Consider the following 55,840-nt stretch of genomic DNA (forward strand, 5'->3'; position numbering starts at 1 on the left):
CGCGTGAATGCGGTGGCGCCGGGTGTCACCCGTACGCCGCGGGTGGTGGCGCAACTGGAGCAGTTGGAGACGACCCAGAGGCTCACCGCCGCCCACCTCTTGGGCATGGTGGAGCCGGAGCATGTGGCGCAGGCGGCGCTGTTCCTTGCGTCCGATGCCTCGGGCCGGACCACCGGGCACGTGCTGCCCGTGGACAGCGGCCTCTCCATCTCCTGACCCCGAGCGTGGTGGCTCACTCCACGGATGAGGCGTCCTCGGGAACGGGGCTGCGGATCTTGCGCGGGCGTGCCGCCCGCTGGGCCGGCCGCACCCCGGCCTCCCCGGCGATGGCGCTGGTGATGCGGGCAGCGAGAGTCTTGATCTCGGCCACCAGTTCTTCCTTGCCCGCGCTCTGGAAGCGCGCCTCCGGCAGCGCGAACACCACGCTACCGAGGACGCGCCGCTCCGCATCGAACACCGGGGCACCGATGCCCACGAGATCGGGGATCACCTCGCCGCGCGTGATGCAGTAGCCGTCGCGGCGCAGGCGCGACATGTTGGAGCGGAACTGCTCCCAGTTCTCGCCGAGGCCCGCCTCGCGCACAAGTTCCCCGTGCCAGAGCATGATGTTGCGCAGCTGGTAGGGAGTGAGGTGGGCAAGGATGGTCTTGGCCATGGCACCGCGGAACATGGGCATGGGGCGGCCGCGCTCGTAATATTCCGGCACCGAACGCTCGGGCCACACGATGTCGGCGCACATGACCTTGTCGCCGTAATAGCTGCACAGCATCACGTTGATGCCGAGCCGCGCGCTCACGTCCCGCATCGGCCCGCCGGCGCGGGTCAGCAGCGGGTCGGCGCGGCGCACGAGGCGATCGAGCTCGATGATGCGCGGGCCGAGCACATAGCTGCCGCCCGTGGTGGGGGCGAGCAGGCCCGAATCGCACAGGGACTGGATGTAGCGATAAGCGGTGGCGCGGGAGGCGCCGGCCGCCTGCACGTCATCGAGCTGGATGCTCATGCGGTCCTCACCGAAAAGGTCCAGCACCTTCAGCATCTTGTCGAGACTGCTCATGCAGCGTCCCTTCGGCTCGCGGCGTAACGCACCCGAGGCGCACCACCTGTCGCGGCATTATAGGGCCGCCCGCTCGCGGATTGAAATTTGCGAGCAGTTTCAAATCCGCGCAGCCCACCGTCGTTTAGGCGCCACCCGCGCGAGAATGCCACCCGTCGGAGCCCTCCGGAAACCTGACCGTTGCAGGCTGGGAGCGATTGACACACATCAAGATACAGAAATAGTCTCATATTACGAGAATAATCTACAACACGGAAACGCCATGCCCCATCCAGAAAAGGCCCCCAGCCGGGCCCATGTCACGTTTGCCCATCCTCTGGAGGGCGGCCGATGACATCCCGCGCGCCTTACGATCTTTCCGGCATGCGCATCCTGCTCACGGGCGCGGCCGGCGGCATCGGGCGGGCGACGGCCCATCTGTGCGCGCGCCTCGGTGCCGAGATGGTGCTGACCGATGCGGGCGATGCGCCCGGCCTTGTGGATGAACTCGTCCGCGATCACGGCCAGACCCACGCTTACGCCGCCTGCGACGTGCGCGATCGCGCGGCGGTCGAGGCCCTGTGCCGGGAGACCGGGCCGCTGGACGCCGCCGTGCTGAATGCCGGCATCTTCCCGCAGGAGCAGTGGCTGGCCGACGACTGGGACGACCTTTTCCACGAGGTGATGGCGGTGAACGTTGCGGGGCCTGCGCACTTCGCCCGCGCCCTCGTTCCCGCCATGAAGGCGCGGGGCAACGGCCGCATCGTGCTGCTCGGTTCGGTCGCAGCCCACACCGGCGGCACCTATGCCCATTCGCCGGTGAGCTACGCCGCCTCCAAGGGCGCGATCCACACCTTCGTGCGCTGGCTCGCACGTCGCGCCGCGCCGGAAGTGCTGGTGAATGCGGTGGCGCCCGGCTCCACCCTCACGCGCATGGTGGCGACCGCCGATCCGAAGGCGCTGGAGGCGATGCCGGTCCCGCGCTTCGGCCGACCGGAAGAGATCGCCTGGCCCATCGCCTTCCTCTGCTCCCCCGGCGCCAGCTTCGTCTGCGGTGCCATCCTGGATGTGAACGGCGGCGCCTACATGGGCTAAAGGCGCGGGGCGCAGATGGTCTCGCCCCCGCCAATGTGCCCGCGCCGCAAACAGATTGACACTAGTCTCATAAAATGAGATTTTTAGTTATTCGCTCTTTAAGTAGAAAACGACCTGCAAAGGCAGGCGCATTGGGCGCCCCGGCGTCCGATCATGGGGAGGAAACACAGATGAAGCGCATGTTGACCCGCACCGCCCTTGCCCTGGCGGTGGGCGGCCTTTCCCTCGCGGCGACATCCGCCGCACGGGCCCAGTTCACCGATGGCGTCGTCCGCATCGGCGTGCTCAACGACCAGAACGGCATCTATGCCGACATGGCCGGCCCCGGCTCGGTCGCGGCCGCGAAGATCGCGGTGGAGGAGATCGGCGGCAAGATCGGCAACACGCCCATCGAGATCATCGTCGGCGACCACCAGAACAAGCCGGACATCGGCCTCAACATCGCGCGCAAGTGGCTCGACGTGGACGGCGTCGACATGATCGCCGACATCCCCAATTCCTCCATCTCGCTGGCGCTGGTCCAGCTGGTGAAGGAAAAGAACAAGGTGGCCGTCATCGCCACCTCCAACAGCAATCGCCTGACCGGCGATTCCTGCACGCCCAACCATGTCCACTGGACGCTCGACAATTACTCCCTCGCAAAGAGCACAGCGACGGAAGTGCTGAAATCCGGCGGCAACAGCTGGTACTTCGTGACGGTGGACTATGCTTTCGGCCACGACATGGAGCGCGAGGCAGGCCAGATCGTGAAGAATGCCGGCGGCACCGTGGTCGGCTCCGTCCGCCATCCGCTCGGCTCGTCGGACCTCTCCTCCTTCCTGCTGCAGGCCCAGGCCTCCGGCGCCAAGGTCATCGGCTTCGCCAATTCCGGCGCCGACTTCACCAATTCCATGAAGCAGTCGGCCGAATTCGGCATCACCCAGGGCAAGCAGAAGCTGGCGGCGCTCGCCGTGTACCTCACGGACATCAAGTCCCTCGGCCTCACCAGCGGCCAGGGTCTCTACCTCAGCGAGCCGTTCTACTGGGACCTCAATGACCAGACGCGTGCCTTCGCCAAGAAGTTCTCGGAGAAGATGAACGGCGCCATGCCCACCTCCTTCCAGGCGGGCGTCTATTCCGGCGTGCTCCACTATCTCAAGGCGGTCCAGGCCCTCAACAGCGATGCGGACGGCCGCGCCATCGTCGCCAAGATGAAGGAATTGCCCACCGATGACCTCGCCTTCGGCAAGGGCTACGTGCGGGCCGACGGCCGCAAGATCCATCCCATGTACCTGTTCAAGGTGAAGAGCCCGGCCGAGTCCAAGGGGCCGTGGGATCTCTACACCAAGATCGGCGAGACGCCTGCCGATCAGGCCTTCAAGCCGCTTGAGGCCGGCGGCTGCGCCCTCGTGAAGCAGAACTGAGCTCGCCGGGCTGTTCCCTTCAGCGAAGCCGGGAGGCTGCGGGCTCCCGGCCGAATGCTCCGCTCAACCCGAGTCCCGCATCGATTTTCAGGAGCTGAACATGGTCGCAATCACCCCCGGCCTCGCCGGCGAGGACAGGCTCGGTCCGAAGGAGTCCCGCTACGTGGACGTGGCGAGCCTGCCGTGGAAGCCCACCCCCACCAAGGGTATCGACATGAAGATCCTCCTCCTCGACGAGGAGACCGGGCTCATGACCGCCCTCTTCCGCTGGCAGCCCGGCACCGAGCTGCCCCGCCACGAGCATGTGGAGATCGAGCAGACCTACGTGCTCGAGGGCAGCATCGTGGATGCGGAAGGCGAGGCGCTCTCCGGCAATTATGTCTGGCGCCCGGCGGGCAACCAGCATGTGGCCCGCTCGCCCAACGGCGCGCTCGTCATCTCCATGTTCCTGCGCCCCAACAAGTTCCTCGACGGCGATCTCGCCGGCCACGAACTCAAGTAATCCCATTGGCACGCCGGGGCGGCCGGGCTTGTCCGGCCCCGCGGCTGTGCGAAAGGCCATCATGCGCATCGTCCGTTTCGAACATCAGGGCCGCATCCAGTTCGGCACGCGCCGGCAGGACGACGTCGTCCCCTTCGCGGGGCTGGCGGGAGGATCCTTCACCGCCCTTCTCGCCGCCCTGCAGGGCGCAGCGCCCCTGCCCGAGGCCAATGCCATTGCGCTGGCGCAGGTGAGCCTGCTGCCGCCGGTGCCGCTCACGGGCAAGATCATCTGCATCGGCCTCAATTATGCGGACCATGCGCGCGAGGGCGGACACCCCATCCCCACCTATCCGGCGGTCTTCCTGCGCACCGCCACTTCGCTGGTCGGCCACGGGCAGCCGCTGGTGCGCCCGGCCCTGTCCGAACGCTTCGACTATGAAGCCGAGCTGGCCGTGGTGATCGGGCGGACCGCGCATCATGTCCGCGCCGCCGATGCCCTTCAGCATGTGGCGGGCTATTCCTGCTTCAACGACGGCTCCATCCGCGATTTCCAGCGCAAGTCCACCCAGTGGACCATGGGCAAGAATTTCGACCGCTCCGGCTCCATCGGCCCCGAGCTGGTGACGCCGCGGGCGCTGCCCTCCGGCGTCGACAACCTGCGCATCGCCGCGCGGCTCAACGGCGAGACGCTGCAGGACGGCTCCACCCGCGAGATGATCTTCCCCGTGGCGAACCTCATCGAGACCCTCTCCGCCGTCATGACGCTGGAGCCCGGCGACGTGATCGCCACCGGCACGCCCGCAGGCGTCGGTTTCGCCCGCACGCCGCCGCGCTTCATGCAGGCCGGCGACCTCATCGAGATCGAGATCGAGGGCATCGGCATCCTCGCCAACACAATCGTCGATGAGGCGCCCGACGCCGCAGAGCAGGAAAGCCATCGCCCATGATCGTCGAAGAGCGGATGTATGTGCTCCACACCGAGGTGAACATTGCCGACTACATGGCGATCTACACCAGCGAGGGCCTGCCGCTGCAGCGGGAAATCCTCGGCGGCTTCCTCGGCTATTTCACCACCGAGATCGGCACCCAGAACCAGCTCGTCCACTTCTGGGCCTATGCGGACCTCGATGAGCGTCGGAAGCGGCGCGAGAAGCTGGCGGCGCAGCCCGGCTGGCAGGCGTGCCTCGTGAAGATACGGCCCATGATCATGACCATGGAGAACCGCATTCTCGTTCCCACCGCCTTCTCCCCCTGGCCCGGCGGCAGCCCCGCTGTGGGTTGAAAGCCGCACGGGACGCGGGTACGCGACGGGATGTCTAGATCACCGCCTCGCGCGGGAGCGCTGAACGAACCGGGCCGGGGTGGAGAGGGGCCCCGCATTCTGCTCTTGAAAGACGTGTCGGCGGCTCGGCCTAAGCGTCCCCTTCATGGCGCCCCGGCCAGGGCGAGGCCGATCAATCGTCGTCCCGGTCGGGGACCCGTTCCAAGCGCGCGGGGTCGAACTTCGCCTTCATCCGCGCCCCTTGCGGGTTGGTAGCGCGCACCTTGTAGCAGCCGTCGTCCGAGCGGATGGAGAGCACCGTCCAGCCTTCGGCCTCCAGCTTCTTCTGCAAAGCCTCACGCGGCTGCCAGTCGGCCAGAGGCACATTGCAATCGTGCTCTGCGGACGCCGGCGTGGCGGCGAGGCCGGCAACGACCAGGCCCGCCAAGATATTCCGCACTGCCAACCCCGAGCGTTTCACCGCACGAACTCCTTCCGACCAAGCCTGATGAAAAGCACGCCAAGCTGACACTCACCTGAACGCAGGGGCAGATTCTCTCGCCCGTTCCACGTCCGGCCGCGCTAGATTGCCATGCGCCCCGCCGAGGTGACAGATGCGTATCCTGCTGATCGAAGACGATCCCGTCCTGGGCATGGCCGTGCGCGACCAGATCGTCGCGGACGGGCACGGCGCCGACTGGGTGACGCGCCTTGCCGACGCCGAACACGCCGTCCATGCCGCGGCCTTCGATCTGATCCTTCTCGACCTCATGCTGCCCGACGGGCGCGGCTCCGACTTTCTGAGGAAGCTGCGCAGCACGGGCGACGCGACGCCGGTGATGGTGCTGACCGCCCGCGACCAGATCTCCGACCGCATCGCGGCCCTCGACGCCGGCGCCGACGACTATCTGGTGAAGCCGTTCGACCTATTCGAGCTGTCGGCGCGCATCCGCGCCGTGGGGCGGCGCTACGCGGGTAATCCCAACCCGCTGGTCACGCTCGGAGACATCGAGGTGGATCTTGCCGCCCGCTCGGTGCGCCGCGCCGGGCAGGCCGTGGCCCTGACAGCGCGGGAATGGGCGCTGTTCGAGGCCTTCGTGCAGCGGCCGCACCAGCTCATGTCGAAGCCGCAGCTGGAGGAACGGCTCTATTCCTTCGATGCGGAAGTGGAGAGCAACACCATCGAGGTCTATGTGGCCCGTCTGCGCAAGAAGCTCGGTGCCGACGTGATCGAGACCGTGCGCGGCATGGGCTATCGCCTCGGCACGCCGGGAGGCGGCGCATGAGCGGACGCTGGAGCCTGCGCCGGCGCCTCGGCCTGTGGCTCGCGTTGTCGGTCGCCGCGCTGTGGCTCGCCGCGGCAACGGTCGCCGGGCTGGTGCTGCGGCACGAGATCGACGAGGTCTTCGACAGCGCATTGCAGGAGGTGGCCCAGCGCGTGCTGCCCCTCGCCTATTCCGAGCTGCTCGCGCGCGAGGATGGGGCCGGCACGCACCACATGCCGCCCGTGGGTCCACACCGCGAATTCATCACCTATGTGGTGCGCGACGCCCAAGGCCGTGTGCTGCTCCAGTCCAGCGACGCGGAGCAGATGGCCATTCCCGCCGGGCTCGCCCCCGGTTTTCACACCACGCCCCGGCTGCGCACCTACACGGAAGCGGCGGTGCGTGGCACCGTCATCGTCACCACGGCGGAGGAACTGGACCATCGCGCCGCCGCGGTCGGGCGCGCGGTCATGGCGCTGATCTGGCCGCTGGTCGCCCTCGTTCCCATCGCGCTTGCCGGCGTCTGGATCACGCTTCGCCTCACCTTGAAGCCGGTGCTCGCCTTCCGCCATGCCATCGCCGCGCGGGGGCGGGGCAACCTGGCGCCGGTGCCGGAGCAGGGTTTGCCGGAGGAGATGGCACCCGTCGCGGGTGCTGTGAATGCGCTCATGGAGCGCCTGCGCGGGGCGCTGGAGGCGGAGCGGGGCTTTGCCGCCAACAGCGCCCATGAGTTGCGCACCCCCATCGCCGCCGCCCTGGCGCAGACCCAGCGGCTCGTGGCCGAGCTGCCGGAAGGACCGGCGCAGGAGCGCGCACGCGCTATCTCAGGCGCGCTGCGCCGCCTCTCGCGCCTGTCGGAGAAGCTGCTCCAGCTCGCCAAGGCGGAAGGCGCCGGCCTGCTCGCGGAGGCGCCGGCGCCGCTCGCGCCGGTGCTGCGCCATGTGATCGCCGATCTCGACCGCCGAACCGACCGCGCGGGAGACATCGACCTCAGCATCACGGCGGAGGGCGGCCCCGTCAGCGATCTCGACCCCGACGCCTTCGCGGTTCTGGCACGCAATCTCATTGAAAATGCTTTGAAACACGGCGCGCCGGACACGCCGGTCCAAGTCCGCCTCACCGCCGACCGGCTGGAAATCACCAACCGTGGCGCCGTCGTTCCGGCGGAACGGATGGCCCAGTTGCTGCGGCCGTTCGAGCGGGGACCGACGGGGGCGGAGGGCTCGGGCCTTGGCCTCGCCATTGCCGCCGCCATCTGCCGCGGGGCGGGGCTGGCGCTGGAAATCGCCTCGCCCATTCCGGGGGCGACGGAGGGCTTCAGCGCCGTCGTGCGCTTTCCCGAAGCGCGATCCTGACAGCAAGCTGAACGCGATTCAGCAGGGGGTTCAGGCGGCTGTCAGGTTGGTTCGAGAGGGTGTCAGCGTCATCAAACGCCGGAGCCCTTCCATGAAGACGCGCACCCTGATCGGGACCGCCCTCCTCCTCTCCACCGCCGGTCTCGGCGTGGCGCTGGCGGCGACCCAGATCGACCATCTCGATCTCCCCTTCCACAGCCGCGACGAAGCTGCCCGCTCCGACGCCCGCCCCCTCCGTCTCGCCGACAACGACCACCGGCGCGAGGGCAAGGAGCGCCATCACGGCCGCCATCACGACGATGATGACGACGACGACGACGATGACGGCCGCCCGGGCGCCCGGCCCGGTGCCGTTCCGCAGAACGGCCCGGCCGATCCCGCCGCGCCGGTGCCGGACAACGGCCTGTTCCAGGGCAAGGCCCGGCCCAAGGTCGAGGTGCAGTGACCCTCGGCCGACCCCGCACACCTTCAAAGGAATAATCAGATGAAATTCGTTCTTCCCGCCGTGGCGGCCACCGCCACCCTGCTGTCGCCGGTGCTGGCCGAGGCGCGGCAGGTCACGTTCGAGACCACTCTGAAGCCCTACGGCGGCAACGGCGCCTATGTGGTGCTCTACGTCACCGATGCGGCCGGCGCCTACAAGGGCACGCTCTGGATGGCCGGGGGCAAGGCGAAATACTACCGCCACCTCTCCGACTGGCAGCGCGCCTCCGGCGGGCGCCCCACCGAGATCGACGGCATCACCGGCGCCAGCATCGGCTCCGGCAAGACGCTGAAGATCACCCTCGATCTCGCCGATGCCATGATCGATGCCGGCTATCAGGTCCATGTGGACACGGCGGTGGAGGACGGGATGGACAATCCCTCCGAGGTGGTCGCCCCCCTCGCCTCGGCTGCATCGGGCAAGCCCGTCGCCGGCAAGGGCTATGTGAAGTCCTTCACCGTCACCTTCTGATCCCCCTTCGGACACCCCCCAAAATGCTTCGCCGCCTCCATGGCCTGCCCGGCATCGCGCTGGCGCTGGCCCTTGCCGTCACCGCCCTCTCCGGCACGGTCCTCTCCGTGCAACCGGCGCTGAACCACGTTGCCGCCCCGGCCATACCGGCATCCGCCAGCGTCGCGGACGTCGCGGGTGCGGTCGCCGCGCGCCATCCCGGCGTCAGCGCCATCCGGCTACGGGCGGACGGCAGCCTCACGGCGGCCTTCGACGATGATGGCACGCGTGGCGTGGAGCGCATCGATCCCGCCACCGGCGCGGGGCTTGGGCCTTACGCGGTGTCGGACACCACCCGCTTCGTCACCAACCTGCACCGCGCCTTCCTCATGGGCGATGCGGGGCGCGTGGCGGCGGCCATCGGCGCGCTGGCGATGCTGGGGCTCTCCGTCTCCGGCCTCCTGCTGCTGGCCCGCCGGCTCGGCGGCATGGGGGCGCTGCTGCGGCCCATCCGCGGCACCCCGGCGCAGCGCTGGCATGGCGAACTCGGCCGGCTCGCGGCCGTGGGCCTGATCCTGTCGTCGCTGACCGGCCTGTGGATGTCGGCGGGCACTTTCGGGCTTCTGCCGGAAACGGCGGCGACGACCCCCGCCATCGCCGCCAGCGGCGGCGCGCCGGCCCCAGTCGGGACTCTCAGCAGCCTGAACAGCGTGAAGCTCCGGGATCTGCGCGAACTCACCTTCCCTGATCCCGCCGACCCGGCAGACGTCTTCACCCTTGTCACCGCCGATGGCGAGCGGCTGGTGGATGCCGCCACCGGCGCCACCCTCGCCATGACGCCGGCGACGGCGCTGGAGCGGATGAACGACCTCGTGCGCACGCTGCACACCGGGCGCGGCGCCTGGATGCTCGGCCTGTTCCTGGGCCTCGCCTCGGCCATGGTTCCCGTGCTCGGCGGAACGGGCCTCGTCCTCTGGCTGCGGCGGCGGGCGGCGCGGCCGCGCATCGGCGCCAATGTCCCGGCGCGGGCGGCGGATACGGTGATCCTCGTGGGCAGCGAGGGCAATTCCACCTGGGGTTTCGCGGGCACCCTGCACGCGGCCCTCGCCGCCGCCGGCCACAAGGTCCACACCGCGGCCATGAATGACGTGAGCGCGGCGCATATGGCCGCCCCGCGGCTGCTGGTGCTCGCCGCCACTTATGGCGAGGGCGCGGCGCCGCAATCGGCCAGACACTTCCTGTCCCGCCTCGCAAAGCTGCCGGGTCAACCGGCTGTGGCGGTGCTGGGCTTCGGCGATCGCAGCTTCCCCCATTTCTGCCGGTTCGCGCGCGACGTCGCCGATGCGCTGGATGCGCGCGGCTGCCAGCAGCTCCTGCCCATGAAACGGGTGGATCGCCGCTCGCCTCAGGAATTCGCCCAATGGGGCCACGATCTGGGGGATGTGCTGGGGCACGATCTCGTGCTCACCCACGTGGCGGAGCCGCCGAAGACCACCCGGCTGGTGCTCGCGGGGCGCGAGCTTTACGGCGAGGCGGTGGGCGCACCCGTGGCGATCCTGCGCTTCACGGCGCCCGTTGACCCGCGCACCGGCGCGCCACGCCCCCTGCCTGCCTTCGAGGCCGGCGACCTCGTGGGCATCGTGCCCCCCGGCGATGCCATGCCGCGCTTCTATTCGCTGGCCTCCTCCACCCGCGACGGCGTGCTGGAAATCTGCGTGCGGCTGCGCGAGGGCGGCCTGTGCTCCCCCTTCCTGCACGGGCTCCGGCCCGGCGAGGGCATCGATGCCTTCATCCGGGAAAATCCGACCTTCCGTCCGGCCAAGGGACGCGGCCCGCTCATCCTCATCGGCGCGGGGGCCGGCATCGGGCCGCTGGCCGGCTTCGTGCGGGCCAATGCGGCGGGCCGCCCGGTGCATCTCTACTGGGGCGGCCGGAGCGCGGCCTCCGACTTCCTCTATGAGCATGAACTCGCCCAGCACCTAGCCGAGCGGCGGCTGACGACCCTGCGCACCGCCTTCTCGCGGGATGCGGACGGGAGCGCCTATGTGCAGGACCGCATTGCCGCCGATGCCCCGCGCCTGCGGGAACTGGTGAAGCAGGGCGCGCAAATCCTCGTTTGCGGCGGCCGGGACATGGCCGAGGCCGTGACCCGCGCGCTGGAGCCGGTGGTGCGCCCGCTGGGCCTCGACCTTCCCACCCTCAAATCGAGCGGACGCTATGTCGAAGATGTCTATTGATGCGGGTCGGGATGCGACGGCGCTCCGCCGCCGCGCCCTGAGCGGCCCGGCCATGGGCGCGCGCTGGTCCGCCACCTTCTTCGCCGCCGACGATGTGGACGAAGCGGCCCTCACCCGCCGCCTCCAGGGCGCGGTGGAGCGGGTGGAACAGCAGATGTCCACCTTCCGGGCCGATTCCGATCTGGAACGGCTGAACGCCGCGCCCATCGGGGCGTGGATGCCCATCCCCCGCGAACTGATGCACGTCCTCTCCACCGCGCTGGAGATTGGCAGGCTATCCGGCGGGGCGTTCGACATCGGGGTGGGCGATCTGGTGAGGGCATGGGGCTTCGGCGGAGCGCCGGGACCGGATGGCGGACGAATCGCGGGGCTTGCCGGCCGCCCCTCCTTCGAGCCGCCCAAGACCTTGCAGCTCGATCCGGCCGGCTGCCGCGCCCGCCGTCTGGCGCCGCTCCGGCTCGATCTGGCCGGCATCGCCAAGGGCTTCGGCGTGGATGAGCTGGCCCGCGAGATGCGCGCGTCCGGCCTCTCCTCCTGGCTGGTGGGCATCGACGGCGAGATGCGCGGCGAAGGCCTGAAGCCGGACGGCCGGCCGTGGACCGTGGCGCATGAGCGGCCCTCCGTGGGGGAGCGGGATATCCTCGGCGTGCTGGAACTCTCCGGCGCCGCCGTCGCCACCTCGGGCACTTATCGCCATCGGGTGGAGGTGGGAGGCCGCGTGCTCTCCCACACCATGGACCCGGCGCGGGGCGCGCCGCTGGAGAATGACCTCTCAGCCGTCACCGTGCTCGGCGAGACCTGCATGGCCGCGGACGCCTGGGCGACCGCTTTGCTGGTGCGCGGGGCAAGCGAGGGGCCAGCCCTCGCCCGCCACCTCGGCCTCGCGGCGCTGTTCGTCCGCGCGGACGGCACGGTGGAGGGGACGGGGCCGCTGGCTCAGCCCGCCGGAGCGTAGAGACGGCGCCGGTCCTCATGGCGCCGGGCGTCTCACTGGGCCAGGAAGCCGCCGTCCACCGCCAGCACGTGGCCTGTCACCATGGCCGCCATGGGGCTCGCGAGGAACAGGATGGCGTCCGCCACCTCCTCCGGCTCGGCGATGCGGCCGAGCGGCATCAGCTTCTCGATGGCGGCGAGCTTGTCCGGGTCGCGCATCAGCGGATCGATGAAGGGCGTGCGCACCCAGGTGGGCGCAACCGCATTGACGCGGATCTTCACCGGGGCCAGCTCGATGGCCAGCGCGCGGGTGAAATTCACCACCGCCCCCTTGCTCGCCTGATAGGCGGGGTTGGGATACGGCCCGCCGCCGCTCAGCCCCATGATGGACGAGACGTTCACGATGGCGCCGCCGCCCCGCGCCGTCATGGACGGCACCGCCGCCCGCGCGCAGAGGAAGCCGCCGGTGACGTTTACGGCGAATACCTTCTCCCAGTCGGCGAGCTGGAGTTCCGTCAGCCCCTTGCGGATGGAGAGGCCGGCATTGTTGACGAGGATGTCGAGGCCGCCATGGCCGGCCACCACCTGCCCGAACGCGGCGGAGACCGCCGCCTCGTCGGTCACGTCGAACGCGAGCGCCTCGGCGCCGGGGATGCCGGCGGCGGCGCGCCCGGCGGCCGCCCCGTCCCGGTCGGCGAGGATGACGCGGGCGCCGGCCTCTGCCACGGCGGTTGCGGCGGCAAGGCCGATGCCGCTCGCCCCGCCCGTCACCACCGCCACCCGTCCTGTCAGATCGAGCCTTCGCGCCATAGTCCGTCCCCGGTTCCGCCGTGCCGCCGTCGCGGCCGAGAGGAGAGGTGATAGAAGATCGCCCGGCCGATCTCCAGCCTTGCGCCGCCGGCCGGACCCGCATGACAAGACCTGCCGCCTTCGACTAGAACACAGCCGGACATAGCGACGATGGATCGATGGAGCAGGGACTTCCAGACAGCGCCGCACCGGATGGGTCCGTGCACCGTCCACTGAGGGCGCGCCTCGCCCGCCTCACGCACGAACCGGCGCCCCTCGCTGCGCTTGAAGCCCTGCCGTGGCATTCCTGGATCGTCGTCGGCCTCGTCTCCATCGGTGCCTTTGTCGGCCAGCTCGACGCCACCATCGTCCAGCTCGCCCTGCCCACGCTGGCGACCACGTTCGACGCCGGGCTCCATGCCGTGAGCTGGGTGTCGCTCGGCTATCTCGTCGCCTTCGCGTCCTTCCTGCCGATCTTCGGGCGGCTGTGCCAGATGTATGGCCGCAAGACGCTCTATCTCCTCGGCTATCTCGTCTTCGTCGCGGCGAGCGCATTGTGCGCGCTGGCGCCGGACCTGCCGTCGCTGGTGGCGGCGCGGGTGGTGCAGGGGATCGGCGGGGCGCTGCTCGGCGCCAACAGCATCGCCATCCTCGTCGCCGCCGTGCCGGAGGACAAGCGCGGGCGGGCGCTGGGCGTGTTCGCAGCGGCGCAGGCCATCGGCATGAGCGCGGGGCCGGCGGTGGGCGGCATCGTGCTCGGTGCGCTGGGCTGGCCGTGGATCTTCTGGCTGACCGTGCCGTTCGGCCTCCTCGCCGCCATCGCCGGCTGGATCGCCCTGCCCCGCACGCGCGGCGCGCGCCCCGAAGCGCGTTTCGACTGGCTGGGCGCCCTGCTGCTCGCGCCGGCTCTGGTCATCCTGGTCCGCGCGCTGAACCACGCCGCCGGCTGGGGGCTGACCTCCCCCGAGACGATCGGCAGCGTGGTCCTCTCCGCCGGGCTCATCTGGCTGCTGGTGCGGCAGGAGCGGCGCGCGGCGGTTCCGCTGGTGGACCTGAAGCTGTTCGCCAATCCCGGCTTCGCGCTGGGCGCGGGCGCCGTGGTGCTCGGCTATGCCATGCTCTACGCCATGTTCTTTCTCATGTCGTTCCTGCTGGAGCACGGCTACGGGGAACGCGCGTGGGAGGCCGGCCTGCGCCTTGCCATCATTCCGGTGATTCTCGGGCTGGTCGCGCCGTTCAGCGGCGGCCTCGCCGATCGCCTCGGCATCCGCGTGCTCGGCGCCAGCGGCATGGGCGTGTGCCTGCTGGGTCTGCTGGTGCTGGGCCTGGGCGTCGGCGATTCGGCCGCCAGCCCACTGGTGAGCTTCGGCGCCTTCATGCTGTTCGGCGCCGGCCTCGGCCTGTTCATCGCCCCCAACAACCACGCCACCCTCAAGGCCGCGCCCCCGGACCTCGCGACGCAGGCCGGCTCCCTGCTGAACCTCATGCGCGTGCTGGGCACCAGCCTCGGCGTCGCGGGGGCGACGTCCACCCTGTCGCTGGGCCTGAAGCAGGCCGGGGGAATGACGGACCGGATGAGGGATGTGTCGGGGCCGGCGCTGGTGAATGCCGTGGAATGGGGCATTGTCCTTGTCGCCATCATGGCGCTCGTTGCCGCACTCCTCTGCGTCCTGCGGCGCCGTACGTAACGGCATGCGGAATGTGCGGCATCCGGGCATCGGCCGGAGGAGCGATTCACGCACCGGAGTATCGACGCCGCCGGTTACCCCGTCTATGGTCCGATGGCATCCAGCAGGTTGCATGCACCCATCCGCGGCGGGATGGCGCGCAGCCCTGCCGGGATTGCCCCAGGAGCGGACGCCATGGATTTCGATCCCGTCACCCTCGCGCGCATGCAGTTTGCCTTCACGGTCTCCTTCCACATCATATTTCCCGCCTTCACCATCGGCCTGTCCGCCTTCATCGCGACGCTGGAGCTGATCTGGCTGTGGACCGGGAAGGACGTGTTCCATCGCCTCGCGCGGTTCTGGACCAAGATCTTCGCCGTCTCCTTCGCCATGGGCGTGGTGTCCGGCATCGTGCTGTCCTATCAGTTCGGCACCAACTGGAGCCGCTATGCCGAATTCGTCGGCTCGGTGGTCGCGCCGCTCATCGGCTTCGAGGTGCTCACCGCCTTCTTCCTGGAGGCGACCTTCCTCGGCATCATGCTATTCGGCTGGAACCGGGTTCCGCCGTGGCTGCACGTTCTGTCCTGCTGCGTGGTGGCGTTCGGCACCTTCATGTCGGCCTTCTGGATCCTCGCCGCCAACAGCTGGATGCAGACGCCGGCCGGCTTCGATATCCGCAGTGGCGCGGCATACCCGCTCGACTGGCTTGAGATCATCTTCAACCCGAGCTTCCATTGGCGCCTGCCGCACATGCTGCTCGCCGCCTACCTCACCACCTCGCTAGTGGTGCTCTCGGTGGGCGCGCGCTATCTGCTCGCCGGCAAGTTCAAGGAAGAATCGAAGGTGATGATGGTGATGGGCATCGGCATGCTCGCTATCGTCGGCCCCATCCAGGCCTTCGTCGGCGACAGCCACGGCCTCAATACCGCGCACTACCAGCCGGCCAAGATCGCGGCGGTGGAGGCGCACTGGGACAGCTCCAAGCCCGCGCCCCTGGTGCTGTTCGCATGGCCGGACGAGAAGGCCGAGAAGAACCTGTTCGAGATCTCGATCCCGCACGGCGCCTCGCTGATGATCACCCACAGCCTCGACGGCCTCTTCCCGGGCCTCAAGGACTTCCCGCCGCAGGATCGGCCGCCGGTGTTCGGACCTTTCTTCGGCTTCCGCGCCATGGTGGGCGTGGGCGTCGTCATGATCCTTCTGGGCTGGATCGGCGCCTGGCTGATCTTCAAGGGCCGTGAGACCACGACCCGCTGGTACCTGATCGTCACCTCCTGGGCATGGCCGCTGGGCTTCATCGCCATCCTCTCCGGCTGGATCGTCACCGAGCAGGGACGCCAGCCCTGGGTGGTGGAGGGGCTGCTGCGAACCGAGGATGCCATGTCGCCCCTCGCCGGCTGGACCGTGGGGCTGTCGCTGACGCTGTTTGTGGTCGTCTACGCCGTGATCTTCGCCACCGGCATCCACTTCTTGAACCGGCTCATCGTCCGCGGTCCCGACCAGACCCTGATCCAGCCGCCGGCTCGCGAACGCCCCACCCGCCCCATCGCCGCCGCCCATGGCGAAGGCCAGATGACCCCCGGAACCTGACCCGCCGACGCGCAGGAGGACATGACCATGGAATGGTATCTCCCCGTCATCTGGGGTCTCATCATCGGCGTCGCGGTCATCATGTATGTGGTGCTCGACGGCTTCGACCTCGGCATCGGCATCCTTTTCCCCTTCGCCAAGGAGGAGAAGGAACGCGATGTGATGATGAACACCGTCGCCCCCTTCTGGGACGGCAACGAGACCTGGCTCATCCTCGGCGGCGGTGGCCTGTGGGTGGCCTTCCCCAAGGCCTATGCCGTGGTGATGCCGGCGCTCTATCTGCCGGTCATCATCATGCTGCTGGCCCTGGTATTTCGCGGCGTCGCCTTCGAATTCCGATGGGTCGCGGCCTCCAGCCGGCGGCTGTGGAACTTCGCGTTCGCGGCCGGTTCGCTGGTGGCGGCCTTCTTCCAGGGCATCATCCTCGGCGGGCTGGTGCAGGGCATCACCGTGAAGGACGGCGCCTTCGCCGGCGGCCCGCTCGACTGGGCCACCCCCTTCGCCCTGCTGTGCGGCGTCGGCGTGGTCGTGGGCTATGCCCTGCTCGGCTCGACCTGGCTGCTGGTGAAGACCGAGGGCGCCGTCGCCGACCGGGCGCGGAGCCATGCCATCCCGCTGCTCCTCGCCGTCGTCGTGCTGATGGGGCTGGTGAGCCTGTGGACTCCGCTGGCGTTCGATCGCATCGCCACGCGCTGGTTCTCCCGGCCCAACATCTTCTTCCTGGCGCCGGTGCCCATCATCACCGCCGGGCTCACCTATCTGGTCTGGCACTGGCTGAAGACGGGACGGGAGATGCTGCCCTTCTTCGGCACCATCGGGCTGTTCGTGCTCGGCTTCCTCGGCCTCGCGATCTCGACCTTCCCCTATTTGGTCCCGCCGAGCCTCACCGTGTGGCAGACGGCGGCCGCTCCGCCGAGCCAGATCCTGATGCTGTTCGGCGTCATCTTTCTGCTGCCGGTGGTGTTGGGCTACATCGTCTTCGTCTACTGGATTTTCCGCGGGAAGGTGCGGGAAGGCGAAGGCTACCACTGAAGCCGGGGCCGCGGCCGGACGACCCCGGCCCCGGCCCCCGTCTTATGCCCTTGGCCTCGCCTCACGCGGCGAGGCTGCCCAGCTCCTTGTCGATGAAATAGGCGGTGTGGGGTCCCTCGCCGATGAGGTCGATCCGGTCGAGGATCTTCCGGCAGAGCTTTTCTTCCTCGTGCTGCTCGCGGGAGAACCACTCGAGGAAGGAATCGGTCTCGAAGCTGTTCTCGGCGCGGGCGAGGGTGATGGCCTCGACGATGTGGGCCGTCACCTTGCGCTCCTCTTCCTGAATGCGCAGGAACAGCTCGCGGACGTTGCCCGCGGAGATCACCGGCCGCTGGTGGCCATGCAGCGCGATTTGCGCGCCGAGGTCATCGAGGAACTCGAAGAACTTCAGCATGTGCCCCATCTCCTCCTTGGCATGGCCGAGAAGGAACTTGGTCACGCCCTCGAACTTGTGGGCGGACGCCCAGGCGGCGGCCTGGGTATAGACGTGATGGGCCTCCATCTCGCCGTTCAACAGCTCGTTCAGCTTCGCTTCCAGCTTTTCACTGACCATCGCCTTCTCCACCAAGAGAGACCGCCGCGCATGACGCCGGCGGAACGGGGAAGGGCGGCACCGGCACTGTCCATGGCCGGCCACGACCGCGCTTCCCGCACGGATGTGCAGGAGCCGGCGGCGGCGGATCAATCGGCACGCATCAATCTTGCGCCAGATTTGGATTAGGCCAATTCAAGCGCGCCGCTGAAACGCGTGGCGCGGTGCCGGCTTGCGCCAGCTTCTCGACCGCTTCCAATCTCTCGTTAGAGCTATTCCGCAGCGTCCGGGACCGGCCCGCCGCCGAACAGGCCAAGCTGCTGCTCGCGCACCGGCGCGAAGGAGCGGCGGTGGTGCAGGCAGGGGCCGTGGGTGACGAGCGCGGTGCTGTGCTCCGCCGTCGCGTAGCCCATGTGCCGCTCGAAGCCATAGGCGGGAAAGGCCGCGCCGAGGGAGGCCATCAGCCGGTCACGCACCACCTTGGCGACGATGGAGGCCGCGGCGATGGAGGCGATCAGCCGGTCGCCGCCGATGATCGCCTCGACCGCGCAGGGCACCTTGGGCGGGTCGTTGCCATCCACCAGCAGGAAGGCCGGGCGGCGCGGCAACCCGCGCACCGCCTGCGCCAGCGCCCAAAGGGTCGCCTGCCGGATGTTGTCGCGGTCGATGCGCTCGGGCGGCGCCATGGCCACCGCCACTTCCGCCGTGGCGCAGATCTCGAGATAGAGCGCCTCGCGCTTCGCCCGCGTCAGCCGCTTGGAATCGTCAAGGCCCTGCGGCACCCGTTCCGGATCGAGCACGACCGCGGCCGCAACCACCGGCCCCGCCAATGGCCCGCGCCCCACCTCGTCCGCACCGGCGATGGGCGCATGCCCCTGGGCGTAGAGGCCGCGCTCCCGCGTGAAATCGAGACCGATCCAGGCATCCACGACAGGCACCTTGACCTTCGGCGGGCGGCCGCGCGGGCGCGCAGCGGGCTGCGGCTCGATCGAGGTGCGGCTGGGGTTCGGCTCTCGGCGTGGCGGCATCGGCCCGGCGTTCGCCCGATGAGGCCCCGGCGACAGGCGGGCCGAGCGATTCGGCCACGCCGTCGTTGATAGCATGGAACCGGGGCGGGGGCCGGGGATTGCTCCTTTTGCCGTGTCAGCCCATGTTCAAGCTCAGGGTTCAAGCTGCCGGCGTTGGCGTCCGCGGGAGAAGAGCATGCGGTGGGAGGATTTCCGCTCCAGCGATAATGTTGAGGACCGGCGCGGCGATGGCGGCGGCGGCGGCGGGTTCCAGATGCCCGGCGGCCGTGGCGGCCTCGGCATCGGTACCATCATCATCGTCGGCCTCATCGGCTGGGCGCTTGGAATCAATCCGGCGCTGCTGATCGGCGGGCTGGAGGCCATCAACGGCGGCGGCTCCACCCAGCAGGCCGCCCCGGCCCCGCAGCGCGGCCGGCCGACTGCCCCGCCCACCGACCAGCTTGGGCGCTTCGCCGCGGCGGTCCTCGCCCAGACCGAGGACGTGTGGACCGAGCTGTTCCGCGCCGACGGCAAGACCTACCAGGATCCGAAACTGGTGCTGTTCTCCGGCTCCACGCGCTCGGCCTGCGGCGGTGCCCAGTCGGCCATGGGGCCGTTCTATTGTCCGCTGGACCAGAAGGTGTATCTCGACCTCACCTTCTTCCAGGAGATGAAGAACCGCTTCAAGGCGGGAGGCGACTTCGCGCAGGCCTATGTGATCGCCCACGAGGTCGGCCACCATGTGGAAAACCTCATCGGCATCCTGCCCAAGGTGCAGCAGGCCCAGGCCCGCGCCTCGTCCCGCGCCGAGGCCAACAACCTCTCGGTTCGCGTGGAGCTGATGGCCGATTGCCTCGCCGGCGTATGGGCCTACCACGCCAACGACCGCTTCCGCATTCTGGAGCCCGGCGACGTGGAGCAGGCGCTCAACGCGGCGAGCGCCATCGGCGACGACACGCTGCAGAAGCGGTCCCAGGGCTTTGCGGTGCCGGACAGCTTTACCCACGGCACGTCGCAGCAACGGGTGAACTGGTTCACGCGCGGCCTGAAGACCGGCTCCATGCAGCAGTGCAATACCTTCTCCGGCGCGATCTGAGGGACGCCCGCGCCGACCCCGGCCGAATCGACGCGTCATTGCCTTCCGGAATGACGCGTCCGATGGCCGCTGATGCCGCCGCCTCGGTCCCGGCGAACGCCCGCCGCCGGCGTGCCAAACGCCTGTCCAGGACCTGCTCTCCTTTGTCTGCTTGAGCGCGGCGGGAGGCATGCCCCCTTGCCTCCGGGCGGCTGGCGTGCGAAGCAGCATCAACGCACGGCGCCGCCGCGGGAGAAGCCTCTCGCGCGGACCGTTCGGCGTCGGCCATTGAAACCTCTTGCAGCCTTCGCTATAGGGGCCGACAACTCATTCCGAAGGGGCCATGCGGCCATCCCTCGGCCCCGGTCGGTGCCTTGCACCAAAGCCTGCGCGCCACGCGGGCGGGCCGCGACCGCAAGGGCCGAGCATACGAGAGGCGTCAGTCCATGTCTTCGACGTTCGACACGGTGGCCAACATCATCGCGGAAACCTGCGACATTCCGCGCGACACCATCACGCCGGACAGCCACGCCATCGACGATCTGGGCATCGACAGCCTCGACTTCCTCGACATCGCGTTCGCCATCGACAAGGCCTTCGGCATCAAGCTGCCGCTGGAGCAGTGGACGCAGGAAGTGAACGACGGCAAGGCCACGACCGAGCAGTATTTCGTGCTCAAGAACCTCTGCGCCCGCATCGACGAGTTGGTCGCTGCGAAGGCCGCCTGAGGCCGATAGATGCGTCCTGAAGTCTTCAAGATGATCGACCGGGTCGTCGCCATCGACCCGTCGCTGGAGAAGATCCACTGCCAGGGCATGGTGCCCGAGGAAAGCTCCATCTTCGAGGGGCACTTCCCCGGCTACCCCATCATGCCCGGCGTGCTGCTCATAGAAGCCATGGCGCAGACCACCGGTTGGCTGGTGCTTGCGCGCAACCGCTTCGAAAAGATGCCCTTCCTCGCCACCGTGAAGGAAGCGAAGCTGCGCACCTTCGTGCTGCCGGGGCAGAACCTCGACCTCTACTCGCAGATCCTGCACGAGGGCTCCGGTTTCGTCGTCGCCAAGACGAACGCCACCCTCGAGGGCAAGCCCATCTGCAGCGCCGAGCTTACCTTCCGCGTGCTGCCCTGGCCCGAGGGCAAGATGAAAGCGGTGGTGATGAAGGTTGCCGAGTACGTCTCCTTCCCCCTTTCGGAATTTGCCGATGCCTGACGTGACTGAAGGCCGGGGCCGGATCCAGCGCGACGTCTGGATCACGGGCATCGGCCTCGTCTCTTCCCTCGGGGAGGGGCTCGATGCCCATTGGCAGGCCTTCGCCGCCGGCTCGGCCCCGGTGACGGACAACACCACCTTCGCGCCCTATGTGGTCCATCCGCTGGTGAAGGTGAGCTTCGACAACCAGATCCCCAAGAAGGGCGACCAGCGGCAGATGGAGCCCTGGCAGCGCATCGGCACCTATGCGGCCGGCCTTGCGCTCGACAGCGCGGGCATCGCCAAGAACGCCGAAATCCTGTCGAACACCGACATGGTGGTCGCGGCCGGCGGCGGCGAACGCGATTTCCAGGTGGATGCGGCGATCCTGAACGATCTTTCCGCCTCCAACGACGCCGGCCGCCTCCTGAATGAGCGCCTGCTGTCGGACCTGCGGCCGACCCTCTCGCTGGCCCAGCTCTCGAACCTGCTCGCCGGCAACATCTCCATCGTCCACGGCGTCACCGGCTCTTCGCGCACCTTCATGGGCGAAGAAAGCTCGGGCGTGGACGCCGCGCGCATCGCCTATGCCCGCATCGCGGCGGGCCAGAGCGAGATCGGGCTCGTGGGCGGCGCCTACAATGCCGAGCGCGAGGACACGCTGCTCCTCAACGATCTCGACGCCTTCTGCATGAAGGGCGAATTCAGCCCGGCCTTCACCGCCCCCGGCATCGCCTCCGGTTCCATGGGCGCCTTCCTGGTGCTGGAATCGCCGGAGCATGCCAAGGCCCGCGGCGCCAAGCCCATCGCCAAGCTGTCCGGCGTCTGGTCGGAGCGGGCCAAGCGCGCCGTCGCCGGGGCCGTCACCGCCAAGGTGAAGTCGCTCCTCGAAAAGGCCGGCACCGCACCGGGCACCGCCGTCATCTCCGGCGTCACTGGCGCTCGTGAGGCGACCGAGGCCGAGGCCGAGGCGCTGACAGCGAGCGGCCTGCCCGTGCGGGCCGTCGCCAATCGCATCGGGCACGGCTTCGAGGCCCAGTTCATCGCCGCCCTCGCCCTTGCTGCGCTGGCGGTGTCCAAGGGCACCCTGTTCCCGCCACTCGCCGGCGACCCGCTTGAAAAGGCGGCGGACGGCGTATCCCGCGTGATCGTGACCCAGGTGGGCCACTGGCGGGGCGAAGGCGCCGGACTGGTGGAGAAGGCCTGAGGGCTTTTCTCCCTCTCCCGCGAGGGGAGGACGGACGATTGTCCTTTGCGCCGGCTTCGGCGTATTTTCCGGCGCGAGTGCCGGGCCCTCCCACAGCGCGGGTCCCGGCGCGCCCTTCGAGCGGGCCGGGGCGGGCGCGCTTCAACGACAGGAGCCGCGATCATGACGCAGGCGCATCTCGACAAATTCGGCCGCCCCATCGTGGTGGTGACGGGTATCGGCATCGTCACCTCCCTCGGCCAGGGCAAGGAAGACAACTGGCGCCGCCTCACCGCGGGTGAATCCGGCATCCACACCATCACGCGCTTCCCCATCGAGGGCATGCGCACGACCATCGCCGGCACGGTGGACTTCCTGTTCGACGGCCGCGTGGCCGCCCCCAACCTCTCCGAGAAGCTGGCGACCCTCGCCGCCGAGGAAGCCATCGCCGAATCCGGCATCGGCACGCCCGGCGAGTTCCCCGGCCCGCTGTTCGCCGCCGTTCCTCCGGTGGAGCTGGAATGGCCCGAGCGCCAGCAGCTTGCCGATGCGGTGGGCCATTACCCCATCGTCTATCGCGACCTCCTCGGCGCCGCCGCTTCCGGCCAGTTCCGGCCGTGGCACGAGCGCTTCCTGTTCGGCTCGGTGGCGGATCGCCTGGCCGACAAGTTCGGCACGCAGGGCCAGCCCATTTCCCTGTCGACCGCGTGCGCCTCGGGTGGCACCGCCATCCAGCTCGGCGTCGAAGCCATCCGCCGCGGCGAGACCGAAGTGGCGCTGTCCCTCGGCACGGACGGCTCGGTGCATCCCGAGGCGCTGATCCGTTTCTCCCTGCTGTCGGCGCTCACCACCGCCAACGACAAGCCCGAGGAAGCCGCGCGGCCCTTCGCCAAGAATCGGGAGGGCTTCGTGATGGCCGAGGGCGCCGCCGCCTTCGTGCTGGAGAGCTATGCCCATGCGGTGGCGCGCGGCGCGAAGATCCTCGGCGTGCTGGAAGGCTGCGGCGAGATGGCCGACAATTTCCACCGCACCCGGTCGAGCCCGGACGGCCGCCCGATCATCGGCTGCATGAAGAATGCGCTTGCCGACGCCGGCGTGACCCCTGATGACGTGGACTACATCAACGCCCACGGCACCTCCACGCCCGAGAACGACCGCATGGAATATGTGGGCCTCAAGGGCGTGTTCAGCGAGGAGAAGCTGGCGGCAACGCCGATCTCCTCCAACAAGTCCATGATCGGCCACACGCTGACGGCGGCGGGCGCCATCGAGGCGGCGGTGTCGCTGCTGACCATCCAGAACGGCCGCATTCCGCCGACCATCAACTACAACATCCCCGATCCGGCCATCCCGCTGGACGTGGTGCCGAACGTCGCCCGTGACGCCCAGGTGCGGCGGGTGATCTCCAACTCGTTCGGTTTCGGCGGCCAGAACGTCTGCCTCGTGCTCGCGGCGGAACCGGCGTGAGCGGATCGCGCACCGGGACTGGCCTCAACCGATGACCGCTCCCATCCTCGTCACCGGCGGCGGCCGCGGGCTTGGCTCGGCCATCGTTCGGCGGCTCGCCGAGGCCGGCTATCCCGTCGTCTTCACCTACCGCTCGGCGGTCGCCGAGGCGGAGGCGCTGATCGCCTACGTCCGTGCGGCGACGCCCGGAGCCGTCATCTCGGCTCGCCCCCTCGACCTCGCCGACCGCGCGGCGGTGGAAGCGTTCGCCGAGGAACTGGAGGCCGGGGAGACCTTCTTCGGCTTCTGCCACAACGCCGGCGCCTCCTACGACACGCTCGCCGCCATGATCGACCAGGACAAGGCCGAGGCGGTGATGCAGGTGAACCACTTCGCCTTCGTGCGCCTCACCCGTGCTCTGGTGCGTCCCATGACCCGCGCCAGGACCGGCCGCATCGTCGCCATCGGTTCGGTGGCGGCGCTGCAGGCGAACCAGGGCAATGCCGCCTACGCCGCCTCCAAGGCCGCCCTGCTCGCCCATGTGCGGGGCCTCGCCATCGAGACCGCGCGGCGCGGCGTGACGGTGAACTATGTCGCCCCCGGCTTCATCGATACCGCCATGCTGGAGAAGTTCGCGGACTATCGAGCGAAGATGGAGGCGCAGATCCCCGCCGGCCGCTTCGCCACGCCCGACGATGTGGCACAGGTGGTGGCCTTTCTCTTCTCCCCCGGCGCGGGCTATATGACCGGCGCCATTCTGCCGGTGGATGGCGGGCTCTCCGCCTCGCTCGCCGCCCACCGCTGACTTCAAATTCAGAGAAAAACAATGCGTGGCCTCCAGCTCGTCTCCGACCGCAAGCTCGAACTCGTCGATCTCCCCGAGGCGGAAGCCCCGGGCGCCGGAGAGGTGCAGATCCGGGTGAAGGCGCTGGCGCTCAACCATATCGACGTATGGGGCTGGCGCGGCATGGCCTTCGCCAAGCGCAAGATGCCCCTCGTGGTGGGCGCCGAGGCCGCCGGCGAGATCGTGGCGCTGGGCGCCGACGTGCGCGGCCTCAAGGTGGGCCAGACGGTCGCCATGTATGGCGCCATGACCTGCGGCCACTGCGCCAACTGCCTGAACGGCCGGGACAACCTCTGCCAGAACGTGGGCGGCGTGCTCGGCTTCCACATCGACGGCTTTGCCCGCGACGTGCTGAACATGCCCGAGCGGCTGGTGATCCCCGCCCCTGAGGGCGTCTCCTTCGAGGAAGCGGCCTGCGCCGGCATCACCTTCTCCACTGTAGAGCATATGCTGTTCGACAATGCGAAACTGGAGAAGGGCGAGACCGTGCTCGTCCATGCCGGCGGCTCGGGCATCGGCTCCGCCGCCATCCGCCTCGCCAAGGACGTGGGCGCCACCGTCATCACCACCGTGGGCGATGACGAGAAGATGGACAAGGCGAAGGCGCTGGGCGCCGACCACGTCATCAACTACCGCAAGGACCGTTTCGAGCACGAGGTCCGCAAGATCACCAAGAAGGTGGGCGTGGACGTGGTGTTCGAGCATGTGGGCGCCGACACCTGGAACGCCTCGCTGCTCTCCATGAAGCCCGGCGCGCGGCTCGTCACCTGCGGCTCCACCTCGGGCGTCTCAGTGCAGATGAACCTGATGCAGCTGTTCCAGCGCCAGTACAAGATCTTCGGCTCGTTCGGCGCCACCATCCGCAACGTGGCGGACGGGCTTGAGAAGATGGGCCGGGGCGTCAAGCCCGTCATCGACACCGTGGTGCCCCTCGAGAACTTCAACGAGGGCCTGGAGCGGCTGGAAAGCCGCAAGGTGTTCGGCAAGATCGTGGTGAAGTTCTGAGGCGGGGGCGGCGCACGCAACCGTGGCCCGGCTCCCCCTCCCCGTCCGCAAGGCCATCCATCGGCTGAAGCTGGCGCTCGCGCCCGCCGTCGAGGTGCTGGTCGCGGGCTATGTGCGCTTCTCCGTGTGGTGGCTGCGCCTGTGGCCGCTGTGGCTCTCGGCCGGCGGCATGGCCTTCTGGGCCAAGCTGCTCGGCCCGTTCTTCGCGGTCAGCAAGGTGGCGCGGCGCAATCTCGCCGCGGCCTACCCGGAGAAGAGCCCGGCGGAAATCAACACCCTCGTCCGCGGCATCTGGGCCAACATGGGCCGCCTCGCCGCCGAGTTCGCCCAGCAGGATCGCCTGTGGGACTATGATCCCGCGCATCCCGACACAGGCCGGATCGAGGTGAAGGGCGCGGAGATCTTCCAGCGCCTGCGGGACGACGGTCGTCCCGCGCTGTTCTTCACCGCCCATACCGGCAATTGGGAATTGTGCGCCATCGCCGGCGCCGCGTTCGGCGTGCCGGGCGGCGTGCTCTATCGTGCACCCAACAACAAGCGCGCCGCCGAGCTGATCGAGGAGATGCGCTCCGGCACCATGCCCGGCCTCGTGCGCGCCGGCCGCGATGCGGGCCGCCAGATGGCGCGCATGCTGGCCGAGGGGCAGCATCTGGGCATGCTGATCGACCAGTACTGGACCGGCGGCCCGCCGGTGATGTTCTTCGGCCGCCCCTGCGCCACCAACCCGACGCTCGCCCGCCTTGCCCGCCAGTTCGATTGCCCGGTGCACGGCATGCGCGTCATCCGCCTGCCCGGCGCCCGCTTCCGGGTGGAGATCACCGAGGAAATCACCCTCCCCCGCGACGGCGAGGGCAAGATCGAGGTGGTGGGCGCCATGCAGGCCGTCACGTCAGTCATCGAGGGCTGGGTGCGCGAATATCCCGAACAATGGCTCTGGCTCCACCGCCGCTGGCGGTGAGCGCACACCGGCGCGCGCTCAGGTCGTCCCCGGCTTGCCGAGGGTATCGGACAGGGCTTTCGAGAAGCGGTCGAGCACCGAGAAAAGGACATCGGTGCTGAACCCGATCAGGAAGGCGACGCCGAAGGCGCTCAGGGACGTCAGCTGGATCGTGTTGGGCGTTTGCGGCGCCGGCGTCCAGAACCAGACCATGATGACACCAGCGATCCCCCCGAGCATCAACCGATAGAGCAGCTTCCCCAATGTCGGATCTGGCTGGGAGGGATCGACGTAGTGTCGCATGAAGAACAGCATGGCGCCGAAGACGCCATAGAGGGCAGGCAGAACCCATTTACCGAGCAGGTCGATGTTCGTCTTCAGATGATGGACGTCAGCAAGGTAATTCTTGTGGTCCCTCGGATTGAAGTCGAGGCCCAGAGCCCCCATGACGAGATTGATATCGTCGACGTGGGCCATGATGACGCAATGGGGCAACTTCCCATCCGCACCCTTCAGGTCCGGAGCGCCTCCCGCTGCCGGGATGGCGGGGGGAGCAGGCAAGGCAGGGGCTGGGGCGGCCATTTGCTCCGTCTGACATGCTTTTTTCAGTTTTTCCCTATGATCTTCGACTGCGGCAGGCGCTTGACGGGCGTTCTTTTCCACCTGTCTCAGCGGCAGAATGCAATCCTCCTGTCCCGGCGGACAAAAGCGCCGCCCTCGCGGCAGCAGTAGATCCAGAGCTTCGAATACCGAAATCCACAAGCCTCCGACGACGTGATTGGCAAGGTCAAATGACAACAAGGATCCGTTGATGTCACTCGAGATCGCGGCATAAGACGTCTCCGACATCATTTGTTGTCTGATGGATGCCACATCTTTGATTGCATTCAGATAGGCTGTTCGACCGCTTTGATCGTCGAGCTTCAATGAACGGATCGTAAAGTAGATTGCTTCCATCGACTCCTCGGTATGCGAGGTCTGAAGCTCCTTCGCCGATGTCAGAAACGAGCTTGTCTTTTCATAAACCAGCGTAAGATAGCCCGTCTGAACCAGGACGGCTAAAGCGATCGCCATCACAATCCAGAACAGCACCGCTTGCCTCAGGGTACGCGTGAAGGGGCGCCACCCCTTACGCAAGTCGCCCAGGGTGATCGGGGCAAGGTTCACGAGGACATCGTTTATGGACAGCCTTAACTTGGCTTCCTCGTCGGGCGAAAGGTCTTGGCCTCCCGTCTTGCTCTTGGCTTGGGCGACCAGTTGAACCAGGTCCTGACTCTTCCCAAGCTTCCCGAGCGAGGCCGCAACCTCGGCGACCAGATCGGCATCGGCGACCAGACCGGCAGACTGCGCGACGACCATTTCCCCCTCCCCTTGAGTCATGGCTCCCCCCATGGGCTGCGGCGGCATCCGCCGAGACGAGGCACAGCACCCCAGTCGCGCCAGTCATGGGTCGCGGGCGAAATAATGATACAAGTAAAAGTTGTTTTAACGCATTTTGCAATACACGACCATCGCGACGGCAGGGCGCGCGCCCGTACCCTGCAGCACCCCTCCCCCTTGCCGCGCCCCGGCCAATCCTATAAAGCCCGCGCTTTCCGTTTTCGCGAAGGTATGAGGGATGAGCACGGCTGACGTTGCCGTCATCATGGGCAGCCAGTCCGACTGGGAGACCATGCGCCATGCGGCCGAGACGCTGGATGCGCTCGGGATCACGCACGACTGCCGCATCGTCTCCGCCCACCGCACGCCGGATCGCATGTATGCCTTCGCCAGAAGCGCGAAGGCTGACGGCTTCAAGGTCATCATCGCCGGTGCCGGCGGCGCGGCGCACCTGCCGGGCATGGTGGCGGCGCTGACGCCCCTGCCGGTGTTCGGCGTGCCGGTGCAGTCCAAGGCGCTCTCCGGCCTCGACAGCCTCTATTCCATCGTGCAGATGCCGGCCGGAATCCCGGTCGGTACGCTGGCCATCGGCGTTGCGGGCGCCACCAACGCCGCCCTGCTGGCGGCCGCCGTGCTGGCGCTCTCCGACCCCGCCCTCGCCGACCGGCTCGACGCCTGGCGCGCCGCGCGCACGGAAGCCGTGGCGGAACGGCCGGTCTGACCATGCTCAAGCCCGGTAGCGTTATCGGTATTCTCGGCGGCGGGCAGCTCGGCCGCATGATCGCTCTCGCGGCGGCGGAGCTTGGCCTCAAGGCGCACGTGCTGTGCCCGGACAAGGACAGCCCCGCCTTCCACGTCAGCGCCGCCCATATCTGCGCCGCCTATGACGATTTCGACGCGCTGGCGCGCTTCGCGGCCGGGGTCGACGTCGTGACCTACGAGTTCGAGAACGTGCCGCTGGCCACCGCCGAGTTCCTCGCCGCGCGGGTGCCGCTGCGGCCGGGTGCCAAGGCGCTCGCCATCACCCAGGACCGGCTCGCGGAGAAGAGCTTCGTACGCGACCTCGGCATCGAGACCGCGCCCTTCGCCGCCGTGGACAGCCTCGCCGATCTCGAAGCCGCGGTTGCGCAGCTGGGCCTGCCTGCCGTGCTGAAGACGCGCCGCTTCGGCTATGACGGCAAGGGGCAGGTGATGATCCGCCCCGGCGAGGACCTCACCGCCGCGTGGCACGCCCTCGGGCGGCAGAGCGCGATCCTCGAAGGCTTCGTCAGCTTCGTCCGCGAGGTGTCCGTGGTCGCGGCCCGTCGCGGCGACGGCGCCTTCTGCGCCTACGACGTGACCGAGAACGTGCACCGCGAGCACATCCTGCACACCTCCACCGTTCCCGCGACCCTCACCGCCGAAGCGGCCCGCAAGGCGCGCGCCATCGCGCGGGACATCGGCGACGCGCTCGACTACGAGGGCGTGTTCGCGGTTGAGCTGTTCGTGGTCTGCCAGGGGTCGAGCGAGCGGGTGATCGTCAACGAGATCGCCCCGCGCGTGCACAACAGCGGCCACTGGACCCAGGACGGCGCCGTCACCTCCCAGTTCGAGCAGCATGTGCGCGCCATCGCCGGCTGGCCCCTCGGCGAGGTCTCGCGCCTCGGCCGGGCGCAGATGACCAACCTCATCGGCGCGGACGTGCATGACTGGCACGCTCTGCTCGCAGAGCCGGGCACGCACCTGCACCTCTATGGCAAGGAAGAAGCCCGCGCCGGCCGCAAGATGGGCCATGTGGTGCGGGTCGCGCGCGATCCCGAAGCCTGCGCGAATGTGCCGGATGGCGAAGGCTGCTGACTCGTGAGCCGGCTCTTCCGCTACGGACTGAGACGAATCGCCATGATGACGCATCGCAGCGTTTGACGCATGAATCGGGCGTTCGCGGCGGTTTTTTTGTACCGCCGAAGCCATGATCCGAAACTGTGGTGGCAGATGTCTTTGTCCGACGATCGCATCAAGGACCGCTTCTCCGAATGGCTGCGCGACCTTGCACGGCATATGGCCCGGTCCGGGCGCTATTGCAGCTGGCGGGTCATCCAGATCGAACTGCGCTTCATGCAGGGCATCCGCGAGGCGGCCACCTGCTTCTCCGATGCCGCCATCCGCAGCGAGCTCGACGCCCTCTGCCGCGAGGCGCAGAAGAGCGGCACCCCGATCTTCATGCTGCCCGCCCGGAGCGAATCCGGCCTGACGACGGCCGGCTGAAGCGTTCGGCGAAGTACCCCGCGAGTCGATGCCGGCGCGCGGGAAAGTGAGCCGGCGCAAGGCGCCGCCTCCCGTTTTCGCCTTTGCGAGGCGTGTGGACAAGCTGCACCTCTTCTGGTAAGAGAGCGCTTCCTTCGGACAGGTCGAGGACAGGCGCACGCGCCATCTTCTGCGGTCCGATGTTTCAGATCAGGTAAGGCTCCGGCTCGGCGCAACAGCTCGAAGAGGTAAACACGTGCAAGTTCTCGTCCGCGATAACAACGTCGATCAGGCCCTCAAGGCGCTCAAGAAGAAGATGCAGCGCGAGGGGATCTTCCGCGAGATGAAGCTGCGTGGCCACTACGAGAAGCCGTCCGAGAAGCGCGCCCGCGAGGAGGCTGAGGCCATCCGCCGTGCACGCAAGCTGGCCCGCAAGCGCGCCCAGCGCGAAGGTCTGATTCCGTCCAAGCCGCGCCCCACCACCCGCTGAAACGCCCAGGTCGCTGAGGTCCGCAACGCCGGGCATTCGAGCTGACCGTCGAAAGCGTTCCCTCAGTCGGTTTATGAGCTTTTGCATCCGCGCGATCCCGGTCGCGCGGATTTGCTTTTATGGCGGCCGGGCATTTTCGTGCGCCGCCTGGCGCCACGCTCCCGCCTGTCGCGCGCCTGTCTCCGAAGCCGTGGGAAGAGAAAGTGGTGTTCGCTCAGATTGCGGTGCAATCCGATCGACGCCTGCTCTAGACTGCCGTTGCGCCGGCATGCCGGGCCTTGATCCGGCTGCGGGTCGGCCGGTCGGCGCAGGGGGCGCAAGGCCTCCGATGAGGGAGAAAGGCCGAATGGTCGCGCGCGTGGTCACTGTCGAGCCCTTCGATATCGTCGTCTTCGGTGCCACCGGCGATCTCGCCCGTCGCAAACTCCTGCCAGCGTTGTTCGAGCGCGACCTCGCCGGCCAGATGCCGGACGACGCGCGCATCATCGGCACCTCCCGCCGCCCTCTGCCCGATGACGACTTCCGTGCCTTCGCCCGTGATGCGCTCGGCGTTGCGGATGGTGTCGAGGACGTGGACCAGGCGGTGCTGGCCCGCTTCCTCAACCGGCTGACCTACGTGGCGGTGGATGCCCTCTCCGACGAGGGCTGGCCCGATCTCGCCGCGACGCTGAAGGCGGGGGAAGATCGCGTCCGCGTCTTCTATCTGGCGGTGGGGCCGGACCTGTTCGATCCCATCTGCGCGCGCATCGGCGCGTTCGGTCTCGTCACCGATCTCTCCCGCGTGGTGGTGGAAAAGCCGGTGGGCAAGGACCTCGCCTCCGCCCAGAAGGTGAATGCGGCGGTCGGGCGCGTCTTCCGCGAGGAGGCGGTGTTCCGCATCGACCATTACCTCGGCAAGGAGACGGTGCAGAACCTGATGGCGCTCAGGTTTGCCAACGCCTTGTTCGAGCCGGTGTGGAACAACGCGCACATCGACCATGTGCAGATCACGGTGGCCGAGAGCATCGGCACCGCCGGCCGCGCCGGCTATTACGACACCGCCGGCGCGCTGCGCGACATGGTGCAGAACCATATCCTCCAGCTCCTCTGCCTCGTGGCCATGGAGCCGCCGGTCTCGCTCGACGCCGACGCGGTGCGCGACGAGAAGTTGAAGGTGCTCAAGGCGCTGGAGCCCATCAACGAGAGCAATTTCGCGCAGATGACGGTGCGCGGCCAGTATCGCGCCGGTGCCTCGGCCGGCGGGGCTGTGCCCGGCTATCTGGAGGAACTCGGCTCCGGCGAGAGCAGCACCGAGACGTTCGTCGCCATCAAGGCGGAGATCGGCAACTGGCGCTGGTCCGGCGTGCCGTTCTACCTGCGCACGGGCAAGCGCCTCGCCTCGCGCGTGTCGGAGATCGTGGTGGCCTTCCGGCCCATTCCCCATTCGGTGTTCGACGATCACGCCGGCCCCATCATGGCCAATCGCCTGGTGATCCGCCTGCAGCCGGACGAAGGCGTGAAGCTGTGGCTGATGATCAAGGATCCCGGCCCCGGCGGCATGCGCCTGCAGCATGTGCCGCTGGACATGAGCTTCGCTTCCGTCTTCGGCGTGCGGAACCCGGACGCCTACGAGCGGCTTATCATGGACGTGGTGCGCGGCAACCAGACCCTGTTCATGCGTCGCGACGAGGTGGAAGCCGCCTGGCGCTGGGTGGACCCCATCCTCGACGCCTGGCGGGCCTCGCGCGACCAGCCCAAGCCCTACACGGCCGGGACATGGGGGCCTTCCGCCGCCATCGCCCTGATCGAACGGGACGGGCGCACCTGGACCGATGACGCCTGAGGCTTCCCGTGACCCCGCCGACCACACCCATCGCCCTCAACGCCTATGAGGATTCGGCCGGCCTCGCCCGGGCGCTTGCCGCCCATGTGGCCGAGGCCCTGCGCCGCCGCATCGCCCGCGACGGCATGGCGAGCCTCGCCGTCTCGGGCGGGCGCACCCCGCTCGCCTTCTTCGAAACCCTCTCCGGCGCGCCGATCGACTGGTCCCGCGTGGCGGTGACGCTGGTGGACGAGCGCTGGGTGCCGGAGACGTCGGACCGCTCCAACGCCGCTCTGGTCCGCCACCACCTGCTGAAGGGGCTGGCGGCCGCAGCCCGCTTCGTGCCGCTCTATACCGGCGCGGCGACGCCGGAGGACGGGCTTGCGGAGGCCGCCGAGCGGGTCGCCGCCCTCCCCTCCCCCTTCGCGGCCGTAGTGCTCGGCATGGGAGACGACGGGCATACCGCCTCCTTCTTCCCCGGCGCCGAGACGCTTGCCGCAGCCATCGATTCCGCGACGCCCGAAATCCTCGCCGCCGTGCGCGCAGATGCGGCGGGCGAGCCGCGCATCACCTTCACCCTGCCCCGGCTGGTTTCAGCCGACACGCTGGTGCTGCACATCGAGGGCATGACCAAGCGCGCGGTGCTGGAGCGCGCCTGCGCCGGCGGCCCCGTTGAAGAGTTGCCCATCCGCTCCGTCCTCAGGGCGCGTGCGCCCCTCGACGTGATGTGGTGCCCCTGAACAAGAGGTCCGAGCCATGACTGAAGCCCAGCCGAGCGCGACCGACGCCGCCTTCGCCGCCCTCGACGCCGCCTGGAAAGGCCGGACCGGGCGCATCGCCGACCTGTTCGCCTCCTCCGACCGCTTCGAGCGCTTTTCCACCAGCTACGGCGACCTGCTGCTCGATTTCTCCAAGACCGCCATCACAGACGAGACCCTGGCGCAATTGCTGGATCTCGCCCGGGCCGCGGGCGTGGAACAGCTGCGTGACGCCATGTTCGCCGGCGACCACATCAACCTCACCGAGGACCGGGCTGTGCTGCACACGGCGCTCCGCAACCGCTCGGACGAGAGCATTCCCGTCGACGGCATCGACGTGAAGACCGGCGTGGACGAGACCCTGCGCAACCTCACCAGCTTCGCCTACGCAGTGCGCGAGGGGCGCATCGCCGGTGCGCGCGGCAACGCCTTCACCGACGTGGTGAACATCGGCATCGGCGGCTCGGATCTCGGCCCGGCCATGGTGACGGGGGCTCTTGCGCCCTATCACGACGGCCCCCGCTGCCACTTCGTCTCCAACGTGGATGGCGCCCACATCGCCGATACCCTCAAGGGGCTCAATCCGGCGACGACGCTGTTCATTGTCGCCTCGAAGACCTTCACCACCGTCGAGACCATGTGCAATGCCGGCACGGCCCGCGCCTTCATCGCGGATACGCTGGGCGAGGCGGCCGTGGGCGACCATTTCGCCGCCGTCTCCACGTCCCTTGACCGGGTGGAGGCTTTCGGCATCTCGCGCGAGCGAACCTTCGGTTTCTGGGACTGGGTGGGCGGCCGCTATTCGGTGTGGTCGGCCATCGGCCTGCCGGTGATGATCGCCATCGGGCCAGATCGCTTCGGCGAGTTCCTCGCCGGCGCGGCTGCCATGGACGAGCATTTCCGCTCCGCGCCGCTGGACCAGAACATGCCGGTGCTGCTGGGCCTCGTCGGGATCTGGCACCGAAATGTCTGCGGCTATCCCAGCCGCGCCATCATTCCCTACGACCAGCGCCTCGCGCGCCTGCCGGCCTATCTCCAGCAGCTCGACATGGAGAGCAACGGCAAGAGCGTCACGCGCGACGGCCGGCCTGCCGTGCGTGGCACCGGCCCCATCGTCTGGGGCGAGCCGGGCACCAATGCCCAGCACGCGTTCTTCCAGCTGCTCCACCAGGGCACCGATACCGTGCCGGTGGAATTCCTCATCGCCGCGCAGGGCCACGAGCCGAACCTGAAGAATCACCAGAACCTTCTGGTGGCCAACTGCCTCGCCCAGGCGGAAGCGCTGATGCGCGGCCGCACCCTGGAGGAGGCCGCGGCCCAGCTCGTCCAGAAGGGATTCGCGGCCGAGCAGGTCGCCGCGATCGCCCCCCATCGGGTGTTCCCCGGAGACCGGCCCTCCATCACCATCGCCTATGCGGAACTCGACCCCTTCTCCCTCGGCCGCATCATCGCGCTCTATGAGCATCGGGTGTTCGTCGAGGCGGCGGTGTGGGGCATCAACGCCTTCGACCAGTGGGGCGTGGAGCTTGGGAAGGAACTGGCGACGCAGTTCCTCCCCGCCGTCGAAGGCGGGGCCCTCCCCCCCGGCGCATCGGGGTCGACAGCCGGCCTCCTGGCCTACCTCGGTGGTCTGGCCCAATCCTAAAGTGACTGCTTTCGGATGACGGGTGCCTGCGCGCTTGTGCGCGCTTGCCGGCGGCGAGGGGCAATGCTGCTATGCAGCATTGCGGGTCCGCCTCTGCGTATTTTGTATACCACGAGATTGGACAAGCGCGGTACAAGGTGACTGTACCGGGACGCGGAGGCGTCGGGCGAATTGGATCGAGCCCGGCCAAACGCGCCGCATCCCTTCGGCATCATGCCGGGAGAGAGTTATGAACGCGCTTGAGCTTACGGCTTTCGGCCTTTTCGGGATTGTCCTCACCTTCGCCGCCAACGGCCTGACGGCACAGAAGCCGTACATGACGGTGGCCGGCGGCCCTGGCATTCCGATCGAGGATGTCCTGCTGCAGACGCCCGAGCCGCGCTTTGCCCGCGTTGCCCCCTCGACCGATACGAAGGGCGCGGTCTCGAACCTCGTCATGGTCCATGCCGGCCCCTTCACCGCGGTGCCGCGCGGCAACTGACCAAAAAGAAGGGAGCGGCAAGCCGCTCCCTCAGTTGGGCCCGGGGTAGGTGGGCCGAATGTTTGAGGCAGAGCCTCAGCCAGTGACCTTCGCGCTTGCCGGCTGGGCCGCAGCCTGGGCAGCGGCGCCGGCAACGAAGCGGGTACGCATCGGCTTCAGCACGAAGATGGCCATGAGAGCGGCGATCGCGTTGACCGCAGCGGTGATCATGAACACCAGGTCCCAGTTGCCGAGGCTGGCCACAGCCACCGAGGCCATCGGCACCACCAGCGAGGCCGTGCCCTTGGCGGTGTAAAGAAGGCCAGCATTGGTGGTGGCGAACTTGCCGCCGAAGGTGTCGCCGCAGGTGGCAGGGAAGAGCGAGTAGATCTCGCCCCAGGCGAAGAACACGAGGCCGGTCAGCAGCACGAACAGCACCGGGTTGGAGCCGAAGTGGGCCAGGGCCAGCACGCCCACCGCTTCGAGGCCGAAGGCGATGAACATGGTGTTCTCACGGCCGATGTTGTCCGACACCCAGCCGAAGAAGGGACGGGTGAGGCCGTTCAGCACGCGGTCGATGGACAGGGCGAAGGTCAGCGCCGGCATGGTCAGGCCCATGATGGAGACCGGCACGTCGGCGATCTTGAAGTCCTTGGCGATGGAGCCGAGCTGCGCGGTCGCCATGAGGCCACCAGCCGCCACCAGCACGAACATGAGGTACATGACCCAGAACACCGGGGCCTTCACCATCTCGCCGGGGCCGTAATTGCGACGGCTCTGGGTGGCCGAAGCCTTGACCGCGGGCAGTTGCCCTTCCTTCGGCGCCTGCAGCAGCAGGGAGAGCACCATCACGACCGCGCCCTGCATCAGGCCGAAGAACAGGAAGGTGTGCTCGTAGCCCTGCGACTTGATCATGGCCGCGATGGGTACGATCGTGAGCGCGGAACCGGCGCCGAAACCGGCGGCCGTGATGCCTGCGGCGAGACCGCGACGATCCGGGAACCACTTCAGCGCGGAGCCGACGCAGGTACCATAGACCGCGCCCGCGCCCGTGCCGCCCAGGGCTGCCGAGACATAGAGCATGGCGAGGCTGTCGGCCCGCGAATTCAGGAACCACGACAGGGCGCACAGGATACCGCCGATGAACACGACGATCCGCGGGCCAAACTTGTCCACGAACCAGCCCTCGACCGGAACCAGCCAGGTCTCGAACAGCACGAAGATGGTGAAGGCGACCTGGATGGAGGCGCGGCCCCACTGGTGCTTCTCGTTCATGGGCTCGACGAACAGCGTCCACCCATACTGAAGATTGGCGATCATCGACATGCAGATCACGCCGATGAGCAGTTGCAGCCAACGCCCTCCAATCGGGCCGCCGACAGGCGCTGCGGAGTTCTGAGCCATTTCCTTCCCTTTCTCACTGGGGATCATCGAATGCGATGAACGGCCCGTGACGGTCGCCATTCTTGTTCGGGCCGTTCATCGACCCGTTCGCGAACCGAGGGGAAAGGTGCACACAGAATCTGGTATACAGAATGCCGTTACGGCTATGTAACTGTTACTTTTCGCTGTAATTCGGGCGTTAGAGGGCCATTTCGGCAACTCAGAACCAGAACCCAATTGTAAAGAGAGAAGGGAACCCAAGTCCCTCTCCTCGGCTTCAGGAATCGCAGATAGAACACGCCAGCCGAACAAATCTATTCTCTACTTTAGACACACAAACAAACACCGAATCACTCTCCATTTCTACAGCGTCGCCGCAATCCGGCCAACCCCCGTCATTTCAGAACGGTGTTGCTCGGCCGGGAGCGGATTCGGCATCACCAGCGCCATCTCGGCCCTGCCCTCCCTGTGCCTCAAACGAAAAAAGCCCCGGCCGAAGCCGGGGCTTGAGGGACCGCCAGATGGCGGTGGAGGGACTCGTTGGCGCGCGATCGGGCCGCGCGGATTGAAATCTGGCGTGCGCGGGGGAGGCCTCGCCCCTTTCCCACACGTCGGCACCGTCATGGCAGCGCCTGACTTATGTGTCCGGGCGGCCTTCACCGCCCGGAACAGAACCTCAGGCCGTCACCTGACGCGCGGCCGTTGCAGCCGCCGCCTCGGCATTGAGCCGGTGATGGCGGGCGAGCATGGGCCGCAGGACGAACAGGGCGCCGAAAGCGGCGGTCAGGTCCATGGCGGCGACGGTATAGAGCACCGTGCTCCAGCTGCCGGTCGCTTCCATCAGCAGGTTGGCCATCGGCACCAGCAGGGCGGCAAAGCCCTTCGCGGTGTAGAGCATGCCGTAGATCTTGCCGATGTGCTTGGAACCGAAGGTATCGGCGGCCGTCGCCGAGAACAGGGAGTAGACTTCACCCCAGGCGAGGAAGACCACGCCCGACAGGATCACGAAGGCCCAGGGATTGGTGCCGAACGTGCCCAGCGCGACAATGCCGATACCTTCCATGGCGAAGGCGAAGAACATGGTCTTCTCACGGCCGATATGATCGGAGATCCAGCCGAAGAACGGACGCGAGAAGCCGTTCAGGATGCGGTCCAGCATCAGCGCGAAGGGCAGCGCGGCCATGGTGAAGAAGTACAGGTTCACGTCGATGTGCTTGACGCCGAGATCCTCGGCGATCACGCCCAGCTGCGCCACCGCCATCAGGCCGCCGGAGACGGTGAGGACGAACATGGTCAGCATCACGTAGAACACCGGGGTGCGCAGGGCCTCGCCGAGCGTGTAGTCCCGGCGGGACTGGGCAACCGTCGAGGAGAACGTCACCTCGCTCTTGCCCGGCGCGCGCAGGAAGCCAGCGGCGAGCATGATCACCGCGCCCTGCACGAGGCCGAAGGTGAAGAAGGTGTCCTGATAGCCGCTCGACTTGATCATCGCTGCGATGGGCAGGATGGTCAGCACCGTGCCGGAGCCGTAGCCGGCTGCGGTGAGGCCCACCGCGAGGCCGCGGCGGTCCGGGAACCACTTCAGCGCGGCGTTCACGCAGGTGGCGTAGACGCAGCCGACGCCGATGCCGCCGACGGCAGCCGCCACATAAAGCGCGGTGAGCGAACCCGCATAGGAGTTCATCACCCAGCTGAGGCCGGTGAAGAAGCCGCCGACCAGCACCATCACGCGCGGGCCGTACTTGTCGATGAAGTAACCCTCGATGGGGGTGAGCCAGGTCTGCACCACCACGAACACGGTGAAGGCCACCTGGACGGACGCACGGGTCCAGCCGTGCGCCGAAACGATCTCAGGAACGAACAAAGTCCACGAATACTGAATGTTTGCTGCCGCCACCATGCAGACGACGCCAGCGACCAACTGGAGCCAGCGATTTGTCGCTGGCGCCTTCACTGCCATTTCGCTCATTTTTCCTACCCCTTAGACCATTTTTATATTTTTGATCTGATTGACCGCCCCACCCTCTTTTTGTCCCTCGTGGCGCGGCGTTTCGTTTTTCGGACGGTTCGTTCCCTCCCCGTCAGACGGCACCGGCGGCACGCATGCCGGCGATCTCTTCGGCCGAGAAGCCCACGCTCGCGAGGACCTCGTCGGTATGCTCGCCGAGGAGCGGCGCGCGCTCCACCGGCACGTTGTTGGCGGACAGGCTGATGGGGGAGCCGACCGTCACATAGGTTCCGCGCTCGGGGTGCGGCACCTCCACGAGGAAGCCGCGGTCGTAGAGCGCGCGGTCGTCCATGATGTCCTTGGTGGAAAGCACCGGCCCGCAGGGCACGTCGATGGCGTTGAGCGCCTCCATCACCTCGAACTTGGTGCGGCGGGCGGTCCAGCGCTCGATGATCTCGAAGCACTGCTCCAGCCGCTGGGCGCGGGCCTCGTGGGAGGCGAATTTGGGATCGTCGATCAGGTCCTTGCGGCCCACGAGCCGCATCAGCGGCGCCCAGCCCTGGGGCTGGATGATGACGTAGCAATAATCGTTCTCACCGCCGGGCGCGCACCGCAGCGCCGCACCGGGCTGGCCGCCGCCGGAGCAGTTGCCGGCCCGCGGCACGCATTCGCCCGAGGGCGCGCCGGGATATTCGGCGAGCGCGCCCGCATCGAGGCGCTGCTGGTCACGCAGCTTCACCCGGAGGAGGTTCACCACGCAGTCCTGCATGGCCACGTCCACCTTCTGGCCCTCGCCCGTCACCGTGCGCTGGAACAGCGCAGCGAGGATGCCGGCGACACAATGGATGCCGGTTCCGGTATCGCCGATCTGCGCGCTGGAGGCGGTCGGCGGTCCGGAGCGCCAGCCCGTGGTGCTCATGGCGCCGCCCATGGCCTGGGCGATGGTCTCGTAAGCCTTGGCGTCGACACCCGAGGCTTCGGCGAAACCGCGAATGGAGGCATAGATCAGGCGCGGATTGCGGGCGCGGACTTGCTCATACCCGAAGCCCTGGCGATCGAGCACGCCGGGACCGAAATTCTCGACCATCACGTCGCAGGTTTCCACGAGGCGGTTCAATGCCTCCTGACCGGCGGGGGTCTTGATGTTGAGGGTAACGCTCTTCTTGTTGGCGTTAAGCATGGTGAAGTAGAGACTGTCCACGTTGGACTTGTCCCTGAGCTGCGAACGGGTGATGTCCCCGCGCCGCGGCATTTCCACCTTGATGACATCCGCACCCAGCCACGCAAGAAGCTGCGTCGCCGAGGGGCCGGACTGAACGTGCGTCATGTCCAGGACGCGCACGCCGTCAAGCGCCTTGCCCATGCACCCACTCCCGGAATTCCCTGCCCTGTTCCTTCGGTGCCGGTCTGCGCCGGCTTGGATGCGCCCCTCGGAGATACGATCGAAGGGACCCACCCTCTGGCATTTCAAGTTTTGAATTACGTATGCCAGATACAGAACTGTAACACTGCGTTCGTCCGTTCGCAAACGGGTTTTGAGTCATTCTTAGACGAAAGTAGGAAAAAACCTCGGGGCCGCAGCGGGATACAGGCGGCCCCGAAAAGCTCCCGCGCCTCAGCGCAGGGCGGCGAGACCCGCCTCGATGCCGCCCGAGACGACCTGAAGCGCAGGTTGGGTCTCGGATTCCTTAAGGTAATGGCGCATCAGGTCGGTGGCGCTGATGACACCGACCAGCGCGTAGCTCTCCATGACCGGGAGATGACGCACCTGGTGCTCCACCATCAGCCGCAGCACGGTCTCTATGGTGTCTTCGAGGCTGCAGGAGATGACCTCCCGCTTCAGCAGCGAGGCCAGCACCACCTTCGGCGTGTTGGCCCCATGCTCCAGCACCGCGCGGGTCACGTCGCGCTCGGAGAAGACGCCCACCACCGTGTTTCCCTCGGTGCGGCAGACGTCCTTGATGATGACGGAGGAAATGTTCTCCCGCTTCATCACGAGCACGGCGTCGGCCACCGTCTCATGCATGCGCAGGGTGATGATGCGGGTGTCACGTTTTTCCCGCAGGATATCGTCCACGGTAATCATTGGCGTGTCCTCCCCTGGCGAATGCTCGCCTATTGCCCCGGCGAAAGCTTCGCCGGGCAGGGTGGGGCCTTGTTACGCCCATCTTCCCTCGGATCATCGTGGTATTCAAAATACATCCTGTCAACGCAAGAAGCGTCCCGCACCCGCGCAGAAGATGCTGCATTGCCACAAGATTTCGGGACACCTGCGGCATTGCTTGCCGGCGCACTCTTCCTCGCATGTGATATGATGTATTTGGTGCGCAAGACGGGAATCACTTCAGGCCCGACTGACTGCCGAAAGCCTAAGGCGAAGGGGTGCGATGACGTACCAGGATATCAACGTGAAGCCGATCGAGACGGAATCGAGCTTCCGGATGAAGGCCTACAAGGCGCTGAAGGCGGCCATCATGGAGATGGACATCTACAGCCACCCCGAGGAGATCCGCCTCGAGGAGCGCCAGCTGTCAGAGAAGCTCGGGGTGTCGCGCACGCCCATCCGCGAGGCGATGACGCTGCTTGAGCAGGAGGGCTTCGTGCGCTCCGTGCCGCGCCGGGGCATCTTCGTGGTGCGCAAGACCAAGCAGGAAATCATCGAGATGATTACCGTCTGGGCGGCGCTGGAGAGCATGGCGGCGCGCCTCGCCTGCGAGCGCGCCACCGAGACCGAGATCCGCCAGCTGCGCGAGAACGTCCGCGCCTTCGCCAACCGCAATCCGGAAGAGTTCGTCTCCGAATATTCCGAGGCGAATCTCGCCTTCCACAAGCTCATCATCCGCATGTCCGGCTGCGCCCTGATCGCGGAGACGACGGAGAACCTGTTCCCCCACATGCGCGGCGTCCGCAAGGTCACCATCGGCCAGGCGCACCGGGCCCAGCGCTCCATCGTCGATCACACGCATATCGTCGAGGCCATCGAGAAGCGCGACCCGGACCTCGCCGAACGCCTCGTCCGCGAGCATACCCTCGGCCTCGCCCGGCATGTGGCGGAGCATGGCGAGTTCCTGAACTAGCCTGCACGCTGCACGAACCGACAACAGAAAAGGGCCGGCACTTGCGAGCCGGCCCTTTTTCTTTCCGGGCGAAGACGGCTCAGGCCGCCTTGTGCTTCTCGATCATCGTGACGAAGCGGTCGAACAGATAGTGGCTGTCCTGCGGGCCGGGGCTCGCCTCGGGGTGGTACTGCACCGAGAACACCGGCTTGTCGGCCAGCGCGATGCCGGCGTTGGAGCCGTCGAACAGGGAGACGTGGGTCTCCACAGCGTTCTTCGGCAGGCTGTCACGGTCCACGGCGAAGCCGTGGTTCATGGAGGTGATCTCCACCTTGCCGGTGGTGAGGTCCTTGACCGGGTGGTTCGCGCCGTGATGGCCCTGGTGCATCTTCACCGTGCGGCCGCCGACCGCGAGGCCGATCATCTGGTGACCGAGGCAGATGCCGAAGGTGGGCACCCCCCTCTCGATCACCGTCCGGATGACCGGCACCGCATATTCCCCCGTCGCCGCCGGATCGCCGGGGCCGTTGGAGAGGAACACGCCGTCCGGCTGGAGCGCGAGGATGTCCTCGGCCGAGGTGGTGGCAGGCACCACGGTGACTTTGCAGCCGGCGCGGGCGAGCAGGCGCAGGATGTTGCGCTTCACGCCGTAGTCGATGGCGACCACGTGATGGCGCGGCGCCTCCTGCCGGCCATAGCCGGTTTCCTGATTCCAGGTGGTCTCGTCCCAGTCGAAGCGCTGGATGGAGGTGACGCCGGGCACGAGGTCCATGCCGACGAGGCCGGGCCAGGAGCGGGCTTCCTTCTTCAGCGCCTCGATGTCGAACACGCCATCCGGGGCATGGGCGATGACCGCATTGGGCATGCCCGCCTCACGGATGAGGGCGGTCAAGGCGCGGGTGTCGATGCCGGTGATGCCGGGGATGCCGCGGGCCTTCAGCCAGTCGTCGAAATGGCGGGTGGCGCGGTAGTTGGACGGGTCCGTCACCGCGGTGCGCAGCACCACCCCGCGCACGCCGGAGGCCGAGGCCATGGACACCGTCTCGATGTCCTCCTCGTTGGTGCCCACGTTGCCGATGTGCGGGAAGGTGAAGGTGATGATCTGCCCGGCGTAGGAGGGATCGGTGAGGATCTCCTCATAGCCGGTGATGGCGGTGTTGAAGCACACTTCGCCGGCGAGATGGCCGGTGGCGCCGATGCCGAAGCCTTCGAGCACGGTGCCGTCGGCGAGCACGAGCAGGGCGGTGGGCCGGGGCTCGGCCCAACCCTCGGTGGCGTTGGGGGCGTGGTCTTGTTCGCTGGTCATGGATCGCCTAGATAGAGGCTCGCGCGCCGCGTTTCCAGCGCCTCTCGCAGGAATTTGTGCGCCCTCAGCGCCGCCGGCCGGATGGCCGCGAGATCCTGCTGCCGGAAATGGCGCCATTCAACACAGGACGGACGATCGTGCTTCGCGACGACATCAACGCGGCCCTCAAAGAGGCGCTAAAGGCCCAGGATAAAAAGAGAACCGGGACGCTCCGCCTCATCAATGCGGCGCTCAAGGACCGGGATATCGAGCAACGGGGACATGGCAAGGACCCGCTCACCGACGACGAACTGCGCGCCCTGCTCGCCAAGATGGTGAAGCAGCGTGAGGAGAGCGCCCGCATCTATGACGAAGCGGGCCGCCCCGAGCTTGCCGCGCAGGAGCGCGAGGAAATTACCTACATCCAGGCCTTTCTGCCTAAACAGCTTTCCGAGGCCGACACGCGCGCTGCCATCGCCGCGGTGATCGCCGAGATCGACGCCAAGGGCATCAAGGACATGGGCCGCACCATGGCCGTTCTGAAGGAGCGCCATGCCGGCGCGCTGGATTTCGGCAAGGCCTCCGGCTGGGTGAAGGACGCGTTGACGGCGGCCTGACCGGGCCGGTTCACACCACCTTTCCGGGTGCTGTTCGGGGGCGGAATCGGTGACGTTCGGCAGATGCCGGGTCCGATTCCGCCCCTTTTTCTATTTCCGGCTCCAGATCTTCCGGTCGACGCCGGGCGGCAGGTCGGCCATCTCGTCAGCGACGAACACCGGCTCCTTCCCCGCCTTCCGCTGCGTAATGTAGTCCTGCGTCAGCCGCACCACCGTGCCCGAGAGCAGGACGATGGCGACGAGGTTGATGGAGGCCATCAGGCCCATGGAGGCGTCCGCCGTGTTGAACACGGTGGCGACGCTCTGCAGCGATCCCCACACCACCATGGCCAGCAGCGCGACGCGCAGGATGATGACGCCCGAGACATGGCCGTGGCCGAGGAAGACCAGCGCGTTCTCGGCATAGGAATAATTGCCGATGATGGAGGTGAAGGCGAAGAAGAAGATGGCGATGGCCACGAAATAGCGCCCAAGCCACCCCACATGCACTTCCAGCGCAGCCTGGGTGAGCTGGGTTCCGGTGAGTTCCGCCGAGGGCACCACCTCCGACAGCAGGATCAGCAGCGCGGTGGCGGTGCAGATGACGATGGTGTCGATGAACACCCCCAGCGACTGCACGAAGCCCTGGCTCACCGGGTGGTGCGGGTCGGGCGTCGCCACCGCGGCGATGTTGGGGGCGCTGCCCATGCCGGCCTCGTTGGAGAACAGGCCGCGCTTCACCCCGTTCATCATGGCCGCCGCCACCGAGCCGGCGACGCCACCCGTCGCCGCGCCGACGCCGAAGGCGCTGCCGACGATGTGGGCGAGGATGCCGGGCACCAGGGTGATGTGGGTCACGAGCGCGTAGAAGGCGAGGCCCACATAGGCGAGGGCCATGAAGGGCACCACGAATTCCGCGGTGCGGGCGATGGTGGCGATGCCGCCGAAGATGATGACGCCGGACATGAGCGCCACCACCAGCCCGGTGCCGAGCTTGGGCACGCCAAAGGCGCCCTCCACCGCATCGGCGATGGAATTGGCCTGCACCGCGTTGAAGACGAGGCCGAACGAGATGATGAGGCAGACCGAGAACAGCCCGCCCGCCCACGAGGCCTTGAGGCCATGGGCGATGTAGAAGGCCGGCCCGCCGCGATAGCGCCCTTCGTCGTCCTTCACCTTGTAGAGCTGGGCCAGCGTGCTCTCGGCGAAGGCGGTGGCCATGCCCAGCGCCGCCACCACCCACATCCAGAAGATGGCCCCCGGCCCACCAAGGGTGAGCGCCACCGCCACGCCGGCGATGTTGCCGGTGCCGACGCGGGAGGCGAGCGAGGTGCACAGGGCCTGGAACGGGGTGATGCCCGATTTGTCGGTGTCGTTGGAGCGCAGCACCGACCGCAGCATCTCGGGGAAATGGACGATCTGCACGAAGCCGAGCCGCAGGGTGAAATACACGCCCACCGCCAGCAGTCCGTAGATCAGGATGTAGCCCCAGAAGATCGTGTTGAGGAAATCGATCACCGCATCCATGTCGGCCACCCCCGCTGAAACCGTGAAGCTTACCAGCGGGGCTGTGGCGGTCCATCCCTGCCCGCACCGCGTGCGCCACTTTGTGGACACAATTCGGAGACGGCGGGAGGGGTGTGGATAAGGGGGATTGCGGGGGTGAACCACTCTTGCGCCCCGGACGCATGCAGCGACAGCGAAATGCGAGCCGGGGCCCAGCGCAAGAGACCGCCGAAGGCGCTTCCTTGCCCCCAGCGATCTTTAGCATTGCCCGCTGCGCGGGACTCTTGCGCTGGACCCCGGATCCGCGCTCCACCTTCGGTGTCGCTTGTCCGGGGAACAGGTCAGGACAGCCAGTCCTCTGCCAGATCGCGCCAGTCGGGGTTGTCCCGTTCGATGAGGGCGAGTTTCCAGTCCCGGTGCCACCTCTTCAGCCGCCGTTCGTGAGCGCGGGCAGCGTCCAGATCATCGAACAGATCCACATGCACGAGGAGGTAGACGGCATATTTGCGGGTGAAGCCGGGGACGGCGCCGGAGCGGTGCTCGAACAGGCCGCGGGCCAAGTCGTTCGTGACGCCCACATAAAGCGTCCCGTTGCGGCCGCTCGCGAGGATGTAAACGGCGAAGCTCGGCATTTGCCCGAAGGTAACAGGATTCGGCCCCGCTGCGCGGGAGAGGTGTCCCCTACCCCTGACCAGCACTCCGGCCACCACCGTCGCTTGTCCGGGGAACAGCTCTCGCGCCCCGGACGCATGCAGCGCAGCGGAATGCGAGCCGGGGCCCAGCGCGACGAACTGCCGTAGGCGCTTCCTGACCCCCCCGCCCTCAGGCTTTGCCCCGCTGCGCGGAAGCCTTGCGCTGGGCCCCGGATCAGCGCTCCACCTTCGGTGTCGCTTGTCCGGGGCACGAGGGTGGTTGACGCGGCCCGGGTGCCGCCCCCCCCCCGTTTCCCCCTCCCCCCATTCCCGGCTACACTGAAGGGCTGATCTTCCGGCGCCTGACTTTGGGTGACCGACGTCCCGCGCCCCTCACAGACTGCTGGCTCCGCCTGTCCATGCGCTTTTCACCCGCCTTTCTCGACGAGATCCGCGCCCGGCTTCCGGTGTCGGAGGTGGTCGGCCGTCGGGTGAAGCTGAAGAAGCAGGGGCGCGAGTTCGCCGGGCTCTCGCCGTTCAACGCGGAGAAGTCGCCATCCTTTTTCGTCAATGACCAGAAGGGCTTCTACCACTGCTTCTCCTCCGGCAAGCACGGCGACGTGTTCGATTTCCTGATGGAGACGGAGGGCGCCTCCTTTGGCGAGGCGGTGGAGCGGCTGGCCGCCATGGCGGGCCTGTCCCTGCCGCAGGAGACGCCGGAGGCGGCGGCGAAGGAGCAGCGGCGGCGCACCCTCTATGAGGTGATGGCGCTGGCGGCCAAGCATTTCGAGGCCAACCTGCAGTCCCGCCTCGGCGCCAAAGCGCGCGGCTATCTCGCCGACCGGGAGATCGGCCCCGCCACGCAGAAGCGATTCGGCCTCGGCTATGCGGCGGGCGAGCGATTCAACCTGAAGGAGGCGCTGGGCAAGGAGGGCGTTTCCGTCGCCGACATGGTGGAGGCGGGCCTGCTGATCGCCGGCGAGGACATTCCCGTCCCCTACGACCGCTTCCGCGACCGGGTGATGTTTCCCATCACCGACCTGAAGGGCCGCGTGGTGGCCTTTGGCGGCCGGGCGCTGGAGAAGGACGTTCCGGCGAAATACCTCAATTCCCCGGAGACCCCGCTCTTTCACAAGGGGTCCTTGCTCTACAACGGCTTTTCCGCCCGCACCGCCGCCCAGTCCGGTGCCCGCGTCATCGCGGTGGAAGGCTATGTGGACGTGATCGCCATGGTGGAGGCGGGCTTCACCGGTGCCGTGGCACCGCTCGGCACGGCCCTCACCGAGGACCAACTGCAATTGCTCTGGCGCATGTCGGAAGAGCCGCTGCTGCTGTTCGACGGCGACAAGGCCGGCCGGCGCGCCGCCCATCGCGCCATCGACCTCGCGCTGCCCCACCTGAAGGCCGGGCGCAGTCTGTCGTTTGCCGCCCTTCCCGAAGGTCAGGACCCGGACGACCTGATTCGCCGCTCCGGCCGCGAGGCCATGGAGCAGGTTCTGGCGCAGGCGCGCCCTCTCGCAGCGGAACTCTGGGCGCGGGAAAGCGAAAATGCCTCGCTGGAGACCCCGGAGCGTCGGGCGGGGCTGGAAGGCCGGCTGAACGAGGTCGTGAACGCCATCGGCGACGAGACGGTGCGCAAGCATTACCGGGCGGATCTGATGGGCCGGTTCAACGCCCTCGTTGCCCCTGCGGATCGCGCGCGCGGCCCCGGTCGCGGGGGCGGCAGCCGGGAGAGCTGGTCGCCCGGTTTCACCCCCGGACGGGGGCGCGGCGGCAAGTTTCCCGGTAAGCCTTCCGCCCCGCCTTTGGCCCCGCGCGGCCAAGAGATTGCAAGGAGCGCGCTGGTGCGCGGCCCCATGGCCGCCCTGCCCCGCAACGAGGCGCTGCTGCTGTTTTGCCTCATCAACCACCCCTTCCTTTTGGACGAGGCGGGCGAGGAGGTGTCGAGCCTGCCCCTCGCCAATCCGGAGGCCGACCGGCTGCGCCGCGCGCTCATCGAGGCGCACCTGGAGGGGCTGGACGCGGAGGCCCTCGCCGAGCATCTCGACCGCTCGGATCTCGACGCCCTGACGCGCCGGGTGAAGGCCCTCGCCAACCCCCGCCACGACTGGCCAGCCTATTCGGATACCGCAGAAGCCGATGTTCGGCTCTGGTGGCATCAGCGCACGGCCTTGCATCGCAAGGCTCACGCGCTATCTAGAGAGCTGAAGGAAGCCGAGCGCACGCTGGGGGAGGATCCCAGCGAGGTCAATTTCGCCTGGTTGAGGGACGTCCGCGAGCGCCTGTCGGCGATCGAGGGGACCGAGGCGCTGGTGGAAGGGTTCGGTGCATCTTCGGGTCGTTCGGCCGTGCGGTCCCTTTAAGGGCGCGCAAGCCGGAGCGGCACAATTTGGCCAAGAGCGTCTGGCATGGCCCGCAGGGCGGGTGCATGCCGAAGCTTCGGCCCACGGGACGGAAGGCAGCCTGCCGCCGACGACCATAGGGGTTGGAAGCGCGTTCAGGCTGGTTTAACGGGATGGCGTCAAAAAGGCCGCTCCCGGGTTCAAGGGCAAAAGGTGGCGAGGCAGAGGAGCCGCGCCGCCGTTCTGCTGTTGGAAATCGGCGGGATCAGCAGGAGAAGTCGATGGCGAAGCAATCTTCCGAAGCCACAGAGGCCCCGGAGAAGGAGACCGACGCCCCCGACGGGCCGTTGCTCGACCTGTCCGACGCCGCTGTGCGGAAGATGATCAAGAACGCCAAGCGGCGCGGCTATGTGACCTACGAGCAGCTCAACGAGGTGATGCCTTCCGAGGAAGTCACCTCCGAGCAGATCGAGGACACGCTGGCGATGCTCAATGACATGGGCATCAATGTCATCGAGGCCGAGGAAGCCGAGGCCGAAGAGGGCAGCGAGGAGACCGAGACTCCCGACGAGCCGGAAGAGGCCGAAGGCGGCGAGCTCGCCGAGCCCGCCCCGCGCGCCGTCGCCCGCGCCGAGACCAAGTCCGAGCCGGCCGAGCGCACCGACGACCCGGTGCGCATGTACCTGCGCGAGATGGGCTCGGTGGAGCTGCTCTCCCGCGAGGGCGAAATCGCCATCGCCAAGCGCATCGAGGCCGGCCGCGAGGCCATGATCGCCGGCCTGTGCGAGAGCCCCCTCACGTTCCAGGCCATCATCATCTGGCGCGACGAGCTGACCGAAGGCCGCGTGCTGCTGCGCGACATCATCGATCTCGAAGCCACCTATGCCGGCCCCGAGGGCAAGAACCCGCCCGCGGCCCTCGGCGAGGAAGCCGCCCTTGCCCCCGAGGCGGGCGAGGACGGCCTGCTCGGCGACGGCGCCGGCCCCGATGGCGAAGAGGACGACATGGAGAATTCCATGTCGCTCGCCGCCATGGAGGCGGAGATCAAGCCGAAGGTGGTGGAGACCTTCGACCGCATCCATTCCAGCTACACCAAGCTGCGCCGCCTGCAGGACCAGAACGTCGAGTCCAAGCTCAAGAACGAGACCCTCTCGCCCGCGCAGGAGCGCAAGGCGAAGAAGCTCAAGGAAGAGCTGGTCGGCGACGTGAAGAGCCTGTCGCTCAATCAGGCGCGCATCGACGCGCTGGTGGAGCAGCTCTACGAGATCAACAAGCGCCTCGTGGGCTACGAGGGCCGCCTGCTGCGTCTCGCCGACAGCTACGGCGTCTCCCGCGACGACTTCCTGAAGAACTACATGGGCGCGGAGCTGGACCCCAAGTGGGTGCTGCGCATCTCCAAGCTCGGCACGCGGGGCTGGAAGGGCTTCGTCGCGCACGAGAAGGACACCATCCACGAGATCCGCGGCGACATCCACGCGCTGGCCACCGAGACCGGGCTGGAGATCGCCGAGTTCCGCAAGATCGTGCAGATGGTGCAGAAGGGCGAGAAGGAAGCCCGCCAAGCGAAGAAGGAAATGGTGGAGGCGAACCTGCGCCTCGTCATCTCCATCGCCAAGAAATACACCAACCGCGGCCTGCAGTTCCTGGACCTCATCCAAGAGGGCAACATCGGCCTGATGAAGGCGGTGGACAAGTTCGAGTACCGCCGCGGCTACAAGTTCTCCACCTACGCCACGTGGTGGATCCGGCAGGCCATCACCCGCTCGATCGCCGACCAGGCGCGGACCATCCGCATCCCGGTCCACATGATCGAGACGATCAACAAGATCGTCCGCACCTCGCGGCAGATGCTGCACGAGATCGGCCGCGAGCCCACTCCGGAGGAGCTGGCCGAGAAGCTCGGCATGCCGCTGGAGAAGGTGCGCAAGGTGCTGAAGATCGCCAAGGAGCCCATCTCCCTCGAAACGCCCATCGGCGACGAGGAGGATTCGCACCTCGGCGACTTCATCGAGGACAAGAACGCCATCCTGCCCATCGACGCCGCGATCCAGAGCAATCTGCGCGAGACGACGACCCGGGTGCTGGCCTCCCTCACCCCCCGCGAGGAGCGCGTGCTTCGCATGCGCTTCGGCATCGGCATGAACACGGACCACACGCTGGAGGAAGTCGGCCAGCAATTCTCCGTGACGCGCGAGCGTATCCGCCAGATCGAGGCCAAGGCCCTGCGCAAGCTCAAGCACCCGAGCCGCTCGCGCAAGCTGCGCTCGTTCCTCGACAACTGAGCGGCGCACGCCTTCAGGATCAAACGGCAGGCTTCGGCCTGCCGTTTTCGTTTGGGCGCCCTGGCCTCCCTGAACTCGGCTGCTGCCGGGCGGTGACACGCGCATAGGACAAGCCTCGCGCCCCGGACGCATGCAGCGCCAGCGGAATGCGAGCCGGGGCCCAGCACAAAGGTCCGCCGAAGGCGCTTCATGATCCCGGCGCTCGAAGGCATTGCCCCGCTTCGCGGGAATCTTCCCCTGGCCCCCGGATCGGCGCTCCGGCTTCGCCGTCGCTTGTCCGGGGAACGGGTGTTCTCGGGATGGTCACACCCCCAGAAACCGCCCCACCAACTCGGCATCCCCCGCAAAATCCGCGGCTGGCCCGGAATGCACCACCCTCCCCTTCTCCATCACTGCCACCTGATCGCACACCCCGGCCAGCGCCGAGACGTGCTTGTCCACGACGATGAGGGAGAGCCCCTCCCCCTTCAGCACCGACAGCACCGCCCAGATCTCCGCGCGGATAAGCGGGGCGAGGCCCTCGGTGGCCTCATCCAGAATGAGCAGGCGCGGATTGGTCATCAGCGCGCGGCCGATGGCGAGCATCTGCTGCTCGCCGCCGGAGAGGCGGTTGCCGTAATTGCGGCGCCGCTCGGCGAGGCGCGGGAACAGCCCATAGACGCGCTCCAGCGTCCACGGCGGCAGGCCGGAGCGGCCGGGGGTGGCGGTGGCGACGAGGTTTTCCTCCACCGTCAGCGTGGGGAAAATCTGCCGCCCCTCGGGTACGAGGCCGAGGCCGAGGCGGGCGATCCTGTGCGGCTTCAACCCGCGCAAGGCCACGCCGTCGAAGGTCAGCGTGCCGCCGCTGGGCGGCAGAAGGCCCATGAGGGCGCGCAGGGTGGTGGTCTTGCCCATGCCGTTGCGGCCCACCAGCGCCAGCGCGCCGCCCATGGGCACGGATAGGTCCACGCCGAACAAGGCGGGCGTGCCACCATAGCCGGCGGTGAGGCCGGTGATGGTGAGGAGCGTCGCGCTCATGCGCCGTCCCCGAGATAGGCGGCCTTCACGGCCGCATCGGCGCGCACGGCATCGGGCGTGCCGCAGGCGATGATGCGCCCGTTGACCAGCACGCTGATGCGGTCAGCGAGGCGAAACACCGCGTCCATGTCGTGCTCCACCAAGAGGATGGCGCAGCGGCCCTTGAGGCGGGTGAGAAGCGCCACCATGGCGGCGGATTCCGCCGGGCCGGTGCCGGCCATGGGCTCGTCCAGCAGCATCAGGCGCGGGCGGGCGGCGAGCGCCATGGCGAGTTCCAGCGCCCGCTTCTCGCCATGGCTCAGGGCGGCCGCCGCCACCTCGGCGCGGGCGGCAAGGCCCACTTCATCGAGGAGGCCAGCCGCCTCCTCCCGCGCCGCGCGGTCGGAGGACGCGGGGCGCAGCAGGCGGAAGGTGCGCCCGCGCGCCGCCATCACGGCCAGCGCGGCGTGCTCCAGCGCGGTGAAGCGGGGAAAGATGGAGGTGATCTGGAACGCCCGCGCGAGCCCCAGCCGCGCCCTTTTATGAACGGGCAGGCGGGTGATGTCCGCCCCGTCGAAGCGGATCGTGCCAGCGTCGGGCATCACCTCGCCGGCGATCTGGCCGACGAGGGTCGTCTTACCGGCGCCGTTGGGGCCGATGAGGGCGTGGATCTCGCCGGGCAACACCGCGAGGTCCACCCCGGCCGTCACATGCAGCGCGCCATAGGCCTTGGCGAGGCCGGCGATGTGGAGCAGCGCTTCAGCCATCGCGCCGCCCCCCGAGCAGGGTGGCAATGCCACCGCGCGCCAGCACGAGCAGCACCAAGAGCGGGCCGAAGATGATGCGCCAATGCTCGGTGAGATGGGCAAGCCCATCCTCCAGCAGCACCACGCCCAGCGCGCCGAGCACCGGGCCGAGGGCGCTTCCCGGCCCGCCCGCCACCACCATCACGATGAATTCCGCCGAGCGGTGCCAGGAGAGATAGGCCGGGCTCACGAACTCGGTGAGATTGGCATAGAGCGCGCCCGCGAGCCCGGCGAACGCGCCGGCGATGACATAAGCGACGAGGCGGTAGGCATAGGGGTCCACCCCCAGCGCGCGCAGCCGCCGCTCATTGTCCCGTCCTGCCGCCAGCACCCGGCCGAAGGGGGAGCGCGCCAGCATGGTCGAGACAAGGACGGTGAACGCGAGGAGCCCCAGCACCACATAATGGAACGTCTTCGGGTCTTTCAGCCAGCGCATCCCCGCCACGGTGGAGCGGGCGGCCAGCGTCAGGCCATCGTCGCCGCCATAGGCCGACAGGCTCTGGGTGACGAAGAAGGCCATCTGCCCGAAGGCCAAAGTAATCATGATGAAATAGACGCCGCGCGTGCGCAGCGAGATCGCCCCCGTCACGAGGGCGAACAGGCCGGCCGCCGCCATGGCCAGGGGGAAGGAGACGAGGGCGTCGCGCACCCCCTCCTCCATCAGGATGCCCACCGCATAGGCGCCGATGCCCATGGTGGCCGCATGGCCGAAGGAGACGAGCCCGCCCTGCCCCAGGATGAAGCCGAGGCTGGTGGCGGCCAGCGCGAAGATCATGGCCCGCGCCACGAGCGTCAGCATCGCGGTATCGGCGAAGGCCGGCACGGCGGCGAGCGCCGCGAACAGGACGAAGGCGAGGAGGAACCGCCTCATGCCGGCGCCGGAAACAGGCCGCGCGGGCGGAAGAAGAGGATGGCCGCCATCAGCACATAAACGCTCATGGAGGCGAGCGCCGGCCCGGCCGCGCTGGCGGCGGAGGCGGACAGGACGAGCTTCAGGATGTCGGTGAGGAAGGAGCGGCCGAGGGTGTCGATGAGCCCCACCAAGAGCGCCGCCACGAACGCCCCGCGCATGGAGCCGATGCCGCCGATGACGATGACCACGAAGGCGAGGATGAGGAGATTGTCCCCCATGCCCGGCTCCACCGAGAGGATCGGCCCCGCCATGGCGCCGGCAAAGGCCGCCAGCATGGCACCGAAGGCGAAGATGCGGGCGAACAGGGCATTGATGTCCACCCCCAGCGCCGACACCATGGGCGCGTTGGTGGCCCCCGCGCGCAGCAGCATCCCCGCCCGCGTGCGGGTGACGAGGACATAGAGCAGGCCCGCCACGCCAAGCCCCGCGCCAATGAGGACGAGGCGGTAGACGGGATAGTTCAGCCCGTCCATCAGCCGCACCGAACCCGACAGCGCCTGCGGCATGGGGATGGCGAGGGGCGCCGAGCCCCACACCATGCGCACCGCCTCGCTCACGAACAGGATGATGCCGAAGGTGGCCAGCACCTGATCGAGATGGTCCCGCCCATAGAGCTGGCGGATGACGAGGCGCTCCAGCAGCAGCCCCAGCACCAGCGCGGCGGCGAGCGCCAGCGGCAGGCCCAGCCAGAAGCTGCCGGTGAGGGCGGTGGCCGTCACCATCAGGTAGGCGCCCAGCATGTATTGCACGCCGTGGGCGAGATTGATGACATCCATCACCCCGAACACCAGCGTCAGCCCCGCCGCCACCAGGAACAGCAGGATGCCGAGCTGGAGCCCGTTGAGCATCTGGACGAGGAAGAGGGTGAGGGTCATGGATCGCGCGGGTGGACAAAGGAAGAGTGTTACGCACCCAAGCCGCCGTCATGGCCGGGCTTGTCCCGGCCATCCACGTCGACCCGCACGCGCCAATGCGGCAGGACCGTTCCCGGCCTTACCACGTGGATGCCCGGCACAAGGCCGGGCATGACGGTGACTCATCAGAATTTCGTTCCCCGGACAAGCGACACCGCAGGTGGAGCGCTGATCCGGGGGCCAGGGAAAAGGTCGGCGAAGCCGGCGAAAGCCGTCCCAGCCTCAGGGCACGCCGCCTGCGGCGAACCGTTGCGCTGGACCCCGGCTCTCCTTCCGCTCGCGCGTCAGTCGGCCGGGGTGCGAGATGAAGTGAGCATCCTCACTTCATCTCGCACTTTTCCGCGTAGGCGTCGCCATAGTTGGAGAAGACCTTCTCCTGCACCATGGTCTCCACCTTCCCGTCCGGCCGCTTGCCCACCTTCACGAGGTAGAAGTCCTGGATGGGGAACTGGTTGGTGTTGAACTTGAAGTTGCCGCGCACGCTCGAAAAGTCCGCCTTCTTCAGCGCCGCGCGCACGGCGGCCTTGTCGGCGGTCTTGCCGCCGGTGGCCTTCAGCGCGCTGTCGATGAGCTTGGCCGCGTCATAGCCCTGCGCGGCGTAGAGCGCGGGGATGTAGCCGTATTCCTTCTCGAAGGCGGCGACGAAGGCCTTGTTGGCCGGGGTGTCGAGGTCCGGCGCCCAGGCCGCGCCGGAATAGAAGCCGAGCGCCGCCTCGCCGGTGGCGGGCAGGGTCGTCTCGTCCACGGTGAAGGCGGAGAGGAAGGGCGTGGTGTCGGCAAGGCCCGCCTGCCGGTACTGCTTCACGAGGTTCACGCCCATGCCGCCGGGCATGAAGGTGAACACCGCATCGGGCTTGGCCGCGGCGATCTTGGCGAGCTCGGCGGAGAAATCGAGCTGGCCGAGCTGGGTGTAGATCTCGTCCGCCACCTCGCCCTTGTAATAGCGCTTGAAGCCGGCGAGCGAATCCTTGCCCGCCTGATAGTTGGGGGCGATCAGCACCACCTTCTTGAACCCCTTGTCCTGCGCATACTTGCCGAGAACCTCGTGGTTCTGGTCGTTCTGGTAGGAGGCGGAGAAGAAGAAGGGGCTGCACCCCGCGCCGGCGATGGTGGAGGGGCCGGCATTGCCGGAGATCAGGAAGGTCTCGTTGGCGGTGACGGGTTTCGCCACCGCGCCCATCACGTTGGAGAAGACCACACCGGCGACGAAGTCCACCTTGTCGCGCTCCAGGAGGCCCTTCACCTTCTGCACGGCGATGTCCGGCTTCAGCTCGTCATCGACGACCACCACCTCGGTCGGCTGGCCGCCGAGCTTGCCACCCAGCTCCTTCACCGCCAGCAGGAAGCCGTCGCGCATGTGCTGGCCGAGCACGGCGGAGGGGCCGGAGAGGGTCGAGACCAGCCCCACCTTCACCGGATCGGCGGCGGCCGCGCCGGACAGTGCGAGGGTGCCGAGGAGCGCGGTGGAGGCGAGAAGTCCCTTGAAACCCATGGCGGTGGAGTCCCCGTTGGATGGTTCTGACGTGATGGTTCTGACGTTATTCGTCTGACGTGGCGGCACCCTTGCAGAGCCGCGCGCGCCAGACAAGCCGGGATGTCGGGCGCGCCGCCCTTACGGCCCCCGCGCGGGGGGCAGGCCGGCGGCGACGCGCTCTTCCAGATAGGGGAAGAAGGGGTTGGAGGACATGCGCACCAGCATCTCCACGCCCACCACCAGCGCCCCATATTCCCCGCGCGCGGCGATGTCGCCGAGGCGGATGCCAAACTTTTCCGCCGGGTCGGGATCGAGTCCATAGAGCCCGTCCGACAGGGGGAAGGGCACCGCCACGTGGGAGAGGGAATAGACATCGTCCGGATAGAGGGCGGAGAGCGGCCGCACCGTCTCCTCCGTCGCATCCGCCAGCGTCTCCCGCACCACGGTGGCGGACGAGCCGGGCGCCGCATTGCCGATGACGGCGGTGCGGAAGCGGCGGGGGGCCGGCGGCAGCAAAGACGAGATGGCGGTATCGGCCCGTCGGTTCAGCAGATCCTCGAACTGACCCGAGCGGTTGATATCGACCAGCACCAGCTCGCTGCCGTTGTCCTCCAGCCGGGCGTGCAACTGCTCGATCACCGCCCGCGCGCT

General features: G+C 67.8%; 54 protein-coding genes (2 of these 54 running past the window's edge). 35 read left to right on the forward strand and 19 right to left on the reverse strand.

Annotated features, from left to right (window positions below; all coding sequences use genetic code 11):
- Positions 1-216: the final stretch of an SDR family NAD(P)-dependent oxidoreductase gene (locus V5F74_RS04365; RefSeq protein WP_394006463.1), read on the forward strand. Its footprint begins 534 nt before the window's first position; 216 of the gene's 750 nt are visible here — the last part of the coding sequence; the start codon falls outside the window, past its left edge; the stop codon is at positions 214-216.
- 16 nt (positions 217-232) lie between these two features.
- On the opposite strand, the gene V5F74_RS04370 is transcribed toward V5F74_RS04365, so the two are convergent.
- Positions 233-1,054: an IclR family transcriptional regulator gene (locus V5F74_RS04370; protein WP_394006465.1), complete on the reverse strand. Its 822-nt coding sequence runs from the start codon at positions 1,052-1,054 to the stop codon at positions 233-235.
- 330 nt (positions 1,055-1,384) lie between these two features.
- Between V5F74_RS04370 and V5F74_RS04375 the strand changes: the two genes are divergently transcribed.
- From V5F74_RS04375 to V5F74_RS04395, 5 genes are all read left to right on the forward strand, one after another.
- The gene (locus V5F74_RS04375) at positions 1,385-2,128 is read left to right on the forward strand and encodes an SDR family NAD(P)-dependent oxidoreductase (protein ID WP_394006467.1); all 744 of its coding nucleotides are present in this window, start codon (positions 1,385-1,387) and stop codon (positions 2,126-2,128) included.
- A gap of 170 nt (positions 2,129-2,298) precedes the next feature.
- Entirely contained in the window at positions 2,299-3,531 is a 1,233-nt protein-coding gene (locus V5F74_RS04380) for an ABC transporter substrate-binding protein (protein ID WP_029557699.1), read from the forward strand.
- 100 nt (positions 3,532-3,631) lie between these two features.
- Positions 3,632-4,033 carry a cupin domain-containing protein gene (locus V5F74_RS04385; RefSeq protein ID WP_024279902.1) on the forward strand — a complete coding sequence of 134 codons (402 nt, stop codon included), beginning with the start codon at positions 3,632-3,634 and terminating at the stop codon, positions 4,031-4,033.
- 61 nt (positions 4,034-4,094) lie between these two features.
- A complete protein-coding gene (locus V5F74_RS04390) occupies positions 4,095-4,961 on the forward strand; it encodes a fumarylacetoacetate hydrolase family protein (protein WP_051679120.1) in 867 nt (288 codons plus the stop codon).
- A complete protein-coding gene (locus V5F74_RS04395) occupies positions 4,958-5,296 on the forward strand; it encodes an NIPSNAP family protein (RefSeq protein WP_029557697.1) in 339 nt (112 codons plus the stop codon). The genes V5F74_RS04390 and V5F74_RS04395 overlap by 4 nt, the downstream gene beginning before the upstream one ends.
- Before the next feature lie 172 nt (positions 5,297-5,468).
- Here the strand turns inward: V5F74_RS04395 and V5F74_RS04400 are convergent, their stop codons facing one another.
- Positions 5,469-5,723 carry a PepSY domain-containing protein gene (locus V5F74_RS04400; protein ID WP_245279361.1) on the reverse strand — a complete coding sequence of 85 codons (255 nt, stop codon included), beginning with the start codon at positions 5,721-5,723 and terminating at the stop codon, positions 5,469-5,471.
- A 166-nt stretch (positions 5,724-5,889) separates the two neighbouring features.
- Between V5F74_RS04400 and V5F74_RS04405 the strand changes: the two genes are divergently transcribed.
- The 6 genes from V5F74_RS04405 (at position 5,890) to V5F74_RS04430 (ending at position 12,021) form a co-directional block, all read left to right on the forward strand.
- Positions 5,890-6,561 (forward strand): response regulator transcription factor, encoded by a 672-nt coding sequence (locus tag V5F74_RS04405; RefSeq protein ID WP_029557695.1) that lies wholly within the window; start codon positions 5,890-5,892, stop codon positions 6,559-6,561.
- Positions 6,558-7,895: an ATP-binding protein gene (locus tag V5F74_RS04410; protein WP_394006471.1), complete on the forward strand. Its 1,338-nt coding sequence runs from the start codon at positions 6,558-6,560 to the stop codon at positions 7,893-7,895. Before V5F74_RS04405 ends, V5F74_RS04410 begins: the two co-directional genes overlap by 4 nt.
- Positions 7,896-7,986: 91 nt before the next feature.
- Positions 7,987-8,340, forward strand: coding sequence for a hypothetical protein (locus V5F74_RS04415; RefSeq protein WP_394006473.1), 354 nt, complete (start codon positions 7,987-7,989; stop codon positions 8,338-8,340).
- Positions 8,341-8,379: 39 nt separating this feature from the next.
- Positions 8,380-8,850 (forward strand): DUF2271 domain-containing protein, encoded by a 471-nt coding sequence (locus V5F74_RS04420; protein WP_237356177.1) that lies wholly within the window; start codon positions 8,380-8,382, stop codon positions 8,848-8,850.
- A 23-nt stretch (positions 8,851-8,873) separates the two neighbouring features.
- Entirely contained in the window at positions 8,874-11,066 is a 2,193-nt protein-coding gene (locus V5F74_RS04425; RefSeq protein ID WP_394006475.1) for a PepSY domain-containing protein, read from the forward strand.
- On the forward strand, positions 11,047-12,021 hold the full coding sequence (locus V5F74_RS04430; RefSeq protein WP_394006477.1) for an FAD:protein FMN transferase: 975 nt from the start codon (positions 11,047-11,049) through the stop codon (positions 12,019-12,021). Before V5F74_RS04425 ends, V5F74_RS04430 begins: the two co-directional genes overlap by 20 nt.
- Positions 12,022-12,053: 32 nt before the next feature.
- Here V5F74_RS04430 and V5F74_RS04435 read toward each other — a convergent pair whose 3' ends face one another.
- Positions 12,054-12,809 carry an SDR family NAD(P)-dependent oxidoreductase gene (locus V5F74_RS04435; protein WP_394006479.1) on the reverse strand — a complete coding sequence of 252 codons (756 nt, stop codon included), beginning with the start codon at positions 12,807-12,809 and terminating at the stop codon, positions 12,054-12,056.
- A 200-nt stretch (positions 12,810-13,009) separates the two neighbouring features.
- On the opposite strand from V5F74_RS04435, the gene V5F74_RS04440 reads away from it, so the two are divergent.
- From V5F74_RS04440 to cydB, 3 genes are all read left to right on the forward strand, one after another.
- Entirely contained in the window at positions 13,010-14,476 is a 1,467-nt protein-coding gene (locus V5F74_RS04440) for an MFS transporter (protein WP_394006481.1), read from the forward strand.
- Positions 14,477-14,650: 174 nt separating this feature from the next.
- Positions 14,651-16,045, forward strand: coding sequence for a cytochrome ubiquinol oxidase subunit I (locus V5F74_RS04445; protein ID WP_394006483.1), 1,395 nt, complete (start codon positions 14,651-14,653; stop codon positions 16,043-16,045).
- Positions 16,046-16,072: 27 nt separating this feature from the next.
- Positions 16,073-17,077, forward strand: coding sequence for a cytochrome d ubiquinol oxidase subunit II (cydB, locus tag V5F74_RS04450; protein WP_029557686.1), 1,005 nt, complete (start codon positions 16,073-16,075; stop codon positions 17,075-17,077).
- A gap of 61 nt (positions 17,078-17,138) precedes the next feature.
- On the opposite strand, the gene V5F74_RS04455 is transcribed toward cydB, so the two are convergent.
- On the reverse strand, positions 17,139-17,630 hold the full coding sequence (locus tag V5F74_RS04455; protein ID WP_029557685.1) for a ferritin: 492 nt from the start codon (positions 17,628-17,630) through the stop codon (positions 17,139-17,141).
- 251 nt (positions 17,631-17,881) lie between these two features.
- The gene (locus V5F74_RS04460) at positions 17,882-18,637 is read right to left on the reverse strand and encodes a ribonuclease HII (RefSeq protein ID WP_394006485.1); all 756 of its coding nucleotides are present in this window, start codon (positions 18,635-18,637) and stop codon (positions 17,882-17,884) included.
- A gap of 175 nt (positions 18,638-18,812) precedes the next feature.
- On the opposite strand from V5F74_RS04460, the gene ypfJ reads away from it, so the two are divergent.
- The 8 genes from ypfJ (at position 18,813) to V5F74_RS04500 (ending at position 26,320) form a co-directional block, all read left to right on the forward strand.
- Positions 18,813-19,712 (forward strand): KPN_02809 family neutral zinc metallopeptidase, encoded by a 900-nt coding sequence (gene ypfJ, locus V5F74_RS04465; protein ID WP_250167849.1) that lies wholly within the window; start codon positions 18,813-18,815, stop codon positions 19,710-19,712.
- A 425-nt stretch (positions 19,713-20,137) separates the two neighbouring features.
- Complete coding sequence (locus tag V5F74_RS04470) at positions 20,138-20,419, forward strand: acyl carrier protein (protein ID WP_012113283.1); 282 nt, start codon at positions 20,138-20,140, stop codon at positions 20,417-20,419.
- A gap of 9 nt (positions 20,420-20,428) precedes the next feature.
- Positions 20,429-20,902 carry a 3-hydroxyacyl-ACP dehydratase FabZ family protein gene (locus tag V5F74_RS04475; protein WP_024279919.1) on the forward strand — a complete coding sequence of 158 codons (474 nt, stop codon included), beginning with the start codon at positions 20,429-20,431 and terminating at the stop codon, positions 20,900-20,902.
- The gene (locus V5F74_RS04480) at positions 20,895-22,088 is read left to right on the forward strand and encodes a beta-ketoacyl-ACP synthase (protein WP_394006487.1); all 1,194 of its coding nucleotides are present in this window, start codon (positions 20,895-20,897) and stop codon (positions 22,086-22,088) included. The genes V5F74_RS04475 and V5F74_RS04480 overlap by 8 nt, the downstream gene beginning before the upstream one ends.
- 162 nt (positions 22,089-22,250) lie before the next feature.
- The gene (locus V5F74_RS04485) at positions 22,251-23,534 is read left to right on the forward strand and encodes a beta-ketoacyl-ACP synthase (protein ID WP_024279921.1); all 1,284 of its coding nucleotides are present in this window, start codon (positions 22,251-22,253) and stop codon (positions 23,532-23,534) included.
- Positions 23,535-23,565: 31 nt separating this feature from the next.
- Positions 23,566-24,318: an SDR family NAD(P)-dependent oxidoreductase gene (locus V5F74_RS04490; protein WP_029557681.1), complete on the forward strand. Its 753-nt coding sequence runs from the start codon at positions 23,566-23,568 to the stop codon at positions 24,316-24,318.
- A 21-nt stretch (positions 24,319-24,339) separates the two neighbouring features.
- Entirely contained in the window at positions 24,340-25,362 is a 1,023-nt protein-coding gene (locus tag V5F74_RS04495; RefSeq protein WP_394006490.1) for a zinc-binding dehydrogenase, read from the forward strand.
- Between the two features lie 22 nt (positions 25,363-25,384).
- Positions 25,385-26,320: a lipid A biosynthesis lauroyl acyltransferase gene (locus tag V5F74_RS04500; protein WP_394006492.1), complete on the forward strand. Its 936-nt coding sequence runs from the start codon at positions 25,385-25,387 to the stop codon at positions 26,318-26,320.
- A gap of 18 nt (positions 26,321-26,338) precedes the next feature.
- Here V5F74_RS04500 and V5F74_RS04505 read toward each other — a convergent pair whose 3' ends face one another.
- On the reverse strand, positions 26,339-27,658 hold the full coding sequence (locus V5F74_RS04505) for a hypothetical protein (RefSeq protein WP_029557678.1): 1,320 nt from the start codon (positions 27,656-27,658) through the stop codon (positions 26,339-26,341).
- 259 nt (positions 27,659-27,917) lie between these two features.
- On the opposite strand from V5F74_RS04505, the gene purE reads away from it, so the two are divergent.
- The 8 genes from purE (at position 27,918) to V5F74_RS04545 (ending at position 35,077) form a co-directional block, all read left to right on the forward strand.
- Positions 27,918-28,400, forward strand: coding sequence for a 5-(carboxyamino)imidazole ribonucleotide mutase (purE, locus tag V5F74_RS04510; protein ID WP_029557677.1), 483 nt, complete (start codon positions 27,918-27,920; stop codon positions 28,398-28,400).
- 2 nt (positions 28,401-28,402) lie between these two features.
- On the forward strand, positions 28,403-29,515 hold the full coding sequence (locus V5F74_RS04515) for a 5-(carboxyamino)imidazole ribonucleotide synthase (protein WP_029557676.1): 1,113 nt from the start codon (positions 28,403-28,405) through the stop codon (positions 29,513-29,515).
- A gap of 69 nt (positions 29,516-29,584) precedes the next feature.
- Positions 29,585-29,923 carry a hypothetical protein gene (locus V5F74_RS04520; protein WP_156026357.1) on the forward strand — a complete coding sequence of 113 codons (339 nt, stop codon included), beginning with the start codon at positions 29,585-29,587 and terminating at the stop codon, positions 29,921-29,923.
- A gap of 235 nt (positions 29,924-30,158) precedes the next feature.
- Complete coding sequence (gene rpsU / locus V5F74_RS04525) at positions 30,159-30,392, forward strand: 30S ribosomal protein S21 (protein WP_029557675.1); 234 nt, start codon at positions 30,159-30,161, stop codon at positions 30,390-30,392.
- A gap of 346 nt (positions 30,393-30,738) precedes the next feature.
- Complete coding sequence (gene zwf, locus V5F74_RS04530) at positions 30,739-32,214, forward strand: glucose-6-phosphate dehydrogenase (RefSeq protein WP_029557674.1); 1,476 nt, start codon at positions 30,739-30,741, stop codon at positions 32,212-32,214.
- A gap of 8 nt (positions 32,215-32,222) precedes the next feature.
- Positions 32,223-32,933 (forward strand): 6-phosphogluconolactonase, encoded by a 711-nt coding sequence (pgl, locus tag V5F74_RS04535; RefSeq protein ID WP_197023000.1) that lies wholly within the window; start codon positions 32,223-32,225, stop codon positions 32,931-32,933.
- A 16-nt stretch (positions 32,934-32,949) separates the two neighbouring features.
- Positions 32,950-34,596: a glucose-6-phosphate isomerase gene (gene pgi, locus V5F74_RS04540; protein WP_394006496.1), complete on the forward strand. Its 1,647-nt coding sequence runs from the start codon at positions 32,950-32,952 to the stop codon at positions 34,594-34,596.
- A 229-nt stretch (positions 34,597-34,825) separates the two neighbouring features.
- Positions 34,826-35,077, forward strand: a complete 252-nt coding sequence (locus V5F74_RS04545) for a hypothetical protein (protein WP_394006498.1) — start codon at positions 34,826-34,828, stop codon at positions 35,075-35,077.
- Positions 35,078-35,152: 75 nt separating this feature from the next.
- Here V5F74_RS04545 and oxlT (V5F74_RS04550) read toward each other — a convergent pair whose 3' ends face one another.
- From oxlT (V5F74_RS04550) to V5F74_RS04565, 4 genes are all read right to left on the reverse strand, one after another.
- Complete coding sequence (gene oxlT / locus V5F74_RS04550) at positions 35,153-36,460, reverse strand: oxalate/formate MFS antiporter (RefSeq protein ID WP_394006500.1); 1,308 nt, start codon at positions 36,458-36,460, stop codon at positions 35,153-35,155.
- A 655-nt stretch (positions 36,461-37,115) separates the two neighbouring features.
- Entirely contained in the window at positions 37,116-38,399 is a 1,284-nt protein-coding gene (gene oxlT / locus V5F74_RS04555) for an oxalate/formate MFS antiporter (protein ID WP_051679118.1), read from the reverse strand.
- Positions 38,400-38,520: 121 nt separating this feature from the next.
- Entirely contained in the window at positions 38,521-39,750 is a 1,230-nt protein-coding gene (gene frc / locus V5F74_RS04560) for a formyl-CoA transferase (RefSeq protein WP_024279934.1), read from the reverse strand.
- Between the two features lie 252 nt (positions 39,751-40,002).
- Entirely contained in the window at positions 40,003-40,473 is a 471-nt protein-coding gene (locus tag V5F74_RS04565; protein WP_029557668.1) for a CBS domain-containing protein, read from the reverse strand.
- 301 nt (positions 40,474-40,774) lie between these two features.
- On the opposite strand from V5F74_RS04565, the gene V5F74_RS04570 reads away from it, so the two are divergent.
- Positions 40,775-41,464, forward strand: a complete 690-nt coding sequence (locus tag V5F74_RS04570) for a GntR family transcriptional regulator (RefSeq protein ID WP_024279936.1) — start codon at positions 40,775-40,777, stop codon at positions 41,462-41,464.
- A gap of 79 nt (positions 41,465-41,543) precedes the next feature.
- Here V5F74_RS04570 and carA read toward each other — a convergent pair whose 3' ends face one another.
- Positions 41,544-42,749 carry a glutamine-hydrolyzing carbamoyl-phosphate synthase small subunit gene (gene carA / locus V5F74_RS04575; protein WP_394006504.1) on the reverse strand — a complete coding sequence of 402 codons (1,206 nt, stop codon included), beginning with the start codon at positions 42,747-42,749 and terminating at the stop codon, positions 41,544-41,546.
- A 107-nt stretch (positions 42,750-42,856) separates the two neighbouring features.
- On the opposite strand from carA, the gene V5F74_RS04580 reads away from it, so the two are divergent.
- Positions 42,857-43,345: a GatB/YqeY domain-containing protein gene (locus tag V5F74_RS04580; protein ID WP_029557666.1), complete on the forward strand. Its 489-nt coding sequence runs from the start codon at positions 42,857-42,859 to the stop codon at positions 43,343-43,345.
- Between the two features lie 90 nt (positions 43,346-43,435).
- Here V5F74_RS04580 and V5F74_RS04585 read toward each other — a convergent pair whose 3' ends face one another.
- Both V5F74_RS04585 and V5F74_RS04590 read right to left on the reverse strand, forming a co-directional pair.
- The gene (locus tag V5F74_RS04585; RefSeq protein WP_394006506.1) at positions 43,436-44,851 is read right to left on the reverse strand and encodes an alanine/glycine:cation symporter family protein; all 1,416 of its coding nucleotides are present in this window, start codon (positions 44,849-44,851) and stop codon (positions 43,436-43,438) included.
- A gap of 320 nt (positions 44,852-45,171) precedes the next feature.
- Positions 45,172-45,462, reverse strand: a complete 291-nt coding sequence (locus V5F74_RS04590; protein ID WP_394006508.1) for a GIY-YIG nuclease family protein — start codon at positions 45,460-45,462, stop codon at positions 45,172-45,174.
- Between the two features lie 419 nt (positions 45,463-45,881).
- Here V5F74_RS04590 and dnaG point away from each other — a divergent pair, with 419 nt between their 5' ends.
- Positions 45,882-47,825 carry a DNA primase gene (dnaG, locus tag V5F74_RS04595; protein WP_394006510.1) on the forward strand — a complete coding sequence of 648 codons (1,944 nt, stop codon included), beginning with the start codon at positions 45,882-45,884 and terminating at the stop codon, positions 47,823-47,825.
- 260 nt (positions 47,826-48,085) lie between these two features.
- Positions 48,086-50,086: an RNA polymerase sigma factor RpoD gene (rpoD, locus tag V5F74_RS04600; protein ID WP_029557662.1), complete on the forward strand. Its 2,001-nt coding sequence runs from the start codon at positions 48,086-48,088 to the stop codon at positions 50,084-50,086.
- A gap of 303 nt (positions 50,087-50,389) precedes the next feature.
- Here the strand turns inward: rpoD and V5F74_RS04605 are convergent, their stop codons facing one another.
- The 6 genes from V5F74_RS04605 to V5F74_RS04630 form a co-directional block, all read right to left on the reverse strand.
- Entirely contained in the window at positions 50,390-51,103 is a 714-nt protein-coding gene (locus V5F74_RS04605; protein WP_394006513.1) for an ABC transporter ATP-binding protein, read from the reverse strand.
- Complete coding sequence (locus V5F74_RS04610; protein ID WP_394006515.1) at positions 51,100-51,849, reverse strand: ABC transporter ATP-binding protein; 750 nt, start codon at positions 51,847-51,849, stop codon at positions 51,100-51,102. Before V5F74_RS04610 ends, V5F74_RS04605 begins: the two co-directional genes overlap by 4 nt.
- On the reverse strand, positions 51,842-52,759 hold the full coding sequence (locus V5F74_RS04615; protein WP_394006517.1) for a branched-chain amino acid ABC transporter permease: 918 nt from the start codon (positions 52,757-52,759) through the stop codon (positions 51,842-51,844). Before V5F74_RS04615 ends, V5F74_RS04610 begins: the two co-directional genes overlap by 8 nt.
- Positions 52,756-53,676, reverse strand: coding sequence for a branched-chain amino acid ABC transporter permease (locus V5F74_RS04620; protein WP_168458894.1), 921 nt, complete (start codon positions 53,674-53,676; stop codon positions 52,756-52,758). Before V5F74_RS04620 ends, V5F74_RS04615 begins: the two co-directional genes overlap by 4 nt.
- Before the next feature lie 358 nt (positions 53,677-54,034).
- Positions 54,035-55,207, reverse strand: coding sequence for an ABC transporter substrate-binding protein (locus tag V5F74_RS04625; RefSeq protein WP_029557658.1), 1,173 nt, complete (start codon positions 55,205-55,207; stop codon positions 54,035-54,037).
- Positions 55,208-55,327: 120 nt separating this feature from the next.
- Positions 55,328-55,840: the 3' portion of an alpha/beta hydrolase gene (locus V5F74_RS04630; protein ID WP_394006520.1), read on the reverse strand. The gene runs 969 nt beyond the window's last position; the window shows 513 of its 1,482 coding nt (coding positions 970-1,482); the start codon falls outside the window, past its right edge — the gene reads right to left on this strand; its stop codon occupies positions 55,328-55,330.

Origin of the sequence: Xanthobacter aminoxidans (assembly GCF_043193615.1) — a bacterium.
GTDB classification, from domain to species: domain Bacteria; phylum Pseudomonadota; class Alphaproteobacteria; order Rhizobiales; family Xanthobacteraceae; genus Xanthobacter; species Xanthobacter aminoxidans.

Coding starts and splice junctions, on each gene's coding strand:
- V5F74_RS04370 (WP_394006465.1), bottom strand. CDS start 1,054: ATGAGCAGTCTCGACAAGATGCTGAAGGTGCTGGACCTTTTCGGTGAG.
- V5F74_RS04375 (WP_394006467.1), top strand. CDS start 1,385: ATGACATCCCGCGCGCCTTACGATCTTTCCGGCATGCGCATCCTGCTC.
- V5F74_RS04380 (WP_029557699.1), top strand. CDS start 2,299: ATGAAGCGCATGTTGACCCGCACCGCCCTTGCCCTGGCGGTGGGCGGC.
- V5F74_RS04385 (WP_024279902.1), top strand. CDS start 3,632: ATGGTCGCAATCACCCCCGGCCTCGCCGGCGAGGACAGGCTCGGTCCG.
- V5F74_RS04390 (WP_051679120.1), top strand. CDS start 4,095: ATGCGCATCGTCCGTTTCGAACATCAGGGCCGCATCCAGTTCGGCACG.
- V5F74_RS04395 (WP_029557697.1), top strand. CDS start 4,958: ATGATCGTCGAAGAGCGGATGTATGTGCTCCACACCGAGGTGAACATT.
- V5F74_RS04405 (WP_029557695.1), top strand. CDS start 5,890: ATGCGTATCCTGCTGATCGAAGACGATCCCGTCCTGGGCATGGCCGTG.
- V5F74_RS04410 (WP_394006471.1), top strand. CDS start 6,558: ATGAGCGGACGCTGGAGCCTGCGCCGGCGCCTCGGCCTGTGGCTCGCG.
- V5F74_RS04415 (WP_394006473.1), top strand. CDS start 7,987: ATGAAGACGCGCACCCTGATCGGGACCGCCCTCCTCCTCTCCACCGCC.
- V5F74_RS04420 (WP_237356177.1), top strand. CDS start 8,380: ATGAAATTCGTTCTTCCCGCCGTGGCGGCCACCGCCACCCTGCTGTCG.
- V5F74_RS04425 (WP_394006475.1), top strand. CDS start 8,874: ATGCTTCGCCGCCTCCATGGCCTGCCCGGCATCGCGCTGGCGCTGGCC.
- V5F74_RS04430 (WP_394006477.1), top strand. CDS start 11,047: ATGTCGAAGATGTCTATTGATGCGGGTCGGGATGCGACGGCGCTCCGC.
- V5F74_RS04435 (WP_394006479.1), bottom strand. CDS start 12,809: ATGGCGCGAAGGCTCGATCTGACAGGACGGGTGGCGGTGGTGACGGGC.
- V5F74_RS04445 (WP_394006483.1), top strand. CDS start 14,651: ATGGATTTCGATCCCGTCACCCTCGCGCGCATGCAGTTTGCCTTCACG.
- cydB (WP_029557686.1), top strand. CDS start 16,073: ATGGAATGGTATCTCCCCGTCATCTGGGGTCTCATCATCGGCGTCGCG.
- V5F74_RS04455 (WP_029557685.1), bottom strand. CDS start 17,630: ATGGTCAGTGAAAAGCTGGAAGCGAAGCTGAACGAGCTGTTGAACGGC.
- V5F74_RS04460 (WP_394006485.1), bottom strand. CDS start 18,637: ATGCCGCCACGCCGAGAGCCGAACCCCAGCCGCACCTCGATCGAGCCG.
- ypfJ (WP_250167849.1), top strand. CDS start 18,813: ATGCGGTGGGAGGATTTCCGCTCCAGCGATAATGTTGAGGACCGGCGC.
- V5F74_RS04470 (WP_012113283.1), top strand. CDS start 20,138: ATGTCTTCGACGTTCGACACGGTGGCCAACATCATCGCGGAAACCTGC.
- V5F74_RS04475 (WP_024279919.1), top strand. CDS start 20,429: ATGCGTCCTGAAGTCTTCAAGATGATCGACCGGGTCGTCGCCATCGAC.
- V5F74_RS04480 (WP_394006487.1), top strand. CDS start 20,895: ATGCCTGACGTGACTGAAGGCCGGGGCCGGATCCAGCGCGACGTCTGG.
- V5F74_RS04485 (WP_024279921.1), top strand. CDS start 22,251: ATGACGCAGGCGCATCTCGACAAATTCGGCCGCCCCATCGTGGTGGTG.
- V5F74_RS04490 (WP_029557681.1), top strand. CDS start 23,566: ATGACCGCTCCCATCCTCGTCACCGGCGGCGGCCGCGGGCTTGGCTCG.
- V5F74_RS04495 (WP_394006490.1), top strand. CDS start 24,340: ATGCGTGGCCTCCAGCTCGTCTCCGACCGCAAGCTCGAACTCGTCGAT.
- V5F74_RS04505 (WP_029557678.1), bottom strand. CDS start 27,658: ATGGTCGTCGCGCAGTCTGCCGGTCTGGTCGCCGATGCCGATCTGGTC.
- purE (WP_029557677.1), top strand. CDS start 27,918: ATGAGCACGGCTGACGTTGCCGTCATCATGGGCAGCCAGTCCGACTGG.
- V5F74_RS04515 (WP_029557676.1), top strand. CDS start 28,403: ATGCTCAAGCCCGGTAGCGTTATCGGTATTCTCGGCGGCGGGCAGCTC.
- V5F74_RS04520 (WP_156026357.1), top strand. CDS start 29,585: ATGAATCGGGCGTTCGCGGCGGTTTTTTTGTACCGCCGAAGCCATGAT.
- zwf (WP_029557674.1), top strand. CDS start 30,739: ATGGTCGCGCGCGTGGTCACTGTCGAGCCCTTCGATATCGTCGTCTTC.
- pgi (WP_394006496.1), top strand. CDS start 32,950: ATGACTGAAGCCCAGCCGAGCGCGACCGACGCCGCCTTCGCCGCCCTC.
- V5F74_RS04545 (WP_394006498.1), top strand. CDS start 34,826: ATGAACGCGCTTGAGCTTACGGCTTTCGGCCTTTTCGGGATTGTCCTC.
- oxlT (WP_394006500.1), bottom strand. CDS start 36,460: ATGGCTCAGAACTCCGCAGCGCCTGTCGGCGGCCCGATTGGAGGGCGT.
- oxlT (WP_051679118.1), bottom strand. CDS start 38,399: ATGGCAGTGAAGGCGCCAGCGACAAATCGCTGGCTCCAGTTGGTCGCT.
- frc (WP_024279934.1), bottom strand. CDS start 39,750: ATGGGCAAGGCGCTTGACGGCGTGCGCGTCCTGGACATGACGCACGTT.
- V5F74_RS04565 (WP_029557668.1), bottom strand. CDS start 40,473: ATGATTACCGTGGACGATATCCTGCGGGAAAAACGTGACACCCGCATC.
- V5F74_RS04570 (WP_024279936.1), top strand. CDS start 40,775: ATGACGTACCAGGATATCAACGTGAAGCCGATCGAGACGGAATCGAGC.
- carA (WP_394006504.1), bottom strand. CDS start 42,749: ATGACCAGCGAACAAGACCACGCCCCCAACGCCACCGAGGGTTGGGCC.
- V5F74_RS04580 (WP_029557666.1), top strand. CDS start 42,857: ATGGCGCCATTCAACACAGGACGGACGATCGTGCTTCGCGACGACATC.
- V5F74_RS04585 (WP_394006506.1), bottom strand. CDS start 44,851: ATGGATGCGGTGATCGATTTCCTCAACACGATCTTCTGGGGCTACATC.
- V5F74_RS04590 (WP_394006508.1), bottom strand. CDS start 45,462: ATGCCGAGCTTCGCCGTTTACATCCTCGCGAGCGGCCGCAACGGGACG.
- dnaG (WP_394006510.1), top strand. CDS start 45,882: ATGCGCTTTTCACCCGCCTTTCTCGACGAGATCCGCGCCCGGCTTCCG.
- rpoD (WP_029557662.1), top strand. CDS start 48,086: ATGGCGAAGCAATCTTCCGAAGCCACAGAGGCCCCGGAGAAGGAGACC.
- V5F74_RS04605 (WP_394006513.1), bottom strand. CDS start 51,103: ATGAGCGCGACGCTCCTCACCATCACCGGCCTCACCGCCGGCTATGGT.
- V5F74_RS04610 (WP_394006515.1), bottom strand. CDS start 51,849: ATGGCTGAAGCGCTGCTCCACATCGCCGGCCTCGCCAAGGCCTATGGC.
- V5F74_RS04615 (WP_394006517.1), bottom strand. CDS start 52,759: ATGAGGCGGTTCCTCCTCGCCTTCGTCCTGTTCGCGGCGCTCGCCGCC.
- V5F74_RS04620 (WP_168458894.1), bottom strand. CDS start 53,676: ATGACCCTCACCCTCTTCCTCGTCCAGATGCTCAACGGGCTCCAGCTC.
- V5F74_RS04625 (WP_029557658.1), bottom strand. CDS start 55,207: ATGGGTTTCAAGGGACTTCTCGCCTCCACCGCGCTCCTCGGCACCCTC.